We start from the raw sequence: 55567 nt of genomic DNA, 5'->3' as shown, positions 1-55567 counted from the left end.
AAATTTTGCCGAATGGTAATGAAAAGCCCCAATCCTGACAAGGTAATTACCGAAGGGCTCCAGTGCCAAGCCTTGCAGTATAGGGGCTCTACGGATGTGGCACGTTGTCACAGAGCAATTCTTTGATAAATCGCACACATAAAAAAACGCCCAGCTCCGTGAGGGGCTGGGCGTTCTTTTTGAACGTGAAAGCGAATTAACGCTTCGAGTACTGCGGACGCTTACGCGCTTTACGCAGACCGACTTTCTTACGTTCAACTTCACGGGCGTCGCGAGTAACGAAGCCAGCTTTGCGCAGAGCGCCGCGCAGGGTTTCGTCGTAGTCCATCAGAGCGCGAGTGATACCGTGGCGGATTGCGCCAGCTTGACCACTTACACCACCGCCGATCACGGTGACGTAGATGTCGAATTTCTCGACAGTCTCAGTCAGCTCCAGCGGCTGACGAACTACCATGCGGGCAGTTTCGCGGCCGAAGAAGGTTTCCAGCGAACGGTTGTTGATGGAGATGTTACCAGTGCCCGGACGCAGGAAAACGCGTGCGGTTGCGGTCTTGCGACGGCCAGTGCCGTAATTTTGAGTCGCCGACATAATGAACTATTCCGTTAAATCTTCAGTTCTTGGGGCTGCTGAGCAGTATGAGGGTGTGCAGCGCCCGCATAGACTTTCAGCTTACGGTACATGTCGCGACCCAGCGGGTTCTTAGGCAGCATGCCTTTGACCGCGGTCTCGATCACGCGCTCAGGGGCCTTGGCGATCAGCTTTTCAAAGTTGATCGACTTGATGCCGCCCGGGAAACCGGAGTGGGAGTAGTACATTTTGTCAGTGGTTTTAGCACCGGTCACACGAATCTGCTCGGCATTGATAACGACGATGTAGTCGCCGGTGTCAACGTGAGGAGTGTACTCAGGCTTGTGCTTGCCACGCAGACGGCTCGCGATTTCGGTGGCCAGACGACCCAGGGTCTGACCAGCAGCGTCGACGACAAACCAGTCGCGCTTTACTGTTTCCGGTTTAGCAGTAAAAGTTTTCATTCTTTATAGCCTCAGGGGCCGCCCTGTAAATTAGACGGCGGATCTTACTGAATAGTGCGTACTTTGACAAGTCAAAGGCAGCCGGATACAGACGCTTTCGGGGGCTCGGGTCGGCGCGTCCGTTCAACGGCAAGATTCTTCGGCGGCGGCGCATCACTTCCACTGCAGAAAGAGGTGCGCAATTATGCAGATTGCGAAAAATATTTCAACCTGCTTTTATGATTGTTTTGCCCAAGGAGCACCTGATGGACTATCGCCAGCTAGGCCGTACCGATCTGAACGTGAGCGCCCTCTGCCTCGGCACCATGACCTGGGGCGAGCAAAACAGCGAAGCCGAAGCCTTTGCCCAGATCGAGCGCGCCAAGAGCGCCGGGATCAACTTCATCGACACCGCCGAGATGTATCCGGTGCCACCCAAGGCCGAGACCTACGCCACCACCGAGCGCTACATCGGCAACTACTTCAAGCGCCGTGGTGATCGCGCCGACTGGATCCTGGCGAGCAAGATCGCCGGCCCCGGCAACACCATCGACTACATCCGCGACAAAAACCTGCGGCACAACCGCCAGCACATCACCGAAGCCGTGGACGCAAGCCTCGAGCGCCTGCAGACCGATTACATCGATCTCTATCAATTGCACTGGCCGGAACGCAGCACCAACTTCTTCGGCCAGCTCGGCTACAAGCACAAGATCGAAGCCAACCTGACGCCACTGGAGGACACCCTCGAAGCGCTGGACGAACAGGTCAAAGCCGGCAAGATCCGCCACATCGGCCTGTCCAACGAAACGCCGTGGGGCACCATGCGCTTCCTCGCACTGGCCGAAGCCCGGGGCTGGCCGCGCGCCGTGTCGATCCAGAACCCGTACAACCTGCTCAACCGCAGCTTCGAAGTGGGCCTGGCGGAAATCGCCATCCGCGAACAGTGTGGCCTGCTCGCCTACTCGCCGCTGGCGTTCGGCTTCCTGTCGGGCAAGTACGAAGGGGGCGCCCGTCCGCCGAAAGGTCGCCTGAGCCTCTACAGCCGCTTCAGCCGCTATTTCAATCCGCAGTCCGAAGCGGCGTGCAGCCGTTACGTGGCATTGGCCCGTGAACACGGCCTGGACCCGGCGCAAATGGCCCTGGCCTTCGTGACCCAGCAACCGTTCGTGACCAGCAACATCATCGGCGCAACCACCCTGGAGCAACTGGACAGCAACATTGCCAGTTTCGACCTGAAGCTGTCGGATGAAGTCCTGGCGGGGATCGAGGCGATTCACCAGGATCACCCGAACCCGGCGCCTTGATGGATCGTCAGGCCCTATCGCGAGCAGGCTCGCTCCCACACAGTTCTGGGTGTGGACACATATTGTGCTAACACTCAGACCCCTTGTGGGAGCGAGCCTGCTCGCGATGGGGCCACAGCGGTCAAACGCCGATCAAAGCGCCCGCGCAATGATCTCCTTCATGATTTCATTGGTGCCGGCATAAATCCGCTGTACCCGCGCATCGGCCCAGGCCCGGGCGATCGGGTATTCCCACATGAAGCCGTAGCCGCCGTGCAACTGCACGCATTCGTCGAGCACCTTGCATTGCAGGTCGGTTCCCCAGTACTTGGCCATCGCTGCAGTTGGCACGTCGAGCTTGCCCTGCAAGTGCAGCTCCAGGCAGCGATCGACGAAGACCCGGCCGATCTGGATTTCGGTGGCCATCTCCGCCAGTTTGAACCGGGTGTTCTGGAACTCGGCAATCGACTTGCCGAACGCCTTGCGCTCGCGGGTGTAATCCAGCGTCCATTGCAACGCCGCCTCGGCCGAGGCCAGGCCACCGATCGCCACGGTCAGGCGCTCCTGGGGCAACTCCTGCATCAGGTAGGCAAAGCCCATCCCGGCCTGCCCCAGGAGGTTTTCCCTGGGCACGCGCACGTCCTGGAAGAACAGCTCCGAGGTGTCCTGCGCCTTCATCCCGACTTTTTCCAGACGCTTGCCCTTGTCGAAGCCCGGTGTGTCGGCTTCGACCAGGAACAGGCTGGTGCCCTTCGCGCCCGCCTTCGGGTCGGTCTTGGCCACGACAATCACCAGGTCCGCCAGGTAGCCGTTGGTGATGAACGTCTTGGAGCCGTTGATCACGTATTCGTCGCCATCGAGCACGGCGGTGGTCTTGACCCCCTGCAGGTCGGAACCGGCGCCGGGCTCGGTCATGGCAATCGCGCTGACCATTTCCCCGGACACCAGTTTGGGCAGGTACTTGTGCTTCAGCGCTTCACTGCCGTAATGCAGGATGTATGGCGCGACGATATCCGAATGCAGGGAAAAACCGATGCCGGTCAGGCCGAGGCGACCCACCTCCTCGATCACCACCGCGCTGTAGAGAAAGTCCGCGCCCAGTCCGCCGTAGGTTTCCGGCAGGTGCGAACAGAGCATTCCCGCCTCCCCCGCCTTGTTCCAGAGCTGGCGGTCGATATAGCCTTGTTTTTCCCATTGTGCGTGGAACGGCACGGCCTCTTTTTCGAGAAACGTGCGCACGCTGTCGCGAAAAAGTTCGTGCTCGGGACTGAACAAGGTTCTGGGGATCATGCGGCACCTGTCGTTCTTGTTAGAGGGTTGGTCTTCAGAGACTAAGGGGCGCGACCGATACAGGACACTGGACACATCCGACAAAAAATAAGACGATCCAGCCGTCTGGTGACCACTTTCCCCTATAAGAATAAAGTTGAATTATGTCTAACCAAGCCTCCACGCCCTTGCGGCGCGTCAGCATCCTGGCCATCGACCGGGTTTTCGCTTCCACCCTCATGCAGGCCAAGGATTTCTTCCACCTGGCCAGCCTGCGCTACGGCAAACAACTGGGTCTGGGCCTGACACCGGCGTTCGAAACGCGCCTGGTCAGCCCCGATGGCAAACCGGTCAACAGCTTCAGCGATGTGATCATGCCCGTGGACGGCGGCCTGGAAGATGCCGATGTGATCATCCTCCCGGCGTTCTGGGACGATTTCGAAACCCTGTGCCAACGTTATCCCCAGGTACTGCCATGGCTGCGCCAGCAGCATGCTCGCGGCGCGGTCCTGTGCGGCGAAGCCACCGGGGTGTTCTGGCTGGCCGAAGCGGGGTTGCTCAACGGCAAGGAAGCGACCACCTACTGGCGCTTCTTCAACGCCTTCGCCGAACGCTTCCCCCGGGTCCATCTCAATCAGGACAAACACCTGACCGACGCCGACAACCTGTATTGCGCAGGCGGCACCACTTCGGCATGCGACCTCTACATTTACCTGATCGAGCGCTTTTGCGGCGCCAACGTCGCCCAGGCCGTGGCCCGCGACATCCTCTACGAAGTGCAGCGCAGCTATTCGCCGGGGCGTATCGGTTTCGGCGGACAGAAGCTGCACCAGGATGTGATCATCCTGCAGATCCAGCACTGGCTCGAAGAACATTTTGCCGACAAGTTCCGCTTCGAAGACGTCGCGCGCGAGCACGGCATGAGCATTCGCAACTTCATGCGCCGATTCCAGACGGCCACCGGTGACAAACCGCTGCACTACCTGCAGCGACTGCGCATCGAAACCGCCAAGGGCCTGTTGTCCGGCAGCCGCAAAAGCATCAAGACCATCAGCTATGAAGTGGGCTACGACGACGCGAGCTTCTTCGCCCGCCTGTTCCGCCAGCACACGGAGTTGTCGCCGAACCAGTATCGCCAGCAGTTCCAGCAGGCGGCGTGAACGAAATGCGGTGATCCATACCTGCAACAAGACCGCAGCGAGCTTCAACGGTGACTTCACCCTGAGCGACCTCCCGCACTACCGGCTTGAAAACTGACACCTCCATTCCAGAGCCTGTGCACCCAATGCATGGGCTCTGTCGTACACCCTCCCTGCACAGCCTGCTCGAAATACTTCGTACATATTCGGACAAGGACTACAACCTGCCCGGAATCCGCTGACTGTTCCTCCCTCGTCGTTTCAACACCTAATAAACACGCGGTTAAACAACGTGAATAACAATAAAAAGAGGTCATCGGAATGAGCGAGCCAACGAGCCCTGTTCGTGTCGCAGTCGTGCAATTCAGTCCGCAGGTCGGCGTCGAGAATCGGCAGGACAATTTGCATCGCAGCCTGGAATTGGCCGAGGAAGCGGTCAAGGGCGGCGCCAACCTCATCGTCTTGCCGGAGCTGAGCAGCACGGGCTATTTTTTCAACAACCGACAGGATGCATTTGCGCACTCCGAAGGCGTGCCCGACGGGCCCAGCGTGCGACTCTGGATCGACTTCGCCCGACAGGAGGCCTGACTCATGCACTCCTCGACCGAGAAAAATCGCCCGGGCCAACGATCGCTGTTGGACACGGCAGTCATCCTGCTGATGATCGGCACCGCACTGCTGGTGCTCTGGCTGTCACTCACCTACCGCACGCACTGGTCGGCCCCCTGGCCGGGTTACCACGATCTGCTGACGGCCCTTCCCGATCCGCGGGCCTGGCTGCGCTGGGTGCTTGGCGATATCAGTGAAGTGGCGTTCTACAAGCACGAATTCGCTTCCATTGGCCTGCTGGCCGGCGCATACCTGGCCTATTGGGCAAACCGCACACGGCAGCGCTGGCAAGGCTTTGCCATCTGCTACGGCAGCGGCTTGTGGCCGTGGCTGGTGACCAGTTCGTTGCTCGGGCTGCTGCTGAGCAATCTGCTCTGGGGCTGGACGGTGACCGCCGCCAGTTGGCAACCCACGTTTGTCGCGTTCGTTTCACTGCCTGCGGCGATGGTGCTGATGTTCGGTGGCGGCTGGAAGGTCACGATCAACGGCGCAATCATGGGCGCCGTGCTGGTGACGCCGGCGTGCCTGCTGATGGTCAATTACGTGTGCAATCCGCTGGGGTTGCCGGTGGTGATTGGCAATGTCTCGGGCATGGCGCTTGCCAGCGTCCTGGCCTTCCTGCTCTGTCGCTATCGACCGGGTCTGGTGAACCCGGTGAAACCCGTGGAGCCGCCTGTCGAACCCGCCACCCGCGAAACGCCCGACTACGGCGTGATCTGGAGCCTGCGCCGAATCCTCGCGGACTTTTCGGAAGCGCCGTTCTATGGCAACGAGTGGGCCAGTCTCGGCCTGATCCTCGGTGCGCTGCTGGCGTTCACCCTGAATCCGGCGAGTCCGGTCTACGGTTCGCTGTTGCTGCCACAACTGATCGGCGCCCAGGCGTTGACCTCAGCCCTGGGCATCGTGATCTGGCGTCGCCACTGGATGGTGCATGGCTGGTACCCCACCTACATTCCGTTGGTTTCAGTCGTGCCGGCAGCACTGCTGACGTATGGCGGCAGTTGGCAGGTGATCGTCATGAGCGCACTGCTGGGGGCCTTGATTGCCCCACCCCTGGCCTGTGAACTGGCCAGACGGCTGCCGGCCGACATGCATGGCTTCATCGGCAATGTGCTGTCCATGGCCATCAGTACGCTGCTGATCATTCCGTTTATCGGCTTTCTGATCACCCATTGAGTCCACCCGGCGGCAGCGCCAGCGCTCGATGGTTGTCGGGCGTTGCAGGCGTTTTCCTCCGCCATCGTCGGCCCCGTGGGCCTGATGGTGGAGGACGCCGTTCGCGAGTCTGCCTAGGGCTTGTGCGCCCGGGACAGGAATTCGTGGGATTGCATTTCCAGCAGGCGGCTGAGGGTGCGCTGGAATTCGAAGTTCAAACGACCGCCGGTGTAGAGATCCTTGAGTTCGACCTCTGCGGAAATGATCAACTTGACGTTACGGTCGTAGAACTCGTCGACCATGTTGATGAAGCGGCGGGCGATGTCGTCGGTGGTGACGCTCATCTGTTCAACGCCGCTGAGCAGTACCGCGTGGAAAATCTTGCCCAGCTCGATGTAGTCGTTCTGGCTGCGCGGGCCGTCGCACAGTTCGCGGAAGTCGAACCAGGCCACGTCGTCGCAGGTGCGCAAGGCGCGGATCTCGCGGTTCTCGATGATCAGCACATCGTTCTCGACCGCCGCCGTGCATTCCGGCGTCAGGGCGCGGAAGCTCTTGCGCAGGCTTTCCTGGGACGCCTCGTCCAGCGGGAAGTGAAACAGCTCCGCCTGTTCGAGGTGACGCAGACGATAATCGACGCCGCTGTCGACGTTGACGATCTCGGTGTTCTGCTTGATCAGCGCGATGGCTGGCAGGAAACGCGCACGTTGCAGGCCGTCCTTGTACAGGCCGTCCGGCACGATGTTCGACGTGGCGACCAGGGTCACACCGTTCTTGAACAGCTCTTCCATCAGCGTGCCGAGGATCATCGCGTCGGTGATGTCGGACACGAAGAATTCATCGAAGCAGATCACCCGCGATTCGGCGGCAAAACGCTTGGCGATGATGGTCAGCGGGTTCTTCTCGCCGCCGAGGGTTTTCATTTCTTCGTGCACGCGCTTCATGAAGCGGTGGAAGTGCGTGCGGGTCTTTTCCTTGAACGGCAGCGCTTCAAAGAATGTGTCGACCAGATAGGTCTTGCCGCGCCCTACGCCGCCCCAGAAGTACAGGCCCTTGACCGGGGTCTGATCCTTCTTGCCAAACAGTTTGCCCAGCAGGCCCGGCTTGTTCTGATCGGCCGCGATCAGGTCGTCGTACAGGCGCTGCAAATGACGCACAGCCGTTTCCTGCGCGGCGTCATGGAAGAATTCCGGGCGTTTCAGATCAGCTTGGTATCGTTCTAGGGGCGTCATAATTCGTTAGCAAGGCAACAAAAACGGGCCGTCACTGTAGCGACGGCCCAGAGGAATGGCAATCAGCCCTTGGTCGGGCCGAGCCGTTGTTTATTCCTGAACCGGCGTCAGGGCGACCCGCAGGGCCTCGATCCCGTGGTCGCGGGCAGCGCCATCGGCGAAGGCCGGGCTGTCGGCGACGCACTCGCCCTCCAGCCAGACGCTGAAGCCCAGCGCTTCACTGCGCACGTCCAGTGGCTGGCCCGCTTGCAGTTGCTTGGTCACCTGGCCTGCGGTCTTGCCGTCAGCGAAGTGGCGCGACAGCAGCAGTTGCTCGCCATCGGCCGCCAGCAGACGGAAGCGGAAACTGCCGTCGTCTTCACGGAAGCTGACAAAACGCGCGGCTTTCGCGGCTTTCTTTTTGCTGGTCGCCGCGACTTGTGTCTGGGCCACGAAGGAACGCAGACCCACTGCTTCACGCAGTTCGTTGAGGAAGGGCGTCGCCACCGCACGGGCCTTTTTCGCGCCATGTTGCAGGATGTCTTCCAGATCCGCCGGCCGTTCGATCAACTGGTGATAACGCTCACGGGATTCGCCCAGTTCGTTGTCGAGCAACTGGAACAGGCGATTCTTCGCCTCGCCCCAGCCCAGTCCCTGCAACAGTTCGCTGCGGAACGCGTCGGCCTGCGCCGGCGTGGCGAACGCCTGGTACAGGGTGAACAGGTGCGAGTTGTCCGGATCTTTCGCTTCGCCCGGGGCACGGGAGTCGGTCACGATACGGGAAATCGCGTCTTTCATGTCCTTGGCGCTGCTGAACAACGGGATGGTGTTGTCGTAGCTTTTCGACATCTTGCGCCCGTCGAGGCCTGGCAAGGTGGCCACGCTTTCCTCGATCAGCGCTTCGGGCAGGGTGAAGAACTCCTTGCCCTGACCAAACAGATGGTTGAAACGCTGGCCAATGTCACGGGCCATTTCCACGTGCTGAATCTGGTCGCGCCCTACCGGCACCTTGTGCGCGTTGAACATCAGGATGTCGGCGGCCATCAGCACCGGGTAGCTGTATAAGCCCATGGTGATCCCGGCATCCGGGTCTTCGCCGGTCTCGACGTTCTTGTCCACCGAGGCCTTGTAGGCGTGGGCACGGTTGAGCAGGCCCTTGGCGGCGACGCAGGTCAGCAGCCAGGTCAGCTCGGGGATTTCCGGGATGTCGGACTGGCGATAGAAGGTCACGCGGTCCACATCGAGGCCACCGGCCAGCCAGGTCGCTGCGATCTCCAGGCGCGAGCGCTGGATGCGCAACGGGTCATCGCATTTGATCAAGGCGTGGTAGTCGGCCAGGAAGTAGAACGAATCGGCATTGCTGTCACGGCTGGCGACGATCGCCGGGCGGATGGCACCGGCGTAGTTGCCCAGGTGCGGCGTGCCGGTGGTGGTGATGCCGGTGAGGATACGGGTACGAGTCGTCATGGGTAATCGCTTGTCAGACTGCAATCATTTCGAAAGACGCGGCAGGATCAGATCCTTGAGATCGGTCAGCTTGCCATGAAAAAAGTGTCCGCATTCTGCCACTTTCAGCAGCTCATGGGGGCGCTGGAGTGTCGAGGACCAGTCGTAGACGACCTGCGGATCGATGACTTCGTCGGTTTCCGGCTGGATCAGGGTCAGTTCGCCCTGCTGCGGCAACTGATCCTGATCGCCGAGGCGCATGACCGCCGGTGCGACCATGAACAGGTGCTTGAGCTGCTCGCCGCCTGCTTCCAGGCGCCCACCGAGGCTGGCGGCGACAAAACCACCGAAGGAGAAGCCGAACAGGGTCAGCGGCAGGTCCGGATGCTTCGCCCGAAGCCAGGCGGCTGCGGCCTGGGCGTCGTCGACCTCGCCCGTGCCCATGTCATGCGTGCCTTCGCTGGCACCGACACCGCGGTAATTGAAACGCAAGGTCATCAAGCCGGCATCGCGCGCGGTGCGCTGCAGGGTCGACACGACTTTATTGAGCATGGTGCCGCCCTGCACCGGGTTCGGATGGCAGATCAGTGCCAGGCCGCGGGGCGCCTCTGTCTCAAGGTACAGGGCTTCCAGTTGACCCACCGGGCCATCAATCACTACAGGGGTTTCGCGCATAAGCAAGAAAGGAACTCCGTGACCTTGAATCGGGTCGACTCGTCTAGCAAATTGTCTGTGCCGGTGTATTGCGAGCGAATCGCGGTATACAGCGCAGGTTCGAGCCGTTAACGTAAAGCAAAGCCGTTTATAGAGGAAGGACTCGTGGAACACTCGCTCTTAGTTTGGTTGTTGCCGACTCTTGCCCTGGTTGTGGGTGTCGCCATTGGTTTCCTGATTGCTCGCCTGGTGCCGAATGCTGCGCCGAGCAGCACGCAACGTCAGCTGGATGACATTCAGGAACGTTTCGACAGTTATCAGAACGAAGTGGTCACCCACTTCAACAGCACCGCATCGCTGGTCAAGAAGCTGACTCAGAGCTACCAGGAAGTGCAGGATCATCTCGCCGAGGGCGCCAACCGCCTGGCCCTGGACGAGCAGACCCGTCAACGCCTGCTGGCCTCGCTGCACTCCGATGCGACGGTGGCCCCACGTGAACGCCTGACGCCACCGCGCAATCAGGAGCCGCCGCGCGACTACGCGCCCAAGGCGCCGAACGCGCCAGGCATGCTCGATGAGCATTACGGCTTGAAGAAGTAGGCCGGCTTTACGCCAGTAAAAAGCCCCCGGACGAGTGATCGTTCGGGGGCTTTTTTATAGTTTTGATCCTTGCAGTCTGTACTGGCCCTATCGCGAGCAGGCTCGCTCCCACAGAGAGAGCGCAGGTCTTTGTGGGAGCGAGCCTGCTCGCGATGGGGCCTTGGGCCTCACTGCATTAGCGTCAGCCCAACACCTCTCCCGCTACCTGATCGATCGCCTCCTTGGCGATGCCCACGATCAGGTCGGCCTCGGCCTCGGTCAGAATCAACGGCGGTGCGAAGCCGAGGATGTCGCCGTGGGGCATCGCCCGAGCCACCATGCCGCGCTCCAGGCAGGCCGCCGAGACTTTCGGGCCGACCTTCAACACCGCGTCGAACGGCGTGCGCTGCTCCCGATCCGCCATGAACTCGACGGCCGCGAGCATGCCATCACCCCGGACTTCACCTACCAGCGGATGACCTTCGAGGGTTTCGCGCAACCGGCGATTGAGGTAACCGCCAACCTTCTCGGCATTTTCCGTGAGGTTCTCACGTTCCAGGATATCGAGGTTGGCCAAGGCCGCCGCCGCGCAGATCGGATGCCCGGAGTAGGTCCAGCCATGGCCCATGGCGCCCTGGGATTCGGAGGCCTTTTCGATCACGGCCCACACTTTTTCGCCGACGATCACCGCCGACAATGGTGCGTAGGCGCTCGTCAGCCCTTTGGCCGTGGTGATCAGGTCAGGCCGCATGCCGTAGCGCTGGCTGCCCATTTTCGAACCCAGGCGACCAAAAGCGCAGACCACTTCGTCGGCGATCAGCAAGACGTCGTACTTGTTCAGCACCGCTTGAATCGCCGCCCAGTAGCCGGCCGGTGGAACGATGATGCCGCCGGTGCCCATCAGGGGCTCGCCGATAAAGGCAGCCACGGTGTCCGGGCCTTCGGCCAGGATCATTTTTTCCAGCTCGTCGGCGCAGTACCGCACAAAGGCGGCTTCGTCCATGCCGGCGGGAGCCTTGCGATACCAATGCGGACAGACAGTGTGCTTGATCCCTTCGGCCGGCAAGTCGAAGTGCTGATGAAAACTCGGCAGACCCGTCAGGCTGCCGGTCATGATGCCCGAGCCGTGATAACCACGGTCGCGGGAGATGATTTTCTTCTTCTGCGGCCGCCCCAGCACGTTGTTGTAATAACGCACCAGCTTGATCTGAGTTTCGTTGGCGTCGGAACCGGAGAGGCCGTAGTAGACCTTTTTCATCCCTTGGGGCGCCCAGTCAATGATGCGGCTCGACAGCTCGATGATGGCCTCGGTCGAGTGACCGACATAGGTGTGGTAATACGCCAGCTCCTTGGCCTGCTTGTAGATGGCGTCTGCCACCTCGGTGCGGCCGTAGCCGATATTGACGCAGTAGAGGCCGGCGAAGGCATCGATCAGTTCGCGGCCCTCGTGGTCGCGGATGCGAATGCCCGACGCACTCTTGATGATGCGCCCCTTGAGTGCACCGCTGGCGTGGTCATGGGCGTGCGTCGAAGGATGCATGAAGTGTGCACGGTCTTGTTCGAACAGTGAGTCGAGTTCTTGCTTCATGGTGGATCTCCTTAAAACTGGCCTTGATGGTGCAGGCAGAAGTATTTGGTTTCGACAAAGGCTTCGAAGCCTTCGGTGCCGCCCTCGCGGCCCAGCCCCGAGGCTTTCATGCCACCGAACGGAATCGGATGGCCGGTGAACTTGACGCCGTTGACCGCGACCATGGCGTGGTCGAGGCGACGGATCAGCGGGTAGATCAGGTCCAGGCGATTGGAGCAAATGTAGGCGGCCAGACCATATTCGGTGTCGTTGGCCATCTCGACGGCCTGGTCCAGAGTGTCGAAGGGCATCACCCCGGCAATCGGCGCGAAATTCTCTTCGCGGTAGATGCGCATGTTCGGGGTGACATCGGCCAGCACCGTCGGCTGGTAGAACAGGCCGCCAAGGGCATGGGCCTCACCACCCACCAGCCGTTGTGCGCCCTGTTGCAGGGCATCGGCCACGCGCTCGGCGGTCACGTCGAAGGCCGCCTGGTGCATCAGCGGGCCGATATCGACCTGCTGCTCGCGATCACCAAGCATCGCCGGGCCGACACGCAGCTCGCGCACCGCTGCAGCAAAGCGCTGGAGAAATTCCGGGTAGACCGAGCGCTCGACCATGATCCGGTTCGCGGCACAGCAATCCTGGCCGGAGGTCTGGAATTTGGCCTCTAAGGCCACTTTCACCGCCAGCGTCAGATCGGCGTCGGCGCAGACAATGAAGGGCGCATTGCCGCCCAGTTCGAGCGCCACTTTCTTCACATCCTGAGCGGCGGCTTGCAGCACCAGCTGACCCACCCGGGTCGAGCCGGTGAAACTCACGGAGCGCACGCGCTTGTCCTGCACCAGGGTTTGCATGGCCATCTGCGGTTCACCCAGCACCACGTTGAACACGCCCGCCGGAAAACCGGCCTCTTCGGCGAGTTGCGCCAGGGCGAATGCCGAGTACGGGGTTTCATGGGCCGGCTTGATCACCACCGTGCAACCGGCAGCCAGGGCTGCGGCGGCCTTGCGGGTGATCATGGCCGAGGGGAAATTCCAGGGCGTCAGCAACGCGCAGACGCCGACCGGCTCCCTGACCGTGCCCAGGTGGGCACCCGGGATGTGGCTCGGAATGTTCTGGCCATACAGACGCCGGGCTTCTTCGGCGAACCACGGAATGAAGCTGGCTGCGTAGGCAATTTCACCTCTGGATTCGGCCAGGGATTTGCCCTGCTCCAGGCTGAGAATCCGCGCCAGGTCCTCCTGATGCTCCAGGATCAACGTCGCCCAACGCCGCAGAATCGCGCCGCGCGCATCCAGGCTCTGCTCGCGCCACCCGACAAACGCCCGGTGTGCGGCGTCGACAGCGGCGACGATCTGCGGCTGATCAAGCATGGGGACGTGACCGATCAATTTCTGATCAGCCGGATTGTGCACCGCAATGCTCTGACCACTGTCGCTGTGCACCCAATGGCCATCGACGTAGCAGAGTGCCTTGAACAGCAGCGGGTGTTTGTAGGTCATGACGTTCACTCCAAACCGTGTGCGTGGAGTCCATGCTAGGGCAGCGGGGGCCTGGAGAATTGCGGTTTGGGTGGGTGCTGGCAGGTGGTTTTTTCTGATTGGTCAGTGCCAAACAAGAGATTTCTGGTGATTCAAGGATCTGGTGACAGCTCCGCCGGCAACGCGCCGCCCGTCTTGATCGTCTTGGTGACGATGTAGGTGAAGTAACGCTCGATGCCCAGGTCTTCGAGCAGCAACTGGTCGATAAAACGCTGGTAATGGTCGATGTCCGGTGCCTGGATCATTGCCATGTAATCGACCCCGCCACCGGTGGCATAGCAGAACGCAACCTGTGGCGCCTCACTCATCCGCTGCTCGAACCGGCGCATGTCCTGCGCGGTGTGCCGAGCCAGAGTGATTTCCACCAGCACCTGCTGACTCTTGAACACCGAATTCCAGTCGATCTGCGCCCGGTAGCCCTTGATCAGGCCGAGGGCTTCGAGCTTGCGCACACGCTCCCACGCCGGGGTCACCGAAAGGTTGATCGCCTCGGCCAGACTCGACTTGGTGATACGCCCGTCTTCAGCGAGGGTTCGCAGGATTTTCAGGTCATAGCGATCGAGTTTGTGCATGGGATCTCCTGAATGGATAGCGCACCCTGTGGGAGCGGGCAAGCCCGCTCCCACAGGTGGATCTGTGCTAGTTCAACACGTCGGCAATCACCGCGATGGTATCGCCACGCTGCACCAGCCCGGGAAAATGCCGCGCCGCCAGCAGGCCGCTGCGTGCGGCGCGATACTCCACGGGCGGCACGCCGCTGCGGGTGGCATCGTAGACCCGGGCGATCACGTCGCTCTGCTCCACGGTGTCGCCCAGGTCACGGCACATCTCCAGCAAACCGTCGTGCTGACTGGCGATGAAACAATCGCCATCGGGCATGTCGAGCATGATCGTTGGCCCGAACTCTACCTCACCCTCAACGATCCCTGCATGGATCAACAGGTTGCGCACACCGCGCTCGGCAATCGCCACGCTGCGCGCGGTGGACGAACCGCCACCCCCCAGCTCTGTGGTGACGAACACCTTGCCCTGGGATTCGGCAGCGGTGTCGTACATCGCCCCGGCATCCAGTTCCAGCATACGCATGCTGTAAGGCGCATTGAACGCGCGCATGCCGGCCTCGCAGCGAGCCTGCTGCTGTTTGTCCGGCAACACATGGCACGCGGCGAACGGCAGAAAATCCAGAGTGCGCCCGCCGGAGTGGATGTCCAGCACGATGTCGGCCAGGGGCAGCAAGGTGCGGGTGAAGTAATCGGCGATTTTCTCGGTCACCGTGCCATCGGGTTTGCCGGGGAAGCTGCGGTTGAGGTTGCCCTGGTCGATGGGCGACGTGCGTCGCCCGGCATGGAAGGCCGGGGTGTTCATGAACGGGATGATGATCACCCGCCCGCTGACTTCGGCAGCCGTCAAGCCTTGGGCCAGCTTGCTCAGAGCCACTGGGCCTTCATATTCGTCACCGTGGTTGCCGCCGGTAAGCAGCGCGGTCGGGCCATGGCCTCGGGAAATCACCGTGACCGGAATCATCACCGCCCCCCAGGCGGAATCGTCCCGGGAATACGGCAGTTTGAGAAAGCCGTGCTGCACGCCTTCACGGTCGAAATCCACCGTGGCGCTGATCGGGTTGGCAGGCAGGTCGCTCATGGCTCAATCCTTCACGAACAGTTGGCGTGGTAAGTTGCACAGCGTCTCGACGCCGGTGTCGGTGATCAAAATGCTCTCCGTGATTTCCAGCCCCCAGTCATCCATCCACAGGCCCGGCATGAAGTGGAAGGTCATGCCCGGTTGCAACACGCTGGTGTCGCCGGGACGCAGACTCATGGTGCGCTCGCCCCAGTCCGGCGGATAGCTGATACCGATCGGGTAGCCGCAGCGGCTGTCCTTGTGAATACCGAACTTCTCCAGCACCTTGAAAAATGCCACGGCGATGTCGCCGGTGGTGTTGCCCGGTTTGGCCGCTTCCAGGCCGGCGGCAATGCCTTCGACTACGGCTTTCTCGCCGTCGAGAAAATGTTGCGGCGGCTTGCCCAGGTACACCGTGCGCGACAACGGGCAGTGATAACGTTTGTAGCAACCGGCGATTTCAAAGAAGGTGCCGGCGCCCTTTTCGAAGGGCGTGTCGTCCCAGGTCAGGTGCGGGGCACTGGCGTCGGCTCCAGTGGGCAGCAGCGGCACGATGGCCGGGTAATCGCCGCCATGGCCATCGGCCCCGAGGATGCCGCTGCTGTAGATCTCGGCCACCAGTTCGTTCTTGCGCATGCCCGGCTCGATGCGCTCGAGAATGCGCCCGTGCATGTTTTCGACGATGCGCGCGGCGATGCGCATGTAGGCGATTTCCTGTGGCGACTTGATTGCCCGCTGCCAGTTCACCAGCCCCACCGCATCGATCAACCGGGCGTTGGGCAGGTTTTTCTGCAGCGACAGGTAGGCGGCGGCGCTGAAGTAGTAGTTGTCCATCTCCAGGCCGATGGTCAGCCCGTCCCAACCCCGAGCGCTGATCACCTCCCGCGACAGATAATCCATGGGATGCCGCTCACGGGACTGCACGTAGATGTCCGGGTAACCGACGATGTTTTGCTGCTGCATGAACACCGTGCGCTTGGCGCCATTGGCGTCCTGGCCGCGACCGAACCAGACCGGTTCGCCATCCAGAGCCAGCAGCACGCATTGGTGAACATAAAACGACCAACCGTCGTAGCCGGTCAGCCAGGCCATGTTCGACGGATCGGTAACCAGCAACAACTCGATGCCCTGGGCCTGCATGGCCACTCGCACCTTGGCCAGACGCTGGGCGTATTCCTCCCGGGTGAACGGAAGATTGACGACTATCTGAGACATGCACCTGCCCTCTTGTAGACGAAGCGGAATAAATGACGCGCGGATGGAAAAACCGGTCAACTGCCGAACTGCAGACCCTTGCCGGCCGAGCGCGCACGCTCGAATGCCAGATTGGCCATCGCCGTGTCCTGGGCGCCGGTGCCGGTGAGGTCGCACAAGGTGACTTGATTGGCGTGCGTACGACCGGGCCGTTGGCCGGCCAGTACCTGACCCAATTCGGCGAAACCTGACTCGTCGCCGACGACACCGGCCGCCAGCGCGTGATGCAGTTCGCCGAGGATGCGGGTCTGGCTCAGGCGATCCGCGACATAGCGGTCGACCTGCGCCAGTGCCTGCGGGGAAATCTCGTTCTTGTGCTCGGCGTCCGAGCCTATGGCGGTGATGTGCAGGCCGGGATGCAGATGGCGCACGTCGATCAATGGCTCGCGGCTGGGCGTGCAGGTAATGGCGATATCGACCCCGTCCATGGCTTCATCGATGCTGGCGCAGGCCTTGACGACCAGGTCGCTGTCACGCGCCAGCTGGGCACCGAAGGCCTGCGCCCGGGCCGAATCCCGCGCCCATACGCGCACGCTGTCGATCGGTCGCACCAGCCGCAGCGCCTGCAACTGCAACGCGGCCTGCTCGCCGGCACCGATCAGCGCAACGCTGCGGCTGTCGGTGCGTGACAGGGCCCGCGCCGCCACCGCCCCAGCCGCAGCGGTGCGCACGGCCGTCAGGTAACCGTTGTCCAGCAGCAAGGCATCGAGCAGACCGGTGCGCGCCGACAACAGCATCATCATGCCGTTGAGGCTGGGCAGGCCCAGTTTCGGGTTGTCGAAAAAACCCGGGCTGACTTTGATCGCAAAGCGCTCCAGACCCGGCAGGTACGCGGTCTTCACGTCCACTTCGCCGTTGTGCTCGGGGATGTCCAGGCGCAGGATCGGCGGCATCGCCACGGCGGCGGTGGCCAGCAGCACGAAGGCTTGCTGGACGGCTTCGATGCTGAGCAGATCCAGCGCCACGCAGGCACGCAGATCGGCTTCGCTCAACAGGGTGACTTCACTCATCGATGCGGCGCTCCATGGGTTCGTTAGGGCTGGGTTTCAGGCATCGGCGCCGGCAAGCACGCGCAGATGTTGATCGGTATCGACGTTACGTCCGCTGACCACCACCACGACCGGGCCCTTGGGTTCGATCAGGCCCTCGAGCAGTGCCGCGATCCCCACCACAGCCGCGCCTTCGAGTACCAGGCGCTCTTCGCGATAGGCATGGCGGATGGCATTGGCAATCGAGGTTTCGCTGAGCAGGTGCAGGAGATCGCAGGTGTCGCGGGTCATGCTGAAGGTGTATTGATTGTCCAGGCCGATGCCACCGCCGAGGGAATCGGCCAAGGTCGGCAGCTCTTCGACTTCGACCGGATGCCCGGCCTGAAGACTGGCGTGCATCGCCGCGCCGCGCTGCATGCTGATACCGTGGGTCACGATCAGCGGGTTCGCGCTTTTGAGTGCCAGCGCCACGCCTGCGAACAGACCGCCACCGGACAACGGCACCAGCACTTGGGCGACATCCGGTTGCTGTTCGAGGATTTCCAGCCCCAGCGTGGCCTGCCCGGCAATGATCGCCGGATGATCGAAGGGCGGCAGCAGGGTTGCGCCCTGCTCGGCAGCAATGCGCTCGGCTGCGCGCTGGGCGTCATCCTGGGAGCGGCCGACGATGCACACCTCGGCGCCGAGATCGCGGATGGCCTGCACCTTGTTTTCCGGCACCAACTGCGACAGGCAGATCGTCGCCGTCACGCCCAACCGGGAGGCGGCATAGGCTAGCGCCCGGCCGTGGTTGCCGGTGGACGCCGCAACGACCCCACGGGCCTGTTGCTCGGGAGCGAGTTGCGCCACGGCATTGCTCGCCCCGCGCAGCTTGAAGCTACCGGTGATCTGCTGGGATTCGAGCTTGAGGTAGACCGGCACACCGAGCAGGCGCGACAGGCTCGGCGAATGTTCCATCGGCGTGCGCCGCACCAGGGATTCAATGCGCTGGCGGGCGAGATAAACATCGTTGAGCTGTAGCGCTGACATGACCGCATCCCGATGAGGTATTGGGCGCAGTCTAAGAGGGCAGGATTGTCACACTGAATGTACTAGGGCAATTCGGGCGAAAAATTTTCCTCCGTCTTTTCCCCCTCAAAAATCGTGGATCTGCGGGTACTGGCCGAAGATCTCGCGCATGCTCATCAGCGCCTCACGCATCTCTTCATTGCTGCATTCGGCAGCGACACAGACTCTCACCGCCCGGGCGCGGGGCGTGCCACGGACGGTGAACGGGTCCGGCGACGTGACAGCAATGTGCCGGCGACGCAACACCCGCACCAGACCGTCGACCTCCCAGTGTGGCGGGATGCCCACCCAGGTGTTCAGCGCATGGGAATGCTGGCCGAGGATGTACTCCCCCAGATACTCGCTGACCATGGCCTGACGGACAGAGAGCAGTTTGCGCTGCAAACGCAGTAGCGTGTCGGCGCGACCGTCGCGAATCCAGCGTGCGGCAATCTCGGACACCATCGGCGTGCCCATCCAGCTGTTGACGCGCAGGATGCTTTCGGTGCGCAACGCAAGGCGCTTGGGCACCACCAGGTAACCGGTACGCAGACCGGTGAGCACCGACTTGGTCATGCTCGTGCAATAGAACGACAGCTCGGGCAGGTAATGGCTGATCGGGGGCGCTCGTTGCTCATCCAGCAACGGTCCATACACATCATCTTCGATGATGTGTACGCCAAAGCGCCGGGCGATCTCGGCGATTTCCCGCCGTCGGCTGTCCGGCATCAGGCTGGTGGTGGGGTTATTGAGGTTCGGCGTGCACACCAGGGCGGTGATGCGCTCGTTGCTGCACATGTCCTCGAAATGTTCCGGATCGATGCCATGGCGGTCCATGTCCAGCCCCTTGAGGGTGAATCCCAGCACCTGTGAGTTGCCGATCACACCGTGATCGGTCAGGCCTTCGCTGAGCACCACATCGTCGGGCCCGGCCAATGAAGCCAGGGCGAGAAAAATACCGTGGGCGGCGCCGTTGGTGATCAGGATGTCATCGCGCTCGACTCGCAGCCCCTGGCGGCCGATCCAGTGCATCGCCGCCTCGCGGTGCGATTCGAAGCCGGCAATCGGTCGGAAGGCATGGATCCACGGCTGGTCCTCCTCTGTGCTGAGTTCGCGGCAGGTATCGCGCCAGAACTGGTCATGCGCGCGGGTGCGGAGGATGCGCGCGATGGAAAAGTCCACCAGCGCCCGCTCGGGACTGTCGAGAATGTAGGTGGCGACCCGATCGCTCATGCGCCGCGAGACAAAACTGCCGCGCCCGACTTCGCAGCGCACCAGGCCCTGGCGCTCCAGCTCCTTGTAGGCATTGGTCACCGTTTGCACGCTGATGCCCATGGCATCGGCAACATTGCGCTGGGGCGGCAGGCGCTGATCGTTGGCCAGCACACCCTTTTCGATGTCATCGGCGATCGCCTGCACCAGGATCTTGTATTTGGATTCGCCGCTGCGGGCGATATCCAATGCTGCCTTCCACTTGTCCATCGGCTTGGAACCCGCGTGTTTAGCTGTGCCGACAGCATCCCGCGAGAATCGCCGCAAAGCAATTGTCCTAGTGCAATGCAATGTTGGGCGAGGCTTTTGTATGCTCGGTTCAAGGTCGATGCCGGGTCTTGTCAGGCCCTCACAATAAAATCAGTCGATCTGTGCCGGTACGGTGTCCAACCATGGAACCCGTCCCCGTACGCTTTGCTCTTGCCACACTGCCTCCTAACACAGAGCCGTCGACGACGGGTCCACAAGAAACAGGAGATTTTATCGATGAGCAATTCCCTTCCCTGCGCTACCCATCCTTTGCGTCGCCTGTTCGTGGCTTGCGCGATCTTCGGCCTGGCCGCCAGCGCCCACGCCGCGACGACCCTGGAAACCATCACGAAAAACAGCAGCATCCGCATCGGCTACGCCAACGAAACGCCGTTCGCCTACACAGAGACCGACGGTCGGGTGACGGGCGAGTCGCCGGAAATCGCCAAGGCCATCTTCGCCAAAATGGGCATCAAGGACGTCAACGGCGTACTGACCGAATGGGGGTCGTTGATCCCGGGATTGCGCGCCGGGCGCTTTGACGTGATTGCCGCCGGGATGTACATCACCCCGGAACGCTGCAAGCAAGTGATCTTCACCGACCCGCAATATCAATTGCCGGATGCGTTGCTCACCGCCAAGGGCAATCCGAAGAACCTGCACAGCTATGAAGACGTCGCGAAAAATCCCGATGTGAAACTGGCGATCATGGCCGGTACGGTCAACCTCAAATATGCACGGGACTCGGGCGTAAAAGACGCACAGATCCTCCAGGTTCCGGACACCACCGCCCAACTGCAAGCCGTGCGTGCCGGCCGCGCCGATGCCGCCGTGGGCACGCAATTGACCATGAAGGGGCTGGCTGCCAAGGGTGGCGACAAGGTCGAGGCAGTCACCGAGTTCAAGGACGACCCATCGCACACCGGTTACGGTGCCCTCGCCTTCCGCCCGGAAGACAAGGACCTGCGCGATGCGGTCAACGCCGAACTGAAAAAGTGGCTGGGCTCCGAGGAGCACCTCAAGGCGGTCGCGCCTTTCGGCTTCGACAAATCCAACGTGACGAGCAAAACGGCTGCCGAGCTCTGCGCTCAATAGTCGAAACAGGCATGGCGCTACGGCGCGATGCCTATTTCCCTGCTTAATCGGGATGTTGAACCATGGCTGAATTACTTCCGCTGTTGATACAGGGCGCCTGGGTCACGATCCAGGTGACCTTCTTCGGCTCGATCCTGGCGATCGTCGCGGCCATTCTCGCCGCACTCGGGCGCATGTCCCCGTGGCGGTTGCTGAGCGGGTTCTCGGTCGCGTACATCGAGGTGTTTCGCGGCACCTCGCTGCTGGTGCAACTGTTCTGGCTGTTTTTCGTGCTGCCGCTGCCGCCGTTCAATGTGGAATTGAGCCCCTATGCCGTGGCCATTGTCGGCCTCGGCCTGCACATCGGCGCTTATGGTGCCGAGGTCATGCGCGGAGCTATCAGCTCGGTGGCCAAGGGTCAATATGAAGCGGCGACCGCGCTGAACTTCAGCGGCTACAAGCGCTTTCGCCGGATCATCCTGCCGCAGGCGCTGCTGGCCGCGATTCCACCGGGCACCAACCTGCTGATCGAGTTGTTGAAAAACACCTCGCTGGTCTCGCTGATCACCTTGTCCGACCTGAGCTTCCGCGCTCGGCAACTGGACCAGGCCACTTTCCAGACCCTGGAGATCTTCAGCCTGGCGCTGCTGATGTATTTCATTCTGGCCCAGGCCATCAACCTCGGCATGCGCGGCCTTGAACGTCGCCTGGCACGCGGCCGGATGCGTGGAGGTCTGTCATGACCCTGTTCGACTGGACGTATGCCTGGCAGATCCTCCCCGACCTGCTGCGCGCCTCGCTCAACACAGTGGGCATCACCCTGATCGGCTTCCTGATTGCCATCGTGCTGGGGCTGTTTCTGGCCATCGGCCGTCGCAGCCGCCTGTACTGGCTGTCCTGGCCAATTGCCGGGACGATCGAATTCATCCGCAGCACGCCGCTGCTGATCCAGGTGTATTTCCTCTACTACGTGCTACCCAACTACGGGCTGAGCATGACCGCCATGCAAGTGGGGATCATCGGGATTGGCGTGCACTACGCCTGCTACATCGCCGAGGTGTATCGCGGCGGCCTTGACGCCGTGCCCCGGGCGCAATGGGAAGCCGTCACCGCGCTGAACATCGCCCCCTACAGCGCCTACCGCAACATCATCCTGCCCCAGGCCCTGCGGCCGATCCTGCCGCCGCTGGGCAATTACCTGGTGGCGATGCTCAAGGACACGCCGGTGCTGTCGGCGATCACCGTGGTGGAAATCATGCAACAGGCCAAGAACATCGGCTCCGAGAATTTCCGCTACCTGGAACCGATCACCCTGGTCGGCCTGTTTTTCCTCGCCCTGAGCATCGCCCTGGCTTATCTGGTACGGCGCCTCGAATTGCGCCTGGAGCTACGCTAATGACTTCTCCACTCTCGACGACCCACGACCTTTCCCGGCGCGGCAACCTGACATCGCTGCATCCGCAGGAGGCCACGGCCATGCATCAACCGAACGCGGTCAAGCCGATCGTCAGCTTCCAGGACGTGACCAAGAGTTACGGTAACTTCACCGTGCTCGACCGCCTGAACCTGGATGTCACGCCCGGGGAGAAAGTCGCGATCATCGGCCCCAGCGGCTCGGGAAAATCCACGCTGTTGCGGGTGCTGATGACACTTGAAGGCATCGACGACGGGGTCATCCGCATCGAAGACGATCTGCTGACGCACATGCCCAATCGCAACGGCGTGCTGGTGCCTGCCAACGACCGACACATCCGCCGCGTGCGCGGCAAGATCGGCATGGTGTTCCAGAGCTTCAACCTGTTCCCGCACATGACCGCGTTGCAAAACGTCATCGAGGCGCCCGTGCAGGTGCTGGGCATGAAAACCGCCGAAGCCCGCGAGCGCGCGGCCGACTTGCTGGAGCTGGTGGGGTTGGGCAGCAAGCTGGGGCATTACCCGTCGCAGCTGTCAGGCGGGCAGCAACAACGGGTCGCGATTGCCCGGGCCTTGGCGATGCGGCCCAAAGTCATGCTGTTCGATGAAGTGACCTCGGCGCTCGATCCGGAGCTGTGCGGCGAAGTACTCAATGTGATTCGCAAGCTCGGCGCCGAACACAATCTGACGATGCTGATGGTCACACACCAGATGGGCTTCGCCCGCGAGTTCGCCGATCGCGTGTGTTTCTTCTACAAGGGGCAGATCCACGAACAGGGCACACCCGCGCAGATCTTCGAGCACCCGCAGCAGGAGCGGACCTGTGCATTTCTCAGTGCGGTGAAAGAGGCTAACTGATGAGCGTCTGATCCGGCCCCATCGCGGGCAGGCCCGCGATGGGCCCGCAAAAGCCAAACAAAAAAAATGCCCGATCATCAGACCGGGCATTTTTATCAATCCAGGATGTTACGGATACTGCTGCACCGTCCCCGGTTGCTGCTGGCCACCGTACTGCTGACCCGGAATCGCCTTGAGGTTGACCTCGACACGGCGGTTCTGTGCGCGGCCGTTGACGTCGGCGTTGCTCGCCACCGGATTATCCGGGCCGGCGCCACGGGCGCTCAGGTTGGCACCGCTCACACCCTGCGAGGTCAGGTAGGTCGCAACGCTCTGGGCCCGGCGCTGGGACAGGTCCATGTTGTGCTGACGGCTGCCGGTGCTGTCGGTGTAGCCAACGATTTCGATCTGGTTCTGGTTGAATTCCTTCAGCGAACCGGCCAGGTTGTTCAGCGGCTGGTAGAAGCTGGAAGCGATGTTCGCCGAATCGGTGGCGAACGTGATGTTGCCCGGCATGATCAGCTTGATCTGGTCACCCTGACGCTGCACCTCGACACCGGTATTGGCCATGCTGGCGCGCAGTTTTTTCTCCTGCTGGTCGGCGTAGTAACCATAGCCGGCAGCGGAAGCGCCCACCACGGCGGCACCGATCAGCGCCCCCTTGCCACGGTTGTTGTGGTCGATGGCAGCACCTGCAAGTGCGCCGGCCAATGCGCCCAGGCCGCCGTACTTCGCGGTTTTGCTCATGCCTGCGGAGCCGCCGTCAGCCTGACCCTGGTTGTCGTAAGGGTTGGGCGAGGCGCAGCCAGACAGCAAGGCCACAGCAGTAGCGACGATAATCAAACGCTGTTTGGTGAACATGAAAAGCTCCTACTCTTGGCATTCTGTGGTGCAACGGACATCGGCCTTTGCGCGCTTTGGATCACGCCAGACGCCGAAAATTCCGTAGCCGACCTTCAAGCGCGCACAAAAGGGTTGTCGCGCATTTCATCGCCCAGGCGCGTGTCCGGTCCGTGGCCCGTCACCACCGTCGCGTCCTCGTCCAGGGTATACAAACGCTGCTTGATCGAACGCACGATGGTCGCCTGATCACCCCCCCACAAATCCGTGCGCCCGACTCCGCGACGGAACAGTGTGTCTCCGGCAATCAGCAGCTTGGCCTCTGAAAACCAGAAACTCATGGAACCCGGCGTGTGGCCCGGGGTGTGCAGCGCTACGCCGCAGCCGCAGGCCAGTTCCTCGTCATCGGCCAGCCAGCGATCAGGGGAAGGCACCGGGGTATAAGGCACCCCGAACATCTGGCATTGCATTTCCAGGTTGTCCCAGAGGAACTGGTCTTCCTTGTGCAAGTGCAGGGTCGCGCCGGTCTTTTCCTTCAACTGCCCGGAGGCCAGGAAATGATCGAGGTGCGCGTGGGTGTGAATGATGCTGACCACCTTCAGGCCCAGCGCGTCGAGCCGGGCGAGAATCAATTCGTGATTGCCACCCGGGTCGACCACCACCGCCTTTTTCGTGACCGGATCACCGATGATCGTGCAGTTGCACTGCAACGGGCCGACGGGGAAGGTTTCGCGGATGAGGGGCGATTTTTGCGACATCGGGAGCCTGCTCGATAAACGGGGGATGAGGGATTTTCGCACACATTGGCTGCCCATCCTTGAACACAAGGTGAACCGACTGGCGATATCAGCCCAACACACCCAGCGCCTTCGCCCGCGCCACCGCCTGGGTGCGCCGCTCGACCCCGAGTTTGCTGTTGATGTGGCTGGCGTGGGTCTTCACCGTGTGCAGGGAAATGAACAACTGGTCGCTGATTTCCTGGTTCGAGCAACCTTGAGCGATGAGTTTCAGCACCGCCAGTTCACGGGAACTGAGCTGTTCGCAGGCGGGCTCGAGGGGAACCCGGGCAGCGACGACGGGGAGCCGGTCCGATAGGCTCTGCGAAACCGGCGCGGCCGCACCGTGCTGCAGTTGTTCGCGCAGCCAGTCAGGGTGCTTTTTCAACAAGTTGTCGAAAGGCTGCAGGGCTCCGCCGTTCGCCGTCTCCAGCGCCTGGGCGAAAACCTGTCGCGCCTGCGGTTCACGGCCGTTATCCAGCAGCAATTCGACCTGTTGCGTCAGGGCCATGGTACTGAGCAGTTGATGGCCGGTTTGCTGGCCGCGCTCGAGCAAGGCCTTCAAACGTCCCTCGGCAAGCATTGGCTGGCCCTGGATGGCATCGAGCAGGGCCTGCTGCAACTCGATATGCAACGGCAGTTGCGGATGAAACTCCGGCGGCGCGGCCGGTTGCTCGCCGTTGTAGGTCTGCCCCAGGCGCGCCAGCCAGGCTTCCGCCAGGTCGGTACGCCCCTGGGCCAGCCAGAGCTCGCATTTGACCAGGGTGATCATCGCCAGGTAATAGATCGGCGGCACGTCCCAGATGTGCATCAACCGTTCGGCTTCGGCGAGTTCGGCGAACGCCCTGGCGAATTCGCCGCTGCTGCCTTCGAGCCTGGCGATCACGCAATGGCCGATCAGTACGCTGATGTCGCGACAGGCGCGGGCTTCGCTCAAGCCTGCCTGCAAGCGCTGGCGCGCAGCCTGCGGTTGCAGGCGCAGCGCCAGCAGAAACCCCTCGTACAGCGTCAATCGCGCGCGCACCGCGTAGAGCCGCTGCGGCGACAGGCCCTGCAGGCGTTGCAGCCCCTGGCGGACTTCATCCAGCGAACGCAGGATTTCCCCACGCGCCTGCAATACACGGGCGCGGTCGTAATGGGCCAGGGCTTCGAACAGCGGGTTGCCGACGCGTTGCGCCAGCTCCAGCGACTCGCGGTTCAGGCCACGGGCACGCCACAGGTCGCTGTCGGCAATCGCCAGATTGGACAGGGTCGAGAGGCACATCAGGCGCTGGCCATAACGCTTGGCCGGGAGGCTCTCCAGGGCTTCGGTGCAATAGAGCAGGGTCAAGCTCCGATTGCCGCGCCCCCGGGCAATGATGCCGCTCAAGGCCAGCCACTGCGCCAGCATGGATTTCTGCGCAGTGGCCGATGGCGCCGGGAGGAAGCGGCTCAGGTGACTGGCCAGCTCCTCGGCCGCATCCAACTGACAGGCCAGCCCCAGCGCCCAGCTGTAGAGCACGATCAAACGTGGCGTGCTGATCAGCAGGCTGTCGGGCAAGTCCATTTTCCAGCGCAGCAACATGCCGACGTTCTGTTCGGCCAGCAATTGTTCTTCGGAAAGGTTCTGCACCAGGTTGGCGGCGACATCCAGATGCCCGGCGCGCAACGCCTGTTCCACCGCCTCGTCGAGCAGCCCCTGGGCGTTGAACCAGCGACAGGCGCGCAGGTGCAGGCTGGCGGCCGGTACCATTGCCTGGCGGGTCGGCCGGGTGCGCAGCAGATCGGAAAACAGATGGTGATAACGGTACCAGTGACCGTGCTCGTCCAACGGCACCAGGAACACTTGATGCGCGAGCAGAAACCGCAGGATCTCGGCGCTGTCATGGGCTTCGCGGATGGCGTCGCACAGCTCGCTGCAAAAACGCTCCTGGGGCGCCGTGTCATACAGGAATGCCTGCACGTCGGCGGGCAGGCAATCGATGACCTCTTCCAGCAGGTAATCGCGAATCAGCCCTTCCCCGCCGTTCAATGACTGGGGTAGCGGGCCTTCGGATCCGGCCTCGGACGCCGCCAGCAACCAGAAGCGCAGGCCGGCCACCCAGCCTTCACTGCGCTGGATCAGGTTCTCCAGCGCTTCGCCGCGCAGGGAGGTGCTGTGCCGGTCGAGCAGGGTCGAGGCCTCTTCGTGGGTCAGGCGCAGATCCTGTTCATGCAACTCAAGCAACTGGCGGGACAACCGCAGGCGCGCCAGGTGCCAGTCCGGGCGCTGACGACTGGTGACCATCACCAGCAGGCCGTCGGGAAGATGATTGAGGAAGAATTGCAGGCAGCGATCGAGCACCGGGCCCTGGGCCAGATGGTAGTCGTCGAGGACCAGCAGCAGCGGTGCCGTCGGCAACAGATGCACGGCCAGCTCGTCGAGCAGGCCATCGAGCCATTCCTCGAATGCGAACGGCTGATGCCGTTGGCGCATTTTCAACAGGCCGAGCGACTGACGGCCCAGTTGTGGAAAAAAGTCCTGAAGGCCTTCGAGCAACCGCTCGAGAAACCGGCCCGGGTCGTTGTCCCGCGGGCTCAGGCCCAGCCACAGGCTTTGCCAGTGATCGGGCAAGCCCTGGCAGAACTCCACGGCCAGCGAACTCTTGCCAAACCCCGCCGGTGCACTGACCAGCAACAGCCTGCCACCGAGCCCGGCGCTTAAACGCTCGCATAAACGCGGCCGCAGAACGTAACCGTCGGGCAACGGCGGGCGAAAAAAACGCCCGTCCAATGTCGCGACGGAAACGCTGGCAGGGCCCGGGATGGGGGACAGATCAGTCATGGCCGGCTCTTGTTTGAATTGCGGGTGGCGGCGTTGCAGATTTTTGCAGACTAGCGGTAAATGCGGAGGTAATGAAGGTTATTGCTACAAATGGCTACAAAAAGTCACGAACAAAAAAAAAGCCCCGAACCGGTCGGGGCTTTTTTTCGAGGATGCGGCCTCTTCAGTTGCGGTTAACGGACCCCATCCTGGCGCAATGCCGCCGGGGTGAAGTCGCTGGTGGTGGCGGTGAAGCCAAAGTCATACGCCTGCTTCTCTTCGTTTTTCATGCCCAGTGCCAGGTAACGGCCCGATTGCAGGTCGTACAGGGTTTCCAGGGCGTACCACGGCACTTGCTTGTCGTAGTAGTTCTCGGCGTGCGCTTCGGCAACGCGCCACAGTTGGCCGCGGCCGTCGTAGTGGTCGATCACCGCCGCTTGCCAGGTGTCTTCGTCGATGTAGAAGTCACGCTTGGCGTAGATGTGGCGCTGGCCATCCTTCAAGGTGGCGACCACATGCCAGACCCGGCGCAGCTCGTAGCGAGCCAGGTCCTGATTGATGTGACCGGCCTTGATGATGTCGGAGTACTTCAGCTTCGGATCGTCGAGCTTGTAGCTGTCGGAAGCGATGTACATCTCTTTCTTGCCTTCGAGTTTCCAGTCGTAGCGATCCGGCGCACCGTTGTACATGTCCAGGTTGTCGGAGGTACGCAGGCCGTCGGCTGCGGTACCCGGGCCGTCATAGGACACTTGCGGTGCCCGGCGTACACGACGCTGGCCGGCGTTGTAGACCCATGCGGCACGGGGTTCCTTCACCTGGTCGAGGGTTTCGTGCACCAGCAGCACACCACCGGCCAGACGCGACGGCGCGGTCACTTTCTGCTTGAAGTAGAACAGGATGTTGCCCGGGTTCGCCGGATCGTAGTCCTTCATCTTGTCGCGGAACACGAACTGGTCCTGGAAGTACACCAGGCTGTACGAACCGTTCGGCTGCGGTGTGGCCTGGGTCACCAGACGGGTCACGCTGCCGCCGCGATAACGGGTGATGTGGTTCCAGATCACCTCGACGCCGCTTTTTGGAATCGGGAACGGCACGGCGGTTTCGAAATTTTCCAGACCGTTGCCGCCGCCGACCAGCGTGGTGTTGGTGGCGTTTTTCTTGATGGCGGCAAACACGTCATCGGGCACGGTGGCACCGCGATGGGACGTGTAGACCGGCATCTTGAAGGTTTCCGGGTAGCGCTTGAACATCGCGTACTGGCCCGGTGCAAGCTTGTCCTTGTACTGGTCGACGTTCTGCGCGGTGATGGTGAACAGCGGTTGTTCACTGGCGTACGGGTTGGACAGGAAGCCTTTGCTGTCGACGGTGCCGGCGTTTTTCGCCATCGGTTTCCAGGCCGGGATCGAACCGTCGGCATTGCCCGCCATCTCGGCGCCCATCGGCGTCAGGCTTTTGCCCAGCTTGTCCGCTTCGGCTGCGGGGACCGCAGCCATCACACTGGTGGCCAGCAGCGTTAGCCCCAGAACACCAACGTGGAACAGACTCTTTGTTGTTTTCATAAGTGTGTTCGTCCTGAAAATGCAGTGCTTAGAAGTTCACGCCGAAGCTGAGCGCAACGAAGTCGCGATCGTCCACGGTGGTGTACTTGCCGTCGAAGAAGTTGGTGTAGGCCAACGACGCGGTGTAGGTGTTCTGGTACTCGGCATCCAGACCCAGGCTGACCGCCTTGCGACCTTCCTCGAAGTTGCCGCCAGGACCCGGCGAGTAACCGTCGACGTCATGGGACCAGGCGATGTTCGGCTTGAGGTTCACGCCGGCGAACACGTCGTTGTATTCCCAGATGGCGCGAGCGCGGTAGCCCCAGGAATCGGTCGTGGTAAAGCCATCGTTTTCGCAGTAGCGGCTGACGTTGTTTAGCGCTCCGCCCGCCAGGGTATTGGCGTTCAACGCCTGGCACTGACCACCAGGCAGCGGGCCGGGGCCGTAGCTCGGATCACGACCGTAACGTGCCTTGGAGGTGCTTTCCAGGCCACCCACGTGCGTCCAGCCGACCTCGCCCACCAGGGTCAGACGCTCGGCGCCCATCACCTGATCGAAGAAGTGGGTGAAGGTGGTCTGCAGTTGCGACACTTCCTTGCGGCGATAGCCGTGTTGATCCTGCCCTGGCTGACCTTGCAGCACGGACACCCGTGGATCCAGCGGCGTCAGGCCGGAATACAGAATGTCGGTGGTGTTGAGCTGCACCGGTGCATTCGGACGGTAGCTGAACTCACCGCTCCACGCGGTACCGGTAGGCAACGTGGTGGAGAAGCTCAAGCCATACAGGCGAATGTCCTCCGGGTACTCGACGAAGTAGCTGGAGTTGCCCGCCACTTGCAACGGCAGCAGCTGTGCAGCCAGCCCGGTCGGACCGCCCACGATAGCGCCTGGAATACCTGCACCGATCAGCGCGCCACCCAGCGCCGTGCCGCTGTACGCGCTCAGCGGAGCCCCTTTGCCGCTGAAGATCGGCGCACGGCTGTGGTAGTTCATGAAATAGGCACCGAACTCGGTGTCCAGCGGTTCGAACATGTACTTGAAGGACACGCCGAACTGGCCGCTGTCGCGGGCGTCGCGGTCGGGGCCGCGACGCACGATGGCACCTTCATCCGGGTCGCCCCATCTCACGCCACGGGCCGCCAGGGTGTTGATGGCGGCGTTACGCAGCCCGGCTGGCAGGCCTGCGGCGGCCAGCGAGCTGTTGAGGCCGTTACGCGTACGCAGAACGGCCAGGTTGTTGTCGCAGCCATCGGCGATCACGTCCGGTTGCGAGAAGAACGTGCCGCAGTTGTCGGCGACGGTCTGGTCCCATTCGATCTGATAGAACGCTTCGGTCGACAGGTTTTCGGTCAGGCTCTGGGACACATAGAACATGTTGACCGGAATCAGGCCTTCCTTGATCTCGGCACCCGGACGACGGAACGCGGACACGTCGATCGGGTTGATCGAGTTGATGCCGCCGCCGATGAAGGTACTTTCACCCCAACTGACCACTTGCTTGCCCAGACGCACGGAACCCGGCTGATCGGCGATCGCGTAGTTGTGGTAGACGAAGGCGTCGAGGATCTGGCCGCCGGCGGACTTGGCGCCTTCCTTGCGGTTGCTGTCGCTGATGTCCTTGAACGGACGGCTTTCGTCCTTGAGTTCGAAGTCATACCAGTATTTGCCACGGACGAAGACACCGGTGTCGCCGTATTTCAACTCAAGGTCATGGATACCCTTGAAGATCTTCGAGAAGGTGTCCCCGCTCTTGAAGTTCAGGTGGCCGTCATCGGAAGTCTGCGACAGGCCGCGACCACCGTTGTTGACGCCGATGAGGTTCTTGTTGGCGCTCTCGGTCGACCAGCTAGCGCCAATCGACAGGGATGAGTCGAACTGACCTTCGATTTCACCAATGTTGAAACTGACGCCGAATGCGGGCCCGGCGAGCGTGGAGGCAAGACTGACAGCCAGAGGCAGTTTCGCCCGGCGCCAGAACTGGTTTGCTGATGTCATCGACGCTACTCCATGTGCATTATTGTTATGGCAGTGAGTACTTTTAAAAACGCCGTGGTTGACCGGGTGCCAGAGGCCTCCCGACGTCACTCCAAAGTTGCATCGCCCCGTGTTGTGCGTGTGCCCCGTTCTTAAAAATCCTTGAGCGGACTATAGCCAGCAGGTAGTACTGCTTGATCCCTCTAAAGTGTGATTTGCAGCGGCCAGCCACTCTGGAACAGTCCTTTCGCCAGACCGACGCCCGTCGGCAGGGGAAGGATGGCTGAAAATCCGGAAATGACAAGCCAAGCGCTTGCTTGGTGGGGCTGGCGTGCCTTTTCAGGCACGCCGGGGAAGGCTTAAAGCGTCGAAAGGAAGGTGCTGTTGTTGGCCTGCCATTCGGTGATGTCGAGGCGGATGCGCTTCTTGTCGAGCTTGCCGACGCTGGTCTTGGGAATTTCCGTAACAAGGGCGATCTGGCTCGGGATCGCCCACTTGCTCAGGTGCCCCAGCTCGACAAATGGCTTGAGGTGTTCCTTGAGTTCCCGGGCCCCGATTACATGGCCCTCGCGGATCACCAGCAAGGCAAACGGACGCTCGCCCCACTGTGGATCGGCGATGCCCACCACTGCTACTTCGCGTACCGCTGCGTGACGGCTGATCAGGTCTTCGAGGTCCAGGGACGAGATCCACTCGCCGCCGGTCTTGATCACGTCCTTGATCCGGTCGCGGATGTCGATCACCCCCATGCTGTCCAGCGTCGCCACATCACCGGTGTGCAGCCAGCCGCCGGCCCAGAGCTCGGCGCCCTTCTGCGGCTCGTTGAAATAACCTTCGGTGAGCCACGGCGCGCGCAGCACCAACTCGCCCTGGGTCTCTCCGTCGGCGGGCAGGAAGTTGCCGACGCAGTCGACGATCGCCGCTTCCACCAGTGGTCCGGGCACCCCGGCCTTGATGCGATAGGTGGTGCGTTCGTCTTCGGTGCCCGCCATCAACTCGTCGTTGAGGTGCGCGCACGACACCAGCGGCCCGGTTTCCGACATGCCGTAGGCGGCAGTCAGTTGAATGCCCCTGGCCTTGGCCGCTTCGTACAGCGTGCGATTCAACGCACTGCCACCAATGACGATTTTCCAGCCAGCGAAATCCGTGCCTTGCGCCGCCTTGGCGTTGAGGAGCATTTGCAGGATGGTCGGCACGCAGTGGGAAAAGGTGACCTTTTCCTTGCGCCACAGCTCCACCAGGTATTCCGGGTCGTAGCGCCCCGGGTACACCTGCTTGAGGCCGAGCATCGTCGCGACATACGGCAAACCCCAGGCATGCACATGGAACATCGGGGTGATCGGCATGTACACATCGTTGGTCCCCAACAGCCGTACGCTGTCGATGGCGCCCATGATGGTCGAGACGCCCATGGTGTGCAGCACCAGTTGCCGGTGGGTGAAATACACGCCCTTGGGATTGCCGGTGGTGCCGGTGGTGTAGAACGTGGTCGCGACCGAATTCTCGTCGAAGTCCTGGAAGTCGTACCGGGTGCTCGCGGCCGCCAGCAACTGCTCGTATTCGCCGATGAGGTTCGGCAAATCGGCAGTCTTTTCCGGCAGGTCGGTCAGCAGCAGGGTTTTCTCGACCGTGGTCAGGTGCCCGGCCACCGCCTTGTAAAGGCCCACGAACTCGCTGTTGACCAGCACGAAGCGGTCCTCGGCATGGTTCATGGTGTAGAGGATCTGTTCCGGCGACAGGCGCACGTTGATGGTGTGGATCACCGCGCCGATCATCGGGATGGCGAACATGCATTCCAGGTAGCGATGGCTGTCCCAGTCCATCACCGCCACGGTATCACCGGCCTTGACGCCAGCCTCCGTCAGTACGTTGGCCAGTCGCGCGACCCGTTCGATCAGGGTCGGATAGCTGTAGCGCAACTGATCGCGGTAAATGATTTCACGGGTTTTCTCGTAGCGAGCCCCGGACATCAGCAGCCGTTTGATCAGCAATGGGTACTGGTAAGCGCCTTCGGCTGGGGGGATAACGCGAGTCTGCAACATAAGAATCCCTTTTCTGACTGCACGGTCGTGGCTGAAAGTAAGCACTCTAGTGCCCTCTCACGCCGGCCAAATCAGCCAAAGGAATGATTTGCAGAGGCGAACAAATGCTAGCTTTGCGCCAGCATTTGTTCGCCGGGAGCGCGGTGAACTCAGTGCATTTCGGTCAATGCGAGTTTCACGCCAATGGCGATCAGCACCGCCCCCATGGTCCGATCGAACCAGTGGCCCATGCGCGCAAAACCGGCGCGCACGCGCTGTTGGCTGAACAGCATCGCCACCAGGCAGAACCAGACCGCCGTTGCGGCAGCGAGGTAAACCCCGTAACCCGCCTGCACCGCCATCGGGGTATGCGGGTTGATGACCACGGTAAACAGCGACAGGAAGAACAGCGTGGCCTTCGGGTTCAGGCCATTGGTCACGAAACCCGAGGTAAACGCCCCACGAGCGGTACGCTCACCCGCTTCCTTGTGCAGGTCGTCCGCCACCGGCTTTGCGGGCTGCGCGCGCAAGGCCTTGAAGCCGATGTACAGCAAGTAGGCGGCTGCGGCCCATTTCAAGGCGTTGAACAGCACGATCGACTGCGACACGATCAGGCCGATGCCGAGCAACGAGTAGCCGACGTGGAGGAAAATCGCCGTGCCGACACCCAGCGCCGTCCAGGTGCCGGCACGCCGACCATGGGTCACGCTCTCGCGCACCACCACGGCAAAGTCCGGCCCGGGGCTGGCCACGGCCAGCAGGTGGATGAGGGCAACGGTCAGGAATTCTGTCCAGTACATGGGGGTCCTCTGGGGCAGTTCGGTATGATTCACGCCTGTCGGCTCGCATCGTCCCTGGGAGCGGACTTGCTCGCTCCCACAGGGTCCCGCTTGCGTCTCGATGATGCGTAACGATTTGTTTCATCTGGTAGGCTCGGCAGATTACGCCTTCAGTTCAACGCACAAAAGGTACAGTTGATGACGAATATTCGCCGCGCCGTTTTCCTCGACCACCCCTCGCTGGACCTCGGCGATCTCGACCTCAGCCCCCTGCGCGAATGTTTCGATGAACTGCAACTGTTCGCCCAGACGTCACCGGAGCAGGTTACCGAACGCCTCAAGGGCGCCACGGTCGCCATCAGCAATAAAATCCTGATCGACGCCGCGACCATCGCCGCCAGCCCCGAGCTGAAGCTGATCCTGATCACCGCCACCGGCACCAACAACGTCGATCTGGCCGCCGCCCGCGCCCACGGCGTGACGGTCTGCAACTGTCAGGGGTATGGCACGCCATCGGTGGCGCAGCACACGATCATGCTGCTGCTCAACCTGGCCACACGCCTGGCCGACTATCAGAAAGCCGTGGGCGAAGGTCGCTGGCAGCAGGCCAGACAGTTCTGCCTGCTGGACTACCCGATCGTCGAACTCGAAGGCAAAACCCTCGGCCTGCTCGGTCACGGCGAACTGGGCGGCGCGGTCGCCCGCCTGGCCGAAGCCTTTGGCATGCGCGTGCTGCTCGGCCAGATTCCAGGGCGCCCTGCCCGCCCGGACCGCCTGCCGCTGGACGAGCTGTTGCCGCAGATCGATGCCCTGACCCTGCACTGCCCGCTCAACGAGCACACTCGCCACTTCATCGGCGCCCGCGAACTGGCGTCGATGAAGTCGGGGGCCTTCGTGGTCAACACCGCACGCGGTGGCCTGATCGACGAGCAGGCGCTGGCCGATGCCCTGCGTAACGGCCACCTTGGCGGCGCCGCCACGGACGTGCTCAGCGTCGAACCGCCAGCCGCCGGCAACCCGTTGCTCGCCACCGACATTCCGCGCCTGATCGTCACACCGCACAACGCCTGGGGCAGTCGCGAGGCTCGGCAGCGAATCGTGGGGCAATTGACCGAAAACGCACTGGGCTACTTCAGCGGTAAGGCACTGCGGGTCGTCAGTTGATAAACTGCCGCACTTTTTTTCAGGGAGCAGAGTATGGATCCGCGCAGTGAAGTACTGCTTCGTCAGGCCGAGTTGTTCCAGGGTTCGGTATTGCTGGCCGGTTTGCCCGCCGACGACTTGCTGGGACGCCTGCCCGACGCCCACGGCTGGTGCTGGCATGCCGGCGACCAGGCTGCCCTGGACGCGCGTTTCGAGGGCCGCAGCCATTTCGGCGTGAACGCCCCCGAGCGTGAATTCGAGACCGCAGTGGTGTTCCTGCCAAAAGCCAAGGACCTCACCGATTACCTGCTCAACGCCCTCGCCTCGCGCCTGGCCGGTCGAACGCTTTACCTGGTGGGTGAAAAGCGCAGCGGCATCGAAGGCGCAGCCAAACAGCTGAACCCCTTCGGCAAGCCGCGCAAGCTCGACAGCGCGCGGCATTGCCAGCTCTGGCAAGTCACTGTGGCCAATGCGCCAGAGGCCAGATCCCTGGAAAGCCTGGCCCAGACCTACGAGTTGCCACTGGCGGAAGGGCCGCTGACAGTCATAAGTCTGCCGGGCGTGTTCAGCCACGGGCGACTGGATCGCGGCAGCGCGTTGTTGCTGGAGCACCTGGACAAATTACCGAGCGGTCATTTACTGGACTTCGGTTGCGGCGCCGGGGTCCTGGGCGCAGCGGTCAAGCGCCGTTACCCGCACAACCAATTGACCCTGCTGGATGTCGACGCGTTCGCGGCCGCCAGCAGTCGCCTGACTCTCGCCGCAAATGGCCTGGAAGCCGAGGTGATTACCGGCGACGGCATCGACGCCGCGCCGATGGGTTTGAGTGCCATTCTGAGCAACCCGCCGTTCCATGTCGGGGTGCACACCGATTATTTCGCCACGGAGAACTTGCTGCGAAAAGCAGCGAAACACCTGAAAAACGGCGGCGAACTACGCTTGGTGGCTAACAGTTTCCTGAAGTACCAGCCACTGATCGAAGAACACCTGGGTGTGTGTGCGATCAAGGCCGAGGGTCAGGGTTTCCGAATCTATCGCGCCAAACGCGGCTGACACGTTTTTTAAAACAAGGGGCTTGCCCTATCGGATTTGCCTAGGCAGAATCCGCTCCGTCCTAGGGGAGTAGTCTCCCGCGAGCACCCAGCTCGCCCGGCATGCGTCAACATACTTGGTCCTCAGACCATGGCGCATGCGACCCCAGCGTCCGCATCAGACGGATCGCAGGGTTTGACAAGACCTATGACACGCACACCTTACCCGGGGCGGGAAGGCTGTACGTGTCATAGCCGTGTCGACCCGCCCCTTAGGAAAACCCTGATGCTGGATTCACTGCTCGTCCCCACCGCAATCGTTGCCCTGGCCGAAATCGGCGACAAGACGCAACTGCTCGCGCTGATTCTCGCTGCGCGCTTCCGCAAACCGTGGCCAATCATCGCCGGCATCGTCGCCGCCACCCTGGCCAACCACGCGGCAGCCGGTGCAGTCGGAGCCTGGGTCGGCGGTTTCTTCTCGGATACGATGCTGCACTGGATTCTCGCCGCGAGCTTTGCCGCGACGGCGCTCTGGACCCTGGTGCCGGACAAGATGGACGACGACGAAGCCAGCACTTCCCGCAAGTTCGGGCCGTTCGTGACGACGCTGATTGCCTTCTTCCTTGCGGAAATCGGCGACAAGACACAAATCGCGACGGTGATGCTCGCCGCGCAATACCCTGAATTGTGGCTGGTGATCATCGGCACCACAGCTGGCATGCTGATTGCCAACGTGCCGGTGGTACTGGCGGGTAATTTTGCTGCGGAAAAATTGCCATTGACGCTGATCCGCCGCCTGGCGGCGTCGGCGTTCTTCATCCTCGCGGTGGTGGCGGTGTACAAGGCGATGCAGAGCAGCGGCTGGGTTTGAACCGCGTCATCGTTCATCGCGAGCAGGCTCGCTCCCACATTGGAATGCAAACGACTGTGGGAGCGAGCCTGCTCGCGATGGCGTCAGGAGCAACAGCGCAAAATCAGGACTTCGGCGCCTTCTCGTACAACGGCATCACCTTCGGAATCGCCGCCTCCAGCGAAGCAATTCGGCTGCTCGAGGCCGGGTGAGTGCTCATGAACTCCGGCGGCGAGCCTTCCGAAGCCTTGCTCATCTTGTTCCACAAGGTGATCGCGGCGTTCGGGTTGTAGCCGGCGCGGGCGGCCAGCTCCAGGCCGATCAGGTCCGCTTCGTTTTCGTTGGCGCGGCTGTTGGGCAGCGTCATGCCGTAGTTGGCGACGGTGTCCGCCAGCGCGAGGCTGTCCTGTCCCAGGCCGAACAAGGCACCCGCGCCCTGCTTCGCCATCTCGATACCGTAGGCCTTGGACATCGCTTCGCGACCGTGTTCACGCAGGGCGTGGGCGATTTCATGCCCCATGACCGCAGCGATTTCGTCGTCGGTGAGCTTCAGGCTGTCGATCAAACCGGTGTAGAAAATGATCTTGCCGCCCGGTCCGCAGTTGGCGTTGAGTTCATCGCTCTTGATCAGGTTGACTTCCCATTTCCACTGCGCCGAGTCCGGGCGGAATACCGGCGCCTGAGCGATCAACCGGTTGGCAATCGCCTGGACACGCTTGGCCTCGGTGCTGGTCTTGTCCAGCACGCCCTGGCTGCTCGCCTCGCCCACGGTCTTTTGATAGGACTGGGCGTACATCTGGTTCACTTCGTCCGTGGACAACATGCTGAACATGTACTGCTTGCGCTCCACGCCAACAGCACCGCCGCTGGTGGTGTTGACCGACTGACAACCGGCGAGCATCAGGCCCGCGCTCAGGGCACACACAATCAATCGCTTGTTCATCAAAAAACTCCTTGAAAACATGCCGCGTATCCTAGGCGCCCAATTGTATCGGCGCCAGATACAACAGACATTCAACCGAACATTTCGGATGAAGGTCCTGCGGTAGGAAAAAATTCACATACCTCGCCCCGCCACGGCCAGCCACGCTGGGCAATGATTCCAAATACGACATCGACCACACCAAAACAGTCAATTCATCGCGCCGCACTCATGGCGATCGACGCCAATGCCGATACAGCACCGCAGATGTCCTCTTGCGTGCGGAGTCCCCATGAAATTCAAGTCGATCCAGTTTTCCGTGGCAGCCCTGGCCGGCGCCATCGTCTTAAGCGTCGTTGCCGCGCTGGTGCTGTACGCCCTGTTCTCCGGTGCACGCACCCAGGCCATGGTTCAGGAGCGAACCCAGGCACAATTCGAACAGGTCATCGAACAACGCCTGACGTCTCTGGCGCAGACCCAGGTCAGCCAGATCCAGCGTGAGCTCGAAGCGCCCCTGTTGATTGCCGGAGGACTGGTGCGGGTCAACGCGCTGATCGGCACGCCCGGCGCCGACGGTCAGCCGCAGTTGAGCCTGAACCGTGAGCAACTGATCAACCTGATCAAGGAAAACGTCGCCAAAAACCCAAAAATTCTCGGCACCTACATTGCCTGGGAACAAAACGTACTGGACCGCAATGACGCCGCTTACATCGGCACCCGCGTGACAGGCATCGACCCTGCCAACGGCCGCTTTCTGCCCTGGTGGTTCCGTAACGCCGATGGCAGCCTGGGCCTGGACAAACTGGTGGACGTCGACGACCAGAAAACCCTGTCCACCGGCGTGCGCGCCAGTGAGTACTACCTGTGCTCGAAGGAAACCAAAAAATCCTGTGTCATCGACCCGGCGCCCTACAAGGTCGGTGACAAGATCGTCATGCTCGCGTCGTTCATTGAGCCGATCATGCTCAACGGCGCCTTCCAGGGCATCGTCGGTGCCGACCTGTCGGTGAACTTCATCCAGGAAATGCTCCTGGGCGCGAACCAGAAGCTGTACAACGGCTCCGGCGTCATGGCGCTGATTGGCGGTAACGGCCGAATCGTCGCCTACACCAAGGACCCGAGCAAATTCGGCGAGAAGGTCAGCGATATCCTCGACAGCCAGCAGATTACCAACATGGCCAATCTCAAGCGCGGCGAAGTGACCTACACCGTCGACAAAAACCAGGGCCGGATCGAGTTGTACCTGCCATTCGGTATCGGCCAGACCGACGCGCGCTGGACGCTGATGCTGCAACTGCCGCTGGACGCGGTCATGGCCGACCTGCAAAAGCTGCAGGCCGACCTCGATGCCCAACGCAAATCCGACACCTTTGGCATGGCCATGGTCGGCCTGCTGATTGCCGGCATCGGTTTGCTGGTGATCTGGCTGGTCGGCCACGGCATTGCCCGTCCACTGAAACAGATGGTGGCGATGCTCGACGACATTGCCAAGGGCGAAGGCGACCTGACACGCCGCCTGACCAGTGACCGCGCCGATGAGCTGGGCTCGATCGCCAAGGGCTTCAACACCTTCCTCGCCAAGTTGCAGGCGATGATCACCCAGGTCGTGAGTTCGGTGCAGAGCGTCAGCGACTCGTCGGAGCACACCGCCGACATCGCCATCCGCACCAACATCGGCGTGCAGAAACAAATGGTGGAAATCGATCAGGTCGCCACTGCCGTGCATGAAATGACCGCCACCGCCCAGGACGTGGCGCGTAATGCCACCCAGGCGGCGCAAGCGGCCAGCCATGCCGACCAGTCGGCAGCCCAGGGCAAGCAGATCGTCCAGGACACGTCGAACTCGATCGGCGCCCTGGCGGTGGAAATCGGCAAGGCAGTCAACGTGGTGCAAACCCTGGCCAAGGACAGCGAGAACATCAACGCCATCCTGACCGCCATTCGCGGCATTGCCGAACAGACCAACCTGCTGGCGTTGAACGCAGCCATCGAAGCGGCCCGCGCCGGCGAACAGGGCCGTGGTTTTGCAGTAGTGGCCGATGAAGTGCGCAACCTGGCGCAGAAAACCCAGCAAGCCACCGAAGAAATCCAGACCATGATCCAGCAACTGCAACAAGGCACGCGTGACGTGGTGCGGGTGATGGAGGACAGCCAGAACCGCACCGATGAAAGCGTGCAACACGCTGCCAAAGCGGCCCAGGCACTGGATGACATCACCCGGGCGGTCTCGGTGATCAACGACATGAACACCCAGATTGCCAGTGCGGCCGAGGAACAGAGCGCGGTGGCCGATGACATCAATCGCAATGTGATCAACATCGGCCAGGTGGCCAATGAAGTGGCGGGCGGCGCCGATGAATCGAGCGCCGCCAGCGCGGGCCTGACCAAACTGGCGGAGCAACAGCGGCGGTTGATCAATCAGTTCAAGGTTTGATCCAAGGACCCCATCGTCGGAACGCCCGAATCAGCCGATCAGCCGGGGGTGAGACACTCCGGCCCGTTCAACTTCGGATCATTCACCAGGTTGGCCAGCGCCCGCTCGCGCAGGGCCACCGGCTCCCCGGCCAGCAACCCCTGCAACACATGCAGGGGTGTCTCGGGATCGAGCCAGGCCTGCTGCCCCGCTGCGTCGAGAATCAACGGCCGTCGCTGACTCGCCGCCGGCTGCGTGATCACGGCCGTGCTCAACCAGACCTGTTCCTGCACGGGGTAGGCTTCCCAGACGGCTGCAAAGAACAACGACGAACCTTCTCCCGGCGTCAGCCAGTAGGGGCGCTTGCGCGTGGTGCCGCGCCATTCGTAAAAACCGTTGGCCGGCAGCAGGCAGCGACGTTCGCGCAAGGCCTGACGAAACATCGGTTGTTCGGCCACGGTTTCGGCCCGGGCATGGGCCGGGGTGCGGGACAGGTCGGTCAGCCATGGCGGCGTCAATCCCCAGCGCGCCCGGGCCAACTCACGCTGACCGTCGGGACCGGCACGCAGCATCAGCACCGAATCGTTGGGGGAGATATTCCACTGGGCCTGCTGGTCGGCGGGGAAGCCAGGCAGGGCCGCGAAGGCGGGGTTCCAGCGAAACAGGGCATAACGTCCACACATGGGGCAGCACGACTCTTGATAAAACGACCGCCAGCCTAACAGACCAGCGTGCCGGGAAAACTGTCCGGTTCATCGCCGGGCAGCGGCAACGCGGCATTGTACGCCGTGATCAACGCCCGGGCGTTGTCCGCCTGGTCGTCCTCCACCGACAAGCCCAGCAGGCCGAAAATGGGCAACTCACCGCTGCCGCCAAGCAAATCCCGCCCGGCCAGATGCGCCTCGATGCCTTCGCTGGCCAGCATGCCTTGCAGCAACTCGCCTTCCATCAGGTTTTCCGGTTCATAGATCCGCTGCATGGAGCGCCCCTTTCATTCGTTTTCGCTGTGAACTTCAAGCAACCATTCCTGCCCGTCCGTCTGCAGCACGAACGTAATGGGCCGACAACAGACCGGACAGTCTTCGATATAGGTCTGATCGCCGCCGGACAAATCCAGCACCGCCTCGGCTTCCTCCCCACAATAAGGACATTCGTAGCGCTCGGTTTCCAGCATCGCGGTCTCCCGGGTGACTTGTGCGTATAATCGCCGGTCTATTTGCAGGGCTATTGGTGTCTGGCTACCTTTTCAGACCGTGCCCCGTCGGTTTTCGATCAAAACCTTTACTTACCCTAGCCGTTTCCAACAAGAGAGCATGATGGGCGAATTCGATGCCATCCGACCTTACGACGATAGCGAAGTACCAGCGGTGCTGGCACGGTTGCTCAGCGACAAGGCGTTTCTAGATATCCTCACCCACTTCCGCTTTCCGCGTTTCGCCGGTGCCTTCGGCTGGATGCTCAAACCTCTTATAGCGCATCGCTTGCGTCGTGAGTTCGCCGGCGTCAATTCCGTGGCCACGCTGCAGGACAAGGTCGAGTATTACGTCGACCACACCATCGACCGCGCCACGGACGGGGTGACCTACACGGGTGTCGAGCAGTTCAAGTCCGGCAGTGCCTACCTGTTCATCGCCAACCACCGCGACATCGTGATGGACCCGGCCTTCGTCAACTATGCCGTGTACCACGCCGGCCTGCCGACACCGCGTATCGCGATCGGCGACAACCTGTTGCAGAAACCCTTCGTCAGCGACCTGATGCGCCTGAACAAGAGTTTCATCGTGCACCGTTCGATCACCGGGCGCCGGGAAAAAATGGCGGCCTACCAGCTGCTGTCCGCCTACATCAACCACTCGATCCGCAACGATTGCGCCTCGATCTGGATCGCCCAGGCCGAAGGCCGGGCCAAGGACGGCGATGACCGCACCGAGTCGGCGATTCTCAAGATGTTCCACATGAGCCGCAAGGACGAGCCGTTCGGCGAGGTCATCCGCTCGCTGAACCTCACCCCGGTGTCGATCAGTTACGAATACGACCCGTGCGACCAGGCCAAGGCCCGCGAGCTTTACATCCGCGCCACCACTGGCAGCTACACCAAGGCGCCGGGCGAAGACGATGTGAGCATTGCCAAGGGCATCACCGGCTACAAGGGCCGGGTCCATGTGAACTTCGCCGCGCCGATCACCGACCTGTTCGAAGACACCAAGCAGTTGGCGATCGAAATGGACAAGCAGATTCTGGGAGGCTATCGCCTGTTCCCGGTGCACTACCTGGCTTACGCGCAGTGGCAGGACGCCGATCCGCAGTTGCAGGTGCCGACCGCCGCCCAGGTGTTTGCCGCCGATGAACTGGCCAAGGCCGAGGAAGAATGGCAACAGCGCCTGGACGCCTGCCCTGAAGCGCATCGTCCGTTCCTGGTGCTGCAATACGCCACGCCGGTTCGTAATCAGTACCGGGTGAAGGCCGGGTTGCCGCTTTAGATGCGTCTTGCCTGGTTACAAACCTGTGGGAGCGAGCCTGCTCGCTCCCATTGGTGTTTGGGAATGCTCAGACGCGCGTGCTGATCCACGATACCAGCAGCGCGAGCCCCAGGCAGGCAAAGCCGAAACGATAGAAAAACCGGTTCATGCGCAAGGTGGCCCAATCCACGGTTGGCTCGTCGCTCGGGCGAGTCTGGCGCTGCGCGGCGAGACTGGCCTGGGCGCGCAGTTCGCGGCGACGCGTGGCGTGCAACAACCAGCTGCCCGGGAAGGCGAACAGCAAGGCCAGCAAGTTGATCAATTTGGCGGGATGGGCAGTAAACAGCGTCATCAAATGCAGCGACATCACGAACCTCGGACATAACGGGTGTGGCAGCCGAACCGACGACTGCGGCGCGGATTCTACCGAAAGACACCCGGGCTGCCCGCCGTTTTGCGATAAATAACCCACCATTTGGCAGATTCCTGTCCTGCGTCACGGCTTCGTCATCTGAATACGCCAGTCTCTCGCCCCACCAAAACCGACACGGACATCGTCATGCTCCACGCCGAAAACCAGGACCGCCTCTACCTGATAGCCCAAAGCGACGAACAACAAACGTTGGTCGGCAGCCTCGCCTTCAACGTACAGGATCGACATTGGCTGGTGTACTGCGCGCTGGGTGGCCATCAACATGCGGATCTGCCTGAGGCAGACTTGCTGACGGGCGTGAGTGTGCTGGATTTCTATTGCGAAGCGGCCTGAACCCAACGTTACCTTGCCGGAACGAGATTGCTCGCTCCGGCAAGGGCTCGCATCATTCGCCGAGGATCTGACCCACGGTCGGGTCCTTGAACAGACGCGTCAGCGCATCGCTCAACACATCGCTGACCAGCTTGGTGTTGGTTTCCTGGTTCGGCGCCATGCCGAAACGCTGGTCCAGGGACGCGCCGTAACGACCGCTGTAGCGACGGTTGGCGTTCTGCACATCGGAGCGGAACGTCGCACCGATGGTGGCCTCGGTCACGTACATGCCTTCCTTGGGCGACTGATACTTCAGCTCGGCCAGGGTGACGGTCAGTTGCGGGGCATTCAGGGCATTGGACGTCGGGGTGAAGCCCAGCAGACGCACGGCCGCTTCGGCCTGTGCCTGCAACTTCGGCAGGATCTGCGCGCCCTGCACGGTGATCGCGCTGGTCTCGGGATACAGACCGCCACGGGTGCCCAGGGTCGGTGAAGGACGACCATCCACCACGCGCACCACCACAGGCTGGCCGTGGCCGACCGGCGCCAGCTGAGTCGTCAGCTTCGGCTCCGGATTGAGTTGTTGCGGGCTGTGGGCGCAGCCAACCAGCGTCAAGCTGGTCACAGTGATCAAACCGAACAACAAGCGTTGCAACATGCTCTTCTCTCCAGAATCAGGCACAGACAGGCCGGCAGTATAGCGGTGCGCCTGTGCGGCGAACCAGCGCAACAATCAAGGATTAGTCCGACAAGACCTTCGGATTCCACGCCTGTCACACAGATTTCACCCTCCGTACACTTGCACGTCACGCTTTTTTGACAACCTCCACAGCCATCACCCCTCAAGGTAACCGGCCATGCGCTACCTGATCTCGTTGTTTGCACCTCGACCGTTGCACCGTTGCTTCGCCCTGCTCGATCACAACGGTCATTGCCAGGCATTCAAGCAATGCAACCTGCAGCCCATGGGCGAAGGCTGGGTCGAAATCGAGGAAATCCGCCTCAACTGGCTGCATCATCCCCTGCCCGCCAGCGCCCGTGTCAGCCCGCGTCGACCCCGCGCCAGGGCCCAGCAACTGCTGGCAACCTGACCAGACGCCTAATAAAAGTCATTAAACACGTCCATTTCCCTGCGTTTCTTAGATACAATCTCCCCCCGATTATAAGGACGTCTCCTGATCGGGCCTCGCAGCATCGCCAATGCTTCGGTTTTGGCACCCCGCACCGCCCCACAGAGAGCCGCCCACACAGATCGAGTGAAGCTGGCGCGCTTGCTGTTCCTTGAGCAACCCCCTCTTTTCGCGAATCTGCAGAGCTGTCGTTACGCTCGGTCACTGAGCTGTTTGCCCGTTTTGCCCGTCATGCACCCCATGGCGGCCATCCATCCGGGCACGGTGCCAGGCTGGGACAGCCCTTTTTGAGGTTCACGTCTTCAAAAGAGCGTGAAAAAAACGGGTTTTCACAACTTCACAAGAGTGTGGCGAGCAAATGAATAGTTTTGCGTCTGAATATGCACCATTAGCGTCTGAAACAGCCCGACGACACAGGACCGAGTACACCTCGAACACCGGAGCCTGAAGCCTGTCCGCTACGGATTTGGTTGCACGAACGGAGGTCTCGACCATAAGTCGAATTGCCAGCCGCCCGCTGAAATGAGTTCATGTGACTCTGATCGAGCCCGGCAGGCAGCGTCCGTCGAAGTTGCGAAAAATTGCGAAGATTCGGACATGGCGATCCTGCCATGGGTACCTGGGGCAACACAGATACGCCCCGTCACTCCTGGCAGCCATGCCGTCAATTTGGTGCTGCAGATTTTGGAGACGCGTTAAATGGCGCATAACGAAGCAGTCGACGTAGTACTGGTAGGGGCCGGCATCATGAGCGCCACCCTGGCCGTGCTGCTCAAAGAGCTCGACCCCGCGATCAAGCTGGAAGTCGTCGAGCTGATGGATTCCGGTGCGGCGGAGAGTTCCAACCCGTGGAACAACGCCGGTACCGGTCACGCCGGGCTGTGTGAGCTCAACTACACGCCCCAGGGCGCCGACGGCGTCGTCGACATCAAGAAAGCCGTGCACATCAACACCCAGTTCGAGGTGTCGAAGCAGTTCTGGTCCTACCTGACCAAAAAAGGCACCTTCGGTTCGTGCAAATCCTTCATCAGTCCGGTGCCGCACCTGAGCTTCGTTCAAGGCGACAGTGGCGTATCGTTCCTCAAGGAACGCTTCAAGGTGCTGAGCAAGCATCACGCCTTCGCCGACATGGAGTACACCGAAGACAAGGCCAAAATGGCCGAGTGGATGCCGCTGATGATGCCAGGCCGTCCGGCTGATGAAGTGCTCGCCGCGACCCGCGTCATCAATGGCACCGATGTCAACTTCGGCGCCCTGACCAACCAGTTGCTCAAGCACCTGACCAGCGCGCCCGATGCCCAGGTCAAGTACTGCAAGCGCGTGACCGGCCTGAAGCGCAACAACGGCGGCTGGACCGTCAGCATCAAGGACGTCAACAGCGGCAATACCCGTGAAGTCGACGCCAAGTTCGTGTTCCTTGGCGCGGGCGGCGCGGCGTTGCCGTTGCTGCAGGCCTCGGGCATCGAGGAAAGCAAAGGCTTCGGCGGCTTCCCGATCAGCGGCCAGTGGCTGCGTTGCGACAACCCGGAAGTGGTCAAACACCACCAGGCCAAGGTGTACAGCCAGGCCGCCGTGGGTTCGCCGCCCATGTCCGTGCCGCACCTGGACACCCGTGTGGTCGATGGCAAGAAGTCCCTGCTGTTCGGACCTTATGCCGGTTTCACCACCAAGTTCCTCAAGCACGGCTCCTTCATGGACCTGCCGCTGTCGGTTCGCGCCGGCAACATCGGTCCGATGCTTGCCGTGGCGAAGAACAACATGGACCTGACCAAGTACCTGGTCAGCGAAGTGATGCAATCGATGGAGCAGCGCCTGGAGTCCCTGCGCCGCTTCTACCCTCAGGCCAAAGCCGAGGACTGGCGCCTGGAAGTGGCTGGCCAACGGGTGCAGATCATCAAGAAGGACCCGAAAAAGGGCGGCATCCTGCAATTCGGTACCGAACTGGTCGCGGCCAGAGACGGTTCCCTGGCGGCACTGCTCGGCGCTTCGCCTGGTGCCTCGGTGACCGTTTCGATCATGCTGGAACTGATCGAGAAATGTTTCCCGGGCAAAGCGTCCGGCGAATGGGCCACCAAACTGGCGGAAATCTTCCCGGCCCGTGAAAAACAGCTGGAAACCGATGCCGCGCTGTACCGCAAGATCAACGCGCAGAACAACATCGCGCTGGAACTGGTCGAAGAAAGCAGCGAGACGCCAAGCTTCGCTTGATTCGAGCCCATGAAAAACGCCCCGCTCTCATCGAGAGCGGGGCGTTTTTTTGTGCCGCCTGAAAGCCGTCAGCCGCGCGCGGCGTTGATCAGCTCGATGTATTCGGCGGCGTTGCGCTGGTCCTTGATCAACGCAATGAAATCGTTGCCCTGTGCGTCCTTGCCATCCAGATCAAAGCCGGCGGCAACGAAGAACACCAGGAAGCGCTCGAAGTCATCGATACGCAGGCCACGATAGGCCTTGATCAGTTTGTGCAGGGACGGCGAAGTGGCGTCGACCGGGTCGAAATCGAGGAACAACTTGATCTGCTCGTCGCCGATCTCGTCACCAATCACTTGCTTCTTATCTTTACGCATTGCCGACTCCAGCTCGCAGACATTTCACGGGGCAGGCAGTTTACCCTTCACCGACCGCCCGGCTCAACGCGAACGCACGGCGCCGGTGTGCAGGTCAGCCCAGACATGGCCGTTGGCGTAGCTGAGGAACTGGCAATACACCGTTTCATTACGCAACAGGTCGATCACCACGCGGTATTGCGCCAGCGGGTAAAACAGCGTCAGGGTCTTGCTCTTGTCGTCGTAGATCGGCTTTTTCAGGCTTTTGCTTTCGCCGTCGAAGTTCACCAGCACCTGATTGATGGTCGCGCCCTTGTTCAAGGACTTGCCCTTCAGGCGAATCAGCAAGGGCGAGGTCACCGGGATCGGCTGCTGGTTGGACTGGCGCTGGCTGCCGACCACCACCGAGTACTCGGTGACCTGCAGCAACTGTTGTTGCTCAGGCTCGGCCTCCCTCAGGGTCAGGTCATCGGGCGGCAGGAACTGCGCGTGCATCGGCGCAGGCGCGGCCGCCAGCGGCAGGCTGAGGGAGAGCAACAGGGCGGCGCAGCAGCGGATCAACGGATTCATCACAGACCTCTTGTAGGAGCGAGCTTGCTCGCGATGGACATTAACAATAACGCTGGCAGTCTGGTACCGCGCATTGGTCATGCATGCTTCGCGAGCAAGCTCACTCCTACAGACGTTCCATGAACTGCCCACGCATCCAGGCCTGGTACTCAGCCACGCCAGGCTCGCCTTCACGGGGCGCCCAAGACGCGAGCTCACCTTCGCCCACCGGCCGGTAAGGGCCGGCCTTGCACTCGAACATCAGGCTGTCGGCTTCCAGCACCACCAGGCCGTGGAACACGCCGGGCGGCAGGTCCACCCCCACGCACTCGCCACCCGCCTGAAGGATCTGTTTGCGCACCACCGCGCCGGACTCGTCGAAGATCAACAGGCCCAGGCGTCCTTTGAGGACCAGTAGCGTTTCCGCCTTGTCGTGCCCCAGGTGTCGATGCGGCGGGATGTACGTCGCCGGTTGCAAGCCCACCGCCATTCGGTGGCAAGGCTCCTCCATCTGATGGAAGTTGTGGTGCTGGCGCCCGCGAGGATTGGCCCCGGCTTTCTCGGCAAGTTCGCTGAACAGGGTCTGGTCAAGAAAGCGCGGCGTGCTCATGGCTTACATTCCTTTAACGGCAAAAATCCCGTTGGCGTTGCGCCAGTAGCCCTTGTAGTCCATGCCATAGCCGAAGATGTAGCGGTCGATGCACGGCAGGCCGACGAAATCGGCTTTCAGGTCCGGACGCGCCTTGCGGTCGTGGTCCTTGTCGATCAGCACGGCGGTGTGCACCTTGCGCGCACCGGCGTGTTTGCAGAAGTCGATGATCGCGCCCAGGGTGTGACCTTCGTCGAGGATGTCGTCGATGATCAGCACATCGCGGTCGATGAACGACACTTCCGGCTTGGCTTTCCAGAACAAATCGCCGCCGCTGGTTTCATTGCGATAGCGGGTGGCGTGCAGGTAGGACGCTTCCAGCGGGAATTGCAGGTGGGTGAGCAGCTTGCCGGCGAAAATCAGACCGCCGTTCATCACACAGAACACCACCGGGTTGCTGTCGGCCAGTTGCTCATTGATGTGCGCACCCACGCGGGCGATGGCCGCCTCGACTTCAGCTTCGGTGTACAGGCAGTCAGCCTCTCGCATGATTTGACGGATATGCTCGAGATCAGCGGACATGGCGCTCTCCAAGGGTGGCGGTTCAGGAAAAGCGGGCAAAGGTACGCATCCCGCGAGGTCAGATCAAGCGTTTGTGGACTAACGTACTCTATGTCTATAGGACAACACCCTCGGATAGATTAATCTAGGCCGGTTTTTTTGCCCGCCGCCGGAGCCTTTCCCATGCCCATCCTCGAGATCCGCCATCCGCTGATCCGTCATAAACTCGGCCTGATGCGCCGCGCAGACATCAGCACCAAGAATTTTCGCGAACTCGCCCAGGAAGTCGGCGCCCTGCTGACCTATGAAGCCACCAAGGACCTGCCGCTGGAAACCTACGATATTCCAGGTTGGTGCGGCACCGTGTCGGTGGAGAAAATCGCCGGCAAGAAAATCACCGTCGTGCCGATCCTGCGCGCCGGTATCGGCATGCTCGAAGGCGTGCTCAGCCTGATTCCGGGCGCCAAGGTCAGTGCCGTGGGCGTGGCCCGCAACGAGGAGACGCTGCAGGCCCACACCTATCTGGAAAAACTGGTTCCGGAAATCGACGAACGCCTGGCGATGATCATCGACCCGATGCTCGCCACCGGCAGCTCCATGGTCGCCACCATCGACCTGCTGAAAAAGGCCGGTTGCCGTGACATCCGCGCCATGGTCCTGGTCGCGGCGCCCGAAGGCATCGCCGCTGTCGAGAAGGCTCACCCGGACGTGACCATCTACACCGCCTCGATTGACCAGAAGCTCAACGAACATGGCTACATCATTCCTGGCCTGGGCGATGCCGGCGACAAGATCTTCGGCACCAAGCAGAAGGACGCGTAACCATGCAGCAGGAGTTCAACGATCCGCTCTGGCGCACGGTGCTGTCCGGCGCCCAGATGCTGTTCGTGGCGTTTGGCGCCCTGGTGTTGATGCCGCTGATTACCGGCCTCGACCCCAACGTGGCGCTGTTCACCGCGGGCCTGGGGACGATCCTGTTTCAGGTCGTCACCGGACGCCAGGTGCCGGTATTCCTGGCATCGAGCTTCGCCTTCATTACCCCGATCATTCTCGCCAAGGGCCAGTTCGGGCTCGCGGCGACCATGGGCGGCGTGATGGCGGCGGGTTTCGTCTACACCTTCCTCGGCCTGGCCGTGAAGATCAAGGGCACCGGCTTTATTGACCGGTTGCTGCCGCCGGTGGTGATTGGCCCGGTGATCATCTCCATCGGCCTGGCCATGGCTCCGATCGCCGCCAACATGGCGATGGGCAAGGCGGGGGACGGCACCGAGCTGATCCACTACCAGACCGCGATGCTGATCTCGATGCCGGCGCTGCTGACCACCCTGGTCGTCGCGGTGTTCGGCAAGGGCATTTTCCGCCTGGTGCCGATCATTTCCGGCGTGCTGGTGGGCTTCGCCATGTCGTTCTATTTCGGCGTCGTCGACACCGCCAGGATCGCCGCCGCACCGTGGTTCGCCATTCCGGCCTTCACTGCGCCGGAGTTCAACTGGCAGGCGATCCTGTTCATCGTACCGGTGGCACTGGCGCCAGCCATCGAGCACATCGGCGGGGTGATTGCCGTCGGCAGCGTGACCGGTCGCGACTACCTGAAGAAACCCGGCCTGCACCGCACGCTGTTCGGCGACGGCATTGCCACCACCGCAGCCGGTCTGTTCGGCGGCCCACCCAACACCACCTATGCCGAAGTGACCGGCGCAGTGATGCTGACCAAGAACTACAACCCGAAAATCATGACCTGGGCGGCGATCTTCGCCATCAGCCTGGCGTTCATCGGCAAATTCGGCGCGTTGCTGCAAAGCATTCCGGTGCCGGTGATGGGCGGAATCCTGTGCCTGTTGTTCGGCTCAATTGCGGCAGTGGGCATGAACACGCTGATTCGCCACAAGATCGACCTGGGCGAGGCGCGCAACCTGGTGATTGTCTCGGTCACGCTGGTGTTCGGGATTGGCGGCGTGCTGGTCGGCACCGGCACCGGCCCGGACGACTTTGGCCTCAAAGGCATCGCGCTGTGCGCGGTGGTGGCGATCGGGCTGAACCTGATTTTGCCGGGCAATGACGGCTGGAAGAACAAGAAGGCGGATGAGCCTTTGTTGTAAGGCTGCAAGTATTTGCTGTGACTGACGTCGCTATCGCGAGCAGGCTCGCTCCCACACTGGATCCGTAGCATCACACATCCAATGGGGGAGCGGGCTTGCTCCGGGCAGCGATCGACCAAGCCTCTAAAGCGCCAACGGCGCCCTTTCGCACAGCGTGTTCAACGCCCGCGCCCACTGCGGATCATCGTTGAGGCACGGCACCAGCACTAATTCCTCTCCACCCGCCTCGCGGAACTGCTCCTTGCCACGATCGCCGATCTCTTCCAGGGTCTCGATGCAATCGGCAACGAACGCCGGGCACATCACCAGCACTTTCTTCACGCCGCTTTTGGCCAGTTCATCCAGGCGGGCCTCGGTGTAGGGTTCGATCCATTTCGCCCGCCCCAGGCGCGATTGGAACGACACGGACCACTTGTCCTCCGGCAAGCCCATGCCCTTGGCGAACGCTGCCGCCGTGCGCAGGCATTGCGCGCGATAACAGGTGGCCAACACCTGCGGCGAAGCATTGCGGCAGCAATCCTGATTCTTCAGGCAATGCTGACCGGTCGGGTCCAGCTTGGTGAGGTGCCGCTCCGGCAACCCATGGAAACTCAATAGCAGGTGATCGTAATCCTGCTCCAGGTGCGGCGTGGCACTGGCCACCAGCGCATCGATGTATTCGGGTTGATCATAAAACGGCTCGAGGATCGAGAACTGCAGGTCGAGCTTCTTTTCGCGCACGACGCGCCTGGCTTCCTCGATCACCGTGGTCGTCGTGCTGTCGGCGAACTGGGGATAAAGCGGCGCGAGGGTCACGCGCTTGTGCCCCTGGGCAGCGAGCTGCACCAGTTTCGTTTCAATCGAGGGTTCGCCGTAGCGCATCGCCAGCTCCACCGGCCCATGATGCCACTGGGTGCTCATGGCCTGCTGCAAGCGACGACTGAGCACCACCAGCGGCGAACCCTCCTCCCACCAGATCGAGGCGTAGGCGTGAGCCGACTGCTCCGGGCGCTTGATCAGGATCAGCGAAACCAGCAGGCGTCGCACCGGCCATGGCAGGTCGATCACATAGGGGTCCATCAGAAATTGATTGAGGTAGCTGCGCACATCCGCCACCGAGGTGGAGGCCGGCGAACCCAGGTTGACCAGGAGCAACGCGTGATCGGTCATGCAACTTCCTATTTCAAAGGCGGCTGGACAAGTCGTCCAGAGCCGCGCGCAGATCAGTGAACTCAAAGGTGTAGCCCGCTTCCAGCAAGCGAGCCGGCAAGGCCTTCTGGCCGCCCAGCAACAACGATGACAATTCGCCCAGGCCGACTTTCAACGCCAGCGCCGGCATCGGCATGAACGCCGGTCGGTGCAGCACGCTGCCCAACGTCTTGGCGAACTCACGATTGCGCACCGGTTTGGGCGCGCAGGCATTATAAGGACCGCTGGCACTTTTCTGATGCAGAAGAAAATCAATCAGGCCGATTTCATCCTTGATATGGATCCAGGGCATCCACTGCCGACCATTGCCCAAAGGCCCGCCCAGCCCCAGTTTGAACGGCAGCAGCAGCCGCGACAAAAAGCCGCCCTCGGCGGACAGGACCAGCCCGGTCCGAATGAACACCACCCGCACTCCCAACCCTTCGGCACGCTGTGCGGTTTCCTCCCAGGCAATGCACAACTGGCTGGCGAAATCGTCGATCACCGGTGCCGAGTCTTCGGTCAACTCCCGCTCGCCCCCGTCGCCGTACCAACCGATCGCCGACCCCGAGATCAACACCTGCGGTTTGTGCTCACGCTGTTCCATCCAGGCCAGCAGGGTTTCGGTCAGGGTAATCCGGCTGCTCCAGAGCAGGGCCTTGCGCCGGGATGTCCAGGGTCGGTCGGCAATCGGCGCACCCGCGAGGTTGACGATTGCGTCGACAGGCTCTTGCCCGAGGTCTTCGAGCAGCGCGACACCGCGTACACCGGCACCACAGATTTTCGCGACTTTTTCAGGCGTGCGGCTCAAGACGGTCAAACGATGCCCCTGACTCAACCAGTGTCGGCAGAGTTGACGTCCTATCAAACCAGTACCGCCGGTCAGCAATATGTGCATGACATCTTCCTCGCGTGGCGTTTTACCCTGATCACTAGTCTATTTTTATAAGCAGGGAATCTTTGATATCGGACAGGCTCTGTGTTTAACAATAGGCCAAGCTGTCAGAACGATAATGCTAAAAGTTATACCAAAAAATAATTATGTACAGGTTTCATCCACAGCGTAGTCTGTACAGAAAGGCAAACGAGGCCCCCATGACTGTACCTATCGCAATCATCGGCACCGGCATCGCCGGACTCTCGGCCGCTCAGGCCCTTACGGAGGCCGGGCATGTCGTTCAACTTTTCGATAAAAGCCGCGGCAGCGGCGGACGCATGTCGAGCAAGCGCAGCGACGCCGGCGCCCTGGACATGGGAGCGCAGTATTTCACCGCGCGCGACCGTCGCTTTGTCACGGAAGTCCAGCGCTGGCAAAGCAAAGGCTGGGTCGACGAGTGGACGCCGCAGCTCTATACATTCCACGGCGGTCAGTTGAACCTGTCGCCGGACGAACAGACCCGCTGGGTCGGTACGCCCCACATGAGCGCTATCACCCGTGGCCTGCTCGGTGATTCGCAAGTGCAGTTTGCCTGCCGCATCACCGAAGTCTATCGCGGTGAAGAGCATTGGCATCTGCAGGACGCCGAGGGTTTCACCCACGGCCCGTTCAGCCACGTGATCATCGCCACGCCAGCGCCTCAAGCCACCGCGCTGCTGGCCTCGGCGCCGAAGCTCGCCGGTGCCGCCGCCGGGGTCAAAATGGACCCGACCTGGGCCGTCGCGCTGGCGTTCGATACACCGTTGGACACCCCCATGGAAGGCTGCTTCGTGCAGGACAGCCCGCTCGACTGGCTGGCCCGCAACCGCAGCAAGCCAGGGCGCGACAACGCGCTGGACACCTGGGTGTTGCACGCGACAAGCAGCTGGAGCCGGCAACACATCGACCTGTCCAAGGAAGCCGTGATCGAGCAATTGCACGGTGCATTCGCCGAACTGCTGCACAGCAGCATGCCGGCGCCTTCCTTCAGTCTGGCGCACCGCTGGCTGTATGCGCGCCCTGCCAGCAGCCATGAATGGGGCACGCTGGCCGATGCCGACCTGGGCCTCTACGCCTGTGGCGACTGGTGCCTGTCAGGTCGGGTCGAGGGTGCCTGGCTCAGTGGTCAGGAGGCTGCACGGCGCTTGCACGCCCACCTGCAATGAACCGCATCAACCCGCGTAAATTGCTGCTGTCGAAATGGACAGCAGCCCATCCGCAAAACCGCGAGAAGCACTTTCTGGTGACCGAACTGTACCGCGATGAAGAAGGCACTGTGCTGGACGTCGAGTTGCAGGCGGTGTTGACCCAGCGCAGTCAACGGCTCGCCTGGCAGACCCTGAAAGACAGCGACGCCTGGCGGCTGGGCTGGAAATAGATCCCGGTGAGAAATTTCCGCGGGAGCGAGCCTGCTCGCGATCGTCGTCAACAGTAACGCTGGCTGTCCGAATACCCGCGTTGATCCTGCGACCATCGCGAGCAGGCTCGCTCCCACAATGGCCCTTAAAACCTATACAAATGATTTGACTTGTACACCTTTGAATCTATGATGAAGTCATGTTGTACAGATTTAGCAATCTGTACAGGTTTAGATTCGAGGTGCTCCGATGTCCGACACTGCCATGAAACCAAAAATCGCCATCAGCGCCTGCCTGATGGGTGCCGAGGTCCGTTTCAACGGCGGACACAAGCAGTCGGACCTGTGCAGCCGCACCCTCACCGAGTACTTTGATTTCGTGCCGGTATGCCCGGAAGTGGCGATCGGGCTCGGCATCCCCCGGCAACCGATTCGCCTGGTGGGCCACGCCGATCAACCCGAAGCCGTCGGCACCACCCAGCCCGACCTGAACGTCACCCGGCCGCTGGCCGAGTACGGCGAGAAGATGGCCGCCGAGCTGAACGATATCTGCGGCTACATCTTCATGCAGAAATCGCCGTCGTGCGGCCTGGAACGGGTCAAGGTCTATCACGCCAACGGCGCGCCGGTCGACGGTGGCGGCCGTGGCATTTATGCCCAGGCGTTCTGTGCCCGGCACCCGGACCTGCCGGTGGAAGAAGCGGGTCGGCTGAATGACCCCGTGCTGCGGGAAAACTTCCTCACCCGCGTGTTCGCCTACAGCGACTGGCAGCAGTTGCGACGGGATGGCCTGACTCGACGCGCACTGATCGATTTCCACTCGCGCTACAAATACCTGCTGATGGCCCATCACCCGGTGCAATACAAAACCCTGGGCAATCTGCTGGGCAACATGGGCCACACCGATCCGGAAGAACTCGGCCCACGCTATTTCAGCGAGTTGATGGCGGCGTTGAAGCAATGCGCCACGCGCCGTACCCACAGCAACGTGCTGCAACACCTCAGTGGCTACCTCAAGCGGGTCATCAGCGCTGAAGACAAGCAGGAAATGCAGCACGTCATCGGTCAGTACCGCCACGGCATCGTGCCGCTGGTGGTGCCGCTGACGCTGCTCAAACACTACTTTCGGCAACACCCGGATCCGTACATCGCGCAGCAGG

54 protein-coding genes, 2 pseudogenes and 1 riboswitch (1 of these 57 cut by a window edge) are annotated in these 55567 nt (G+C 61.7%); of the genes and pseudogenes, 23 read left to right on the top strand and 33 right to left on the bottom strand.

Annotated features, from left to right (window positions below):
• Positions 1 to 196: 196 nt before the first annotated feature.
• Positions 197 to 589: a 30S ribosomal protein S9 gene (gene rpsI / locus IB249_RS12540; protein WP_192305081.1), complete on the bottom strand. Its 393-nt coding sequence runs from the start codon at positions 587 to 589 to the stop codon at positions 197 to 199.
• Between the two features lie 14 nt (positions 590 to 603).
• The gene (rplM, locus tag IB249_RS12535; RefSeq protein WP_003228062.1) at positions 604 to 1032 is read right to left on the bottom strand and encodes a 50S ribosomal protein L13; all 429 of its coding nucleotides are present in this window, start codon (positions 1030 to 1032) and stop codon (positions 604 to 606) included.
• 245 nt (positions 1033 to 1277) lie between these two features.
• Between rplM and IB249_RS12530 the strand changes: the two genes are divergently transcribed.
• Positions 1278 to 2318 carry an NADP(H)-dependent aldo-keto reductase gene (locus IB249_RS12530; RefSeq protein WP_192305080.1) on the top strand — a complete coding sequence of 347 codons (1041 nt, stop codon included), beginning with the start codon at positions 1278 to 1280 and terminating at the stop codon, positions 2316 to 2318.
• A 132-nt stretch (positions 2319 to 2450) separates the two neighbouring features.
• Here the strand turns inward: IB249_RS12530 and IB249_RS12525 are convergent, their stop codons facing one another.
• Entirely contained in the window at positions 2451 to 3587 is a 1137-nt protein-coding gene (locus IB249_RS12525) for an acyl-CoA dehydrogenase family protein (RefSeq protein WP_192305079.1), read from the bottom strand.
• Between the two features lie 242 nt (positions 3588 to 3829).
• Between IB249_RS12525 and IB249_RS12520 the strand changes: the two genes are divergently transcribed.
• From IB249_RS12520 to IB249_RS12510, 3 genes and pseudogenes are all read left to right on the top strand, one after another.
• Entirely contained in the window at positions 3830 to 4726 is an 897-nt protein-coding gene (locus tag IB249_RS12520) for a GlxA family transcriptional regulator (protein ID WP_192306380.1), read from the top strand.
• Positions 4727 to 5026: 300 nt separating this feature from the next.
• Positions 5027 to 5284: pseudogene (locus IB249_RS12515) on the top strand (nitrilase-related carbon-nitrogen hydrolase); the annotation flags it as partial.
• A 12-nt stretch (positions 5285 to 5296) separates the two neighbouring features.
• A complete protein-coding gene (locus IB249_RS12510; RefSeq protein ID WP_192305077.1) occupies positions 5297 to 6490 on the top strand; it encodes a hypothetical protein in 1194 nt (397 codons plus the stop codon).
• A 113-nt stretch (positions 6491 to 6603) separates the two neighbouring features.
• On the opposite strand, the gene zapE is transcribed toward IB249_RS12510, so the two are convergent.
• The 3 genes from zapE to IB249_RS12495 all read right to left on the bottom strand — a co-directional run bounded on the left by zapE (position 6604) and on the right by IB249_RS12495 (position 9798).
• Positions 6604 to 7698, bottom strand: coding sequence for a cell division protein ZapE (zapE, locus tag IB249_RS12505; RefSeq protein ID WP_192305076.1), 1095 nt, complete (start codon positions 7696 to 7698; stop codon positions 6604 to 6606).
• A gap of 90 nt (positions 7699 to 7788) precedes the next feature.
• Positions 7789 to 9144 carry a tryptophan--tRNA ligase gene (locus tag IB249_RS12500; RefSeq protein ID WP_192305075.1) on the bottom strand — a complete coding sequence of 452 codons (1356 nt, stop codon included), beginning with the start codon at positions 9142 to 9144 and terminating at the stop codon, positions 7789 to 7791.
• Positions 9145 to 9168: 24 nt separating this feature from the next.
• Complete coding sequence (locus tag IB249_RS12495) at positions 9169 to 9798, bottom strand: alpha/beta hydrolase (RefSeq protein ID WP_192305074.1); 630 nt, start codon at positions 9796 to 9798, stop codon at positions 9169 to 9171.
• A gap of 144 nt (positions 9799 to 9942) precedes the next feature.
• On the opposite strand from IB249_RS12495, the gene IB249_RS12490 reads away from it, so the two are divergent.
• Positions 9943 to 10377 (top strand): YhcB family protein, encoded by a 435-nt coding sequence (locus IB249_RS12490; RefSeq protein WP_192305073.1) that lies wholly within the window; start codon positions 9943 to 9945, stop codon positions 10375 to 10377.
• A 181-nt stretch (positions 10378 to 10558) separates the two neighbouring features.
• Here the strand turns inward: IB249_RS12490 and IB249_RS12485 are convergent, their stop codons facing one another.
• The 8 genes from IB249_RS12485 to IB249_RS12450 form a co-directional block, all read right to left on the bottom strand.
• Complete coding sequence (locus tag IB249_RS12485) at positions 10559 to 11944, bottom strand: aspartate aminotransferase family protein (protein ID WP_192305072.1); 1386 nt, start codon at positions 11942 to 11944, stop codon at positions 10559 to 10561.
• Positions 11945 to 11955: 11 nt separating this feature from the next.
• On the bottom strand, positions 11956 to 13428 hold the full coding sequence (locus IB249_RS12480) for an NAD-dependent succinate-semialdehyde dehydrogenase (protein ID WP_192305071.1): 1473 nt from the start codon (positions 13426 to 13428) through the stop codon (positions 11956 to 11958).
• 131 nt (positions 13429 to 13559) lie between these two features.
• The gene (locus IB249_RS12475; protein WP_192305070.1) at positions 13560 to 14039 is read right to left on the bottom strand and encodes an Lrp/AsnC family transcriptional regulator; all 480 of its coding nucleotides are present in this window, start codon (positions 14037 to 14039) and stop codon (positions 13560 to 13562) included.
• 67 nt (positions 14040 to 14106) lie between these two features.
• Positions 14107 to 15108 (bottom strand): N(2)-acetyl-L-2,4-diaminobutanoate deacetylase DoeB, encoded by a 1002-nt coding sequence (gene doeB / locus IB249_RS12470; protein WP_192305069.1) that lies wholly within the window; start codon positions 15106 to 15108, stop codon positions 14107 to 14109.
• Positions 15109 to 15111: 3 nt separating this feature from the next.
• Positions 15112 to 16302 carry an ectoine hydrolase DoeA gene (gene doeA, locus IB249_RS12465; RefSeq protein WP_192305068.1) on the bottom strand — a complete coding sequence of 397 codons (1191 nt, stop codon included), beginning with the start codon at positions 16300 to 16302 and terminating at the stop codon, positions 15112 to 15114.
• 56 nt (positions 16303 to 16358) lie between these two features.
• Positions 16359 to 17351, bottom strand: coding sequence for an ectoine utilization protein EutC (gene eutC, locus IB249_RS12460; protein ID WP_192305067.1), 993 nt, complete (start codon positions 17349 to 17351; stop codon positions 16359 to 16361).
• Positions 17352 to 17387: 36 nt separating this feature from the next.
• Positions 17388 to 18359, bottom strand: a complete 972-nt coding sequence (gene eutB / locus IB249_RS12455; RefSeq protein WP_192305065.1) for a hydroxyectoine utilization dehydratase EutB — start codon at positions 18357 to 18359, stop codon at positions 17388 to 17390.
• 105 nt (positions 18360 to 18464) lie between these two features.
• Positions 18465 to 19859 (bottom strand): PLP-dependent aminotransferase family protein, encoded by a 1395-nt coding sequence (locus IB249_RS12450; protein ID WP_192305063.1) that lies wholly within the window; start codon positions 19857 to 19859, stop codon positions 18465 to 18467.
• A 276-nt stretch (positions 19860 to 20135) separates the two neighbouring features.
• Here IB249_RS12450 and ehuB point away from each other — a divergent pair, with 276 nt between their 5' ends.
• The 4 genes from ehuB (at position 20136) to ehuA (ending at position 23243) form a co-directional block, all read left to right on the top strand.
• Positions 20136 to 20993 (top strand): ectoine/hydroxyectoine ABC transporter substrate-binding protein EhuB, encoded by an 858-nt coding sequence (gene ehuB / locus IB249_RS12445; protein ID WP_192305061.1) that lies wholly within the window; start codon positions 20136 to 20138, stop codon positions 20991 to 20993.
• Positions 20994 to 21055: 62 nt separating this feature from the next.
• Positions 21056 to 21715 carry an ectoine/hydroxyectoine ABC transporter permease subunit EhuC gene (ehuC, locus tag IB249_RS12440; protein WP_192305059.1) on the top strand — a complete coding sequence of 220 codons (660 nt, stop codon included), beginning with the start codon at positions 21056 to 21058 and terminating at the stop codon, positions 21713 to 21715.
• A complete protein-coding gene (ehuD, locus tag IB249_RS12435) occupies positions 21712 to 22368 on the top strand; it encodes an ectoine/hydroxyectoine ABC transporter permease subunit EhuD (RefSeq protein ID WP_192305057.1) in 657 nt (218 codons plus the stop codon). Before ehuC ends, ehuD begins: the two co-directional genes overlap by 4 nt.
• Positions 22369 to 22448: 80 nt before the next feature.
• Positions 22449 to 23243: an ectoine/hydroxyectoine ABC transporter ATP-binding protein EhuA gene (gene ehuA / locus IB249_RS12430; protein ID WP_192306377.1), complete on the top strand. Its 795-nt coding sequence runs from the start codon at positions 22449 to 22451 to the stop codon at positions 23241 to 23243.
• Positions 23244 to 23351: 108 nt separating this feature from the next.
• Here the strand turns inward: ehuA and IB249_RS12425 are convergent, their stop codons facing one another.
• From IB249_RS12425 to IB249_RS12395, 7 genes are all read right to left on the bottom strand, one after another.
• Positions 23352 to 24083: an OmpA family protein gene (locus IB249_RS12425; RefSeq protein WP_192305055.1), complete on the bottom strand. Its 732-nt coding sequence runs from the start codon at positions 24081 to 24083 to the stop codon at positions 23352 to 23354.
• A 95-nt stretch (positions 24084 to 24178) separates the two neighbouring features.
• On the bottom strand, positions 24179 to 24820 hold the full coding sequence (locus tag IB249_RS12420; RefSeq protein ID WP_192305053.1) for an MBL fold metallo-hydrolase: 642 nt from the start codon (positions 24818 to 24820) through the stop codon (positions 24179 to 24181).
• Positions 24821 to 24908: 88 nt separating this feature from the next.
• On the bottom strand, positions 24909 to 27641 hold the full coding sequence (locus IB249_RS12415) for a LuxR C-terminal-related transcriptional regulator (RefSeq protein ID WP_192305051.1): 2733 nt from the start codon (positions 27639 to 27641) through the stop codon (positions 24909 to 24911).
• Between the two features lie 173 nt (positions 27642 to 27814).
• Positions 27815 to 29179 carry a DUF1329 domain-containing protein gene (locus IB249_RS12410; RefSeq protein WP_192305049.1) on the bottom strand — a complete coding sequence of 455 codons (1365 nt, stop codon included), beginning with the start codon at positions 29177 to 29179 and terminating at the stop codon, positions 27815 to 27817.
• Positions 29180 to 29207: 28 nt separating this feature from the next.
• The gene (locus tag IB249_RS12405) at positions 29208 to 31154 is read right to left on the bottom strand and encodes a DUF1302 domain-containing protein (protein ID WP_192305047.1); all 1947 of its coding nucleotides are present in this window, start codon (positions 31152 to 31154) and stop codon (positions 29208 to 29210) included.
• 338 nt (positions 31155 to 31492) lie between these two features.
• Positions 31493 to 33175, bottom strand: coding sequence for a fatty acid--CoA ligase (locus IB249_RS12400; RefSeq protein WP_192305045.1), 1683 nt, complete (start codon positions 33173 to 33175; stop codon positions 31493 to 31495).
• 149 nt (positions 33176 to 33324) lie between these two features.
• Positions 33325 to 33954, bottom strand: a complete 630-nt coding sequence (locus IB249_RS12395; RefSeq protein ID WP_192305043.1) for a LysE family translocator — start codon at positions 33952 to 33954, stop codon at positions 33325 to 33327.
• A gap of 177 nt (positions 33955 to 34131) precedes the next feature.
• Between IB249_RS12395 and IB249_RS12390 the strand changes: the two genes are divergently transcribed.
• The 3 genes from IB249_RS12390 to IB249_RS12380 all read left to right on the top strand — a co-directional run bounded on the left by IB249_RS12390 (position 34132) and on the right by IB249_RS12380 (position 36978).
• On the top strand, positions 34132 to 35097 hold the full coding sequence (locus IB249_RS12390) for a 2-hydroxyacid dehydrogenase (protein WP_192305041.1): 966 nt from the start codon (positions 34132 to 34134) through the stop codon (positions 35095 to 35097).
• Positions 35098 to 35130: 33 nt separating this feature from the next.
• Entirely contained in the window at positions 35131 to 36129 is a 999-nt protein-coding gene (locus IB249_RS12385; RefSeq protein ID WP_192305039.1) for a class I SAM-dependent methyltransferase, read from the top strand.
• Positions 36130 to 36181: 52 nt separating this feature from the next.
• A riboswitch (yybP-ykoY riboswitch) is annotated at positions 36182 to 36318 on the top strand.
• Between the two features lie 75 nt (positions 36319 to 36393).
• A complete protein-coding gene (locus IB249_RS12380) occupies positions 36394 to 36978 on the top strand; it encodes a TMEM165/GDT1 family protein (protein ID WP_192305037.1) in 585 nt (194 codons plus the stop codon).
• Positions 36979 to 37081: 103 nt separating this feature from the next.
• Here IB249_RS12380 and IB249_RS12375 read toward each other — a convergent pair whose 3' ends face one another.
• Positions 37082 to 37900, bottom strand: coding sequence for a M48 family metallopeptidase (locus tag IB249_RS12375; RefSeq protein WP_192305035.1), 819 nt, complete (start codon positions 37898 to 37900; stop codon positions 37082 to 37084).
• A 226-nt stretch (positions 37901 to 38126) separates the two neighbouring features.
• On the opposite strand from IB249_RS12375, the pseudogene IB249_RS30150 reads away from it, so the two are divergent.
• A pseudogene (locus tag IB249_RS30150) lies at positions 38127 to 39458 on the top strand (HAMP domain-containing protein); the annotation flags it as partial.
• A 12-nt stretch (positions 39459 to 39470) separates the two neighbouring features.
• On the top strand, positions 39471 to 40313 hold the full coding sequence (locus tag IB249_RS30145; protein ID WP_412548006.1) for a methyl-accepting chemotaxis protein: 843 nt from the start codon (positions 39471 to 39473) through the stop codon (positions 40311 to 40313).
• A gap of 38 nt (positions 40314 to 40351) precedes the next feature.
• Here IB249_RS30145 and IB249_RS12365 read toward each other — a convergent pair whose 3' ends face one another.
• From IB249_RS12365 to IB249_RS12355, 3 genes are read right to left on the bottom strand one after another with little or no spacing between them, the layout of a single operon-like run.
• Complete coding sequence (locus IB249_RS12365; RefSeq protein WP_192305031.1) at positions 40352 to 40975, bottom strand: SOS response-associated peptidase; 624 nt, start codon at positions 40973 to 40975, stop codon at positions 40352 to 40354.
• Positions 40976 to 41010: 35 nt separating this feature from the next.
• Positions 41011 to 41271, bottom strand: a complete 261-nt coding sequence (locus IB249_RS12360) for a putative signal transducing protein (protein WP_192305029.1) — start codon at positions 41269 to 41271, stop codon at positions 41011 to 41013.
• Between the two features lie 12 nt (positions 41272 to 41283).
• Positions 41284 to 41466 carry a CPXCG motif-containing cysteine-rich protein gene (locus tag IB249_RS12355; protein WP_008153387.1) on the bottom strand — a complete coding sequence of 61 codons (183 nt, stop codon included), beginning with the start codon at positions 41464 to 41466 and terminating at the stop codon, positions 41284 to 41286.
• Between the two features lie 142 nt (positions 41467 to 41608).
• On the opposite strand from IB249_RS12355, the gene IB249_RS12350 reads away from it, so the two are divergent.
• Positions 41609 to 42772, top strand: a complete 1164-nt coding sequence (locus IB249_RS12350) for a 1-acyl-sn-glycerol-3-phosphate acyltransferase (protein WP_192305027.1) — start codon at positions 41609 to 41611, stop codon at positions 42770 to 42772.
• Between the two features lie 67 nt (positions 42773 to 42839).
• Here the strand turns inward: IB249_RS12350 and IB249_RS12345 are convergent, their stop codons facing one another.
• A complete protein-coding gene (locus tag IB249_RS12345) occupies positions 42840 to 43118 on the bottom strand; it encodes a hypothetical protein (protein ID WP_192305025.1) in 279 nt (92 codons plus the stop codon).
• A 192-nt stretch (positions 43119 to 43310) separates the two neighbouring features.
• On the opposite strand from IB249_RS12345, the gene IB249_RS12340 reads away from it, so the two are divergent.
• The gene (locus tag IB249_RS12340; RefSeq protein WP_192305023.1) at positions 43311 to 43517 is read left to right on the top strand and encodes a hypothetical protein; all 207 of its coding nucleotides are present in this window, start codon (positions 43311 to 43313) and stop codon (positions 43515 to 43517) included.
• A 52-nt stretch (positions 43518 to 43569) separates the two neighbouring features.
• On the opposite strand, the gene IB249_RS12335 is transcribed toward IB249_RS12340, so the two are convergent.
• Positions 43570 to 44154 (bottom strand): YajG family lipoprotein, encoded by a 585-nt coding sequence (locus tag IB249_RS12335; protein ID WP_192305021.1) that lies wholly within the window; start codon positions 44152 to 44154, stop codon positions 43570 to 43572.
• Positions 44155 to 44353: 199 nt separating this feature from the next.
• Between IB249_RS12335 and IB249_RS12330 the strand changes: the two genes are divergently transcribed.
• Both IB249_RS12330 and mqo read left to right on the top strand, forming a co-directional pair.
• Complete coding sequence (locus IB249_RS12330) at positions 44354 to 44587, top strand: hypothetical protein (protein WP_192305019.1); 234 nt, start codon at positions 44354 to 44356, stop codon at positions 44585 to 44587.
• A 738-nt stretch (positions 44588 to 45325) separates the two neighbouring features.
• Positions 45326 to 46834 carry a malate dehydrogenase (quinone) gene (gene mqo / locus IB249_RS12325; protein ID WP_192305017.1) on the top strand — a complete coding sequence of 503 codons (1509 nt, stop codon included), beginning with the start codon at positions 45326 to 45328 and terminating at the stop codon, positions 46832 to 46834.
• A 68-nt stretch (positions 46835 to 46902) separates the two neighbouring features.
• On the opposite strand, the gene IB249_RS12320 is transcribed toward mqo, so the two are convergent.
• From IB249_RS12320 to IB249_RS12305, 4 genes are all read right to left on the bottom strand, one after another.
• Entirely contained in the window at positions 46903 to 47190 is a 288-nt protein-coding gene (locus IB249_RS12320) for a PA4642 family protein (protein ID WP_192305015.1), read from the bottom strand.
• Between the two features lie 63 nt (positions 47191 to 47253).
• Entirely contained in the window at positions 47254 to 47739 is a 486-nt protein-coding gene (locus IB249_RS12315; protein WP_192305013.1) for a hypothetical protein, read from the bottom strand.
• 106 nt (positions 47740 to 47845) lie between these two features.
• Complete coding sequence (locus tag IB249_RS12310) at positions 47846 to 48328, bottom strand: WbuC family cupin fold metalloprotein (RefSeq protein ID WP_192305011.1); 483 nt, start codon at positions 48326 to 48328, stop codon at positions 47846 to 47848.
• 3 nt (positions 48329 to 48331) lie between these two features.
• Complete coding sequence (locus tag IB249_RS12305) at positions 48332 to 48889, bottom strand: hypoxanthine-guanine phosphoribosyltransferase (RefSeq protein WP_162437176.1); 558 nt, start codon at positions 48887 to 48889, stop codon at positions 48332 to 48334.
• A gap of 162 nt (positions 48890 to 49051) precedes the next feature.
• Here IB249_RS12305 and upp point away from each other — a divergent pair, with 162 nt between their 5' ends.
• Complete coding sequence (gene upp, locus IB249_RS12300) at positions 49052 to 49690, top strand: uracil phosphoribosyltransferase (RefSeq protein WP_192305009.1); 639 nt, start codon at positions 49052 to 49054, stop codon at positions 49688 to 49690.
• Positions 49691 to 49692: 2 nt separating this feature from the next.
• On the top strand, positions 49693 to 50967 hold the full coding sequence (locus IB249_RS12295) for a uracil-xanthine permease family protein (RefSeq protein WP_192305007.1): 1275 nt from the start codon (positions 49693 to 49695) through the stop codon (positions 50965 to 50967).
• Between the two features lie 123 nt (positions 50968 to 51090).
• On the opposite strand, the gene hemH is transcribed toward IB249_RS12295, so the two are convergent.
• Positions 51091 to 52116 (bottom strand): ferrochelatase, encoded by a 1026-nt coding sequence (hemH, locus tag IB249_RS12290; protein WP_192305005.1) that lies wholly within the window; start codon positions 52114 to 52116, stop codon positions 51091 to 51093.
• A 13-nt stretch (positions 52117 to 52129) separates the two neighbouring features.
• Entirely contained in the window at positions 52130 to 53032 is a 903-nt protein-coding gene (locus IB249_RS12285; RefSeq protein ID WP_192305003.1) for a TIGR01777 family oxidoreductase, read from the bottom strand.
• A 197-nt stretch (positions 53033 to 53229) separates the two neighbouring features.
• Between IB249_RS12285 and IB249_RS12280 the strand changes: the two genes are divergently transcribed.
• From IB249_RS12280 to IB249_RS12270, 3 genes are all read left to right on the top strand, one after another.
• Entirely contained in the window at positions 53230 to 54216 is a 987-nt protein-coding gene (locus tag IB249_RS12280; RefSeq protein WP_192305001.1) for an NAD(P)/FAD-dependent oxidoreductase, read from the top strand.
• Complete coding sequence (locus tag IB249_RS12275; RefSeq protein WP_192304999.1) at positions 54213 to 54428, top strand: TIGR02450 family Trp-rich protein; 216 nt, start codon at positions 54213 to 54215, stop codon at positions 54426 to 54428. Before IB249_RS12280 ends, IB249_RS12275 begins: the two co-directional genes overlap by 4 nt.
• Positions 54429 to 54657: 229 nt before the next feature.
• On the top strand, positions 54658 to 55567 hold the 5' portion of the coding sequence (locus IB249_RS12270; RefSeq protein WP_192304997.1) for a YbgA family protein. It continues 50 nt past the right edge of the window; the window shows 910 of its 960 coding nt (coding positions 1-910); it begins with the start codon at positions 54658 to 54660; its stop codon lies beyond the right edge, outside the window.

Source organism: Pseudomonas sp. PDM04 (genome assembly GCF_014851765.1).
Lineage (GTDB): Bacteria > Pseudomonadota > Gammaproteobacteria > Pseudomonadales > Pseudomonadaceae > Aquipseudomonas.
This window is presented reverse-complemented; position numbering and strand designations above follow the sequence as displayed.

What these genes read in the sequence shown, in the direction of transcription:
- rpsI (WP_192305081.1), bottom strand. Translation starts at nt 589, where the DNA reads ATGTCGGCGACTCAAAATTACGGCACTGGCCGTCGCAAGACCGCAACC.
- rplM (WP_003228062.1), bottom strand. Translation starts at nt 1,032, where the DNA reads ATGAAAACTTTTACTGCTAAACCGGAAACAGTAAAGCGCGACTGGTTT.
- IB249_RS12530 (WP_192305080.1), top strand. Translation starts at nt 1,278, where the DNA reads ATGGACTATCGCCAGCTAGGCCGTACCGATCTGAACGTGAGCGCCCTC.
- IB249_RS12525 (WP_192305079.1), bottom strand. Translation starts at nt 3,587, where the DNA reads ATGATCCCCAGAACCTTGTTCAGTCCCGAGCACGAACTTTTTCGCGAC.
- IB249_RS12510 (WP_192305077.1), top strand. Translation starts at nt 5,297, where the DNA reads ATGCACTCCTCGACCGAGAAAAATCGCCCGGGCCAACGATCGCTGTTG.
- zapE (WP_192305076.1), bottom strand. Translation starts at nt 7,698, where the DNA reads ATGACGCCCCTAGAACGATACCAAGCTGATCTGAAACGCCCGGAATTC.
- IB249_RS12500 (WP_192305075.1), bottom strand. Translation starts at nt 9,144, where the DNA reads ATGACGACTCGTACCCGTATCCTCACCGGCATCACCACCACCGGCACG.
- IB249_RS12495 (WP_192305074.1), bottom strand. Translation starts at nt 9,798, where the DNA reads ATGCGCGAAACCCCTGTAGTGATTGATGGCCCGGTGGGTCAACTGGAA.
- IB249_RS12485 (WP_192305072.1), bottom strand. Translation starts at nt 11,944, where the DNA reads ATGAAGCAAGAACTCGACTCACTGTTCGAACAAGACCGTGCACACTTC.
- IB249_RS12480 (WP_192305071.1), bottom strand. Translation starts at nt 13,428, where the DNA reads ATGACCTACAAACACCCGCTGCTGTTCAAGGCACTCTGCTACGTCGAT.
- IB249_RS12475 (WP_192305070.1), bottom strand. Translation starts at nt 14,039, where the DNA reads ATGCACAAACTCGATCGCTATGACCTGAAAATCCTGCGAACCCTCGCT.
- doeB (WP_192305069.1), bottom strand. Translation starts at nt 15,108, where the DNA reads ATGAGCGACCTGCCTGCCAACCCGATCAGCGCCACGGTGGATTTCGAC.
- doeA (WP_192305068.1), bottom strand. Translation starts at nt 16,302, where the DNA reads ATGTCTCAGATAGTCGTCAATCTTCCGTTCACCCGGGAGGAATACGCC.
- eutC (WP_192305067.1), bottom strand. Translation starts at nt 17,351, where the DNA reads ATGAGTGAAGTCACCCTGTTGAGCGAAGCCGATCTGCGTGCCTGCGTG.
- eutB (WP_192305065.1), bottom strand. Translation starts at nt 18,359, where the DNA reads ATGTCAGCGCTACAGCTCAACGATGTTTATCTCGCCCGCCAGCGCATT.
- IB249_RS12450 (WP_192305063.1), bottom strand. Translation starts at nt 19,859, where the DNA reads ATGGACAAGTGGAAGGCAGCATTGGATATCGCCCGCAGCGGCGAATCC.
- ehuB (WP_192305061.1), top strand. Translation starts at nt 20,136, where the DNA reads ATGAGCAATTCCCTTCCCTGCGCTACCCATCCTTTGCGTCGCCTGTTC.
- ehuC (WP_192305059.1), top strand. Translation starts at nt 21,056, where the DNA reads ATGGCTGAATTACTTCCGCTGTTGATACAGGGCGCCTGGGTCACGATC.
- ehuD (WP_192305057.1), top strand. Translation starts at nt 21,712, where the DNA reads ATGACCCTGTTCGACTGGACGTATGCCTGGCAGATCCTCCCCGACCTG.
- ehuA (WP_192306377.1), top strand. Translation starts at nt 22,449, where the DNA reads ATGCATCAACCGAACGCGGTCAAGCCGATCGTCAGCTTCCAGGACGTG.
- IB249_RS12425 (WP_192305055.1), bottom strand. Translation starts at nt 24,083, where the DNA reads ATGTTCACCAAACAGCGTTTGATTATCGTCGCTACTGCTGTGGCCTTG.
- IB249_RS12420 (WP_192305053.1), bottom strand. Translation starts at nt 24,820, where the DNA reads ATGTCGCAAAAATCGCCCCTCATCCGCGAAACCTTCCCCGTCGGCCCG.
- IB249_RS12415 (WP_192305051.1), bottom strand. Translation starts at nt 27,641, where the DNA reads ATGACTGATCTGTCCCCCATCCCGGGCCCTGCCAGCGTTTCCGTCGCG.
- IB249_RS12410 (WP_192305049.1), bottom strand. Translation starts at nt 29,179, where the DNA reads ATGAAAACAACAAAGAGTCTGTTCCACGTTGGTGTTCTGGGGCTAACG.
- IB249_RS12405 (WP_192305047.1), bottom strand. Translation starts at nt 31,154, where the DNA reads ATGACATCAGCAAACCAGTTCTGGCGCCGGGCGAAACTGCCTCTGGCT.
- IB249_RS12400 (WP_192305045.1), bottom strand. Translation starts at nt 33,175, where the DNA reads ATGTTGCAGACTCGCGTTATCCCCCCAGCCGAAGGCGCTTACCAGTAC.
- IB249_RS12395 (WP_192305043.1), bottom strand. Translation starts at nt 33,954, where the DNA reads ATGTACTGGACAGAATTCCTGACCGTTGCCCTCATCCACCTGCTGGCC.
- IB249_RS12390 (WP_192305041.1), top strand. Translation starts at nt 34,132, where the DNA reads ATGACGAATATTCGCCGCGCCGTTTTCCTCGACCACCCCTCGCTGGAC.
- IB249_RS12385 (WP_192305039.1), top strand. Translation starts at nt 35,131, where the DNA reads ATGGATCCGCGCAGTGAAGTACTGCTTCGTCAGGCCGAGTTGTTCCAG.
- IB249_RS12380 (WP_192305037.1), top strand. Translation starts at nt 36,394, where the DNA reads ATGCTGGATTCACTGCTCGTCCCCACCGCAATCGTTGCCCTGGCCGAA.
- IB249_RS12375 (WP_192305035.1), bottom strand. Translation starts at nt 37,900, where the DNA reads ATGAACAAGCGATTGATTGTGTGTGCCCTGAGCGCGGGCCTGATGCTC.
- IB249_RS30145 (WP_412548006.1), top strand. Translation starts at nt 39,471, where the DNA reads ATGATCACCCAGGTCGTGAGTTCGGTGCAGAGCGTCAGCGACTCGTCG.
- IB249_RS12365 (WP_192305031.1), bottom strand. Translation starts at nt 40,975, where the DNA reads ATGTGTGGACGTTATGCCCTGTTTCGCTGGAACCCCGCCTTCGCGGCC.
- IB249_RS12360 (WP_192305029.1), bottom strand. Translation starts at nt 41,271, where the DNA reads ATGCAGCGGATCTATGAACCGGAAAACCTGATGGAAGGCGAGTTGCTG.
- IB249_RS12355 (WP_008153387.1), bottom strand. Translation starts at nt 41,466, where the DNA reads ATGCTGGAAACCGAGCGCTACGAATGTCCTTATTGTGGGGAGGAAGCC.
- IB249_RS12350 (WP_192305027.1), top strand. Translation starts at nt 41,609, where the DNA reads ATGGGCGAATTCGATGCCATCCGACCTTACGACGATAGCGAAGTACCA.
- IB249_RS12345 (WP_192305025.1), bottom strand. Translation starts at nt 43,118, where the DNA reads ATGTCGCTGCATTTGATGACGCTGTTTACTGCCCATCCCGCCAAATTG.
- IB249_RS12340 (WP_192305023.1), top strand. Translation starts at nt 43,311, where the DNA reads ATGCTCCACGCCGAAAACCAGGACCGCCTCTACCTGATAGCCCAAAGC.
- IB249_RS12335 (WP_192305021.1), bottom strand. Translation starts at nt 44,154, where the DNA reads ATGTTGCAACGCTTGTTGTTCGGTTTGATCACTGTGACCAGCTTGACG.
- IB249_RS12330 (WP_192305019.1), top strand. Translation starts at nt 44,354, where the DNA reads ATGCGCTACCTGATCTCGTTGTTTGCACCTCGACCGTTGCACCGTTGC.
- mqo (WP_192305017.1), top strand. Translation starts at nt 45,326, where the DNA reads ATGGCGCATAACGAAGCAGTCGACGTAGTACTGGTAGGGGCCGGCATC.
- IB249_RS12320 (WP_192305015.1), bottom strand. Translation starts at nt 47,190, where the DNA reads ATGCGTAAAGATAAGAAGCAAGTGATTGGTGACGAGATCGGCGACGAG.
- IB249_RS12315 (WP_192305013.1), bottom strand. Translation starts at nt 47,739, where the DNA reads ATGAATCCGTTGATCCGCTGCTGCGCCGCCCTGTTGCTCTCCCTCAGC.
- IB249_RS12310 (WP_192305011.1), bottom strand. Translation starts at nt 48,328, where the DNA reads ATGAGCACGCCGCGCTTTCTTGACCAGACCCTGTTCAGCGAACTTGCC.
- IB249_RS12305 (WP_162437176.1), bottom strand. Translation starts at nt 48,889, where the DNA reads ATGTCCGCTGATCTCGAGCATATCCGTCAAATCATGCGAGAGGCTGAC.
- upp (WP_192305009.1), top strand. Translation starts at nt 49,052, where the DNA reads ATGCCCATCCTCGAGATCCGCCATCCGCTGATCCGTCATAAACTCGGC.
- IB249_RS12295 (WP_192305007.1), top strand. Translation starts at nt 49,693, where the DNA reads ATGCAGCAGGAGTTCAACGATCCGCTCTGGCGCACGGTGCTGTCCGGC.
- hemH (WP_192305005.1), bottom strand. Translation starts at nt 52,116, where the DNA reads ATGACCGATCACGCGTTGCTCCTGGTCAACCTGGGTTCGCCGGCCTCC.
- IB249_RS12285 (WP_192305003.1), bottom strand. Translation starts at nt 53,032, where the DNA reads ATGCACATATTGCTGACCGGCGGTACTGGTTTGATAGGACGTCAACTC.
- IB249_RS12280 (WP_192305001.1), top strand. Translation starts at nt 53,230, where the DNA reads ATGACTGTACCTATCGCAATCATCGGCACCGGCATCGCCGGACTCTCG.
- IB249_RS12275 (WP_192304999.1), top strand. Translation starts at nt 54,213, where the DNA reads ATGAACCGCATCAACCCGCGTAAATTGCTGCTGTCGAAATGGACAGCA.